The organism is Methylobacterium platani, from assembly GCF_001653715.1.
Classification (GTDB): domain Bacteria; phylum Pseudomonadota; class Alphaproteobacteria; order Rhizobiales; family Beijerinckiaceae; genus Methylobacterium; species Methylobacterium platani.
Genome location: NZ_LWHQ01000047.1, coordinates 56,005 through 112,838, shown reverse-complemented (window position 1 = coordinate 112,838; position 56,834 = coordinate 56,005). Strand labels below are relative to the sequence as shown.

Annotated in this window: 50 protein-coding genes, 1 tRNA gene and 1 pseudogene (2 of these 52 only partly in view); 31 read left to right on the top strand and 21 right to left on the bottom strand. The window is 71.9% G+C overall.

Annotated features, from left to right (window positions below; genetic code table 11):
• The 3 genes in view from A5481_RS23155 to A5481_RS23145 are tightly spaced (at most 59 nt apart) and all read right to left on the bottom strand, a layout consistent with a single transcriptional unit that may run on beyond the window.
• A protein-coding gene (locus A5481_RS23155) for a DUF3100 domain-containing protein (protein WP_048436579.1) crosses the window boundary here: on the bottom strand, positions 1-790 show its 5' portion. Its footprint begins 572 nt before the window's first position; 790 of the gene's 1,362 nt are visible here — the first part of the coding sequence; the start codon lies at positions 788-790; its stop codon lies off the left edge, out of view.
• Between the two features lie 59 nt (positions 791-849).
• Complete coding sequence (locus tag A5481_RS23150) at positions 850-2,391, bottom strand: aldehyde dehydrogenase family protein (RefSeq protein WP_048436580.1); 1,542 nt, start codon at positions 2,389-2,391, stop codon at positions 850-852.
• 16 nt (positions 2,392-2,407) lie between these two features.
• Positions 2,408-3,457, bottom strand: a complete 1,050-nt coding sequence (locus A5481_RS23145) for an NAD(P)-dependent oxidoreductase (protein ID WP_245239127.1) — start codon at positions 3,455-3,457, stop codon at positions 2,408-2,410.
• Here A5481_RS23145 and A5481_RS23140 point away from each other — a divergent pair.
• The 5 genes and pseudogenes from A5481_RS23140 (at position 3,452) to A5481_RS32735 (ending at position 7,834) form a co-directional block, all read left to right on the top strand.
• Entirely contained in the window at positions 3,452-4,375 is a 924-nt protein-coding gene (locus A5481_RS23140; protein ID WP_064504338.1) for a LysR family transcriptional regulator, read from the top strand. The two genes, A5481_RS23145 and A5481_RS23140, sit on opposite strands and share 6 nt — an antisense overlap.
• A gap of 302 nt (positions 4,376-4,677) precedes the next feature.
• Positions 4,678-6,057, top strand: coding sequence for an aspartate aminotransferase family protein (locus A5481_RS23135; protein WP_064504337.1), 1,380 nt, complete (start codon positions 4,678-4,680; stop codon positions 6,055-6,057).
• Positions 6,058-6,071: 14 nt separating this feature from the next.
• Entirely contained in the window at positions 6,072-7,157 is a 1,086-nt protein-coding gene (locus tag A5481_RS23130; protein WP_064504336.1) for a tartrate dehydrogenase, read from the top strand.
• A gap of 107 nt (positions 7,158-7,264) precedes the next feature.
• On the top strand, positions 7,265-7,540 hold the full coding sequence (locus tag A5481_RS32740; protein ID WP_082984954.1) for a type II toxin-antitoxin system ParD family antitoxin: 276 nt from the start codon (positions 7,265-7,267) through the stop codon (positions 7,538-7,540).
• Positions 7,530-7,834: pseudogene (locus A5481_RS32735) on the top strand (type II toxin-antitoxin system RelE/ParE family toxin). Before A5481_RS32740 ends, A5481_RS32735 begins: the two are co-directional and overlap by 11 nt.
• Before the next feature lie 140 nt (positions 7,835-7,974).
• Here A5481_RS32735 and A5481_RS23120 read toward each other — a convergent pair.
• Positions 7,975-8,391 (bottom strand): rhodanese-like domain-containing protein, encoded by a 417-nt coding sequence (locus tag A5481_RS23120; protein ID WP_064504334.1) that lies wholly within the window; start codon positions 8,389-8,391, stop codon positions 7,975-7,977.
• Positions 8,392-8,479: 88 nt separating this feature from the next.
• Here A5481_RS23120 and ftrA point away from each other — a divergent pair, with 88 nt between their 5' ends.
• A complete protein-coding gene (gene ftrA, locus A5481_RS23115; protein WP_425350202.1) occupies positions 8,480-9,472 on the top strand; it encodes a transcriptional regulator FtrA in 993 nt (330 codons plus the stop codon).
• Positions 9,473-9,475: 3 nt separating this feature from the next.
• On the opposite strand, the gene A5481_RS23110 is transcribed toward ftrA, so the two are convergent.
• On the bottom strand, positions 9,476-11,950 hold the full coding sequence (locus A5481_RS23110; RefSeq protein WP_064504333.1) for a hybrid sensor histidine kinase/response regulator: 2,475 nt from the start codon (positions 11,948-11,950) through the stop codon (positions 9,476-9,478).
• A gap of 189 nt (positions 11,951-12,139) precedes the next feature.
• On the opposite strand from A5481_RS23110, the gene A5481_RS23105 reads away from it, so the two are divergent.
• Complete coding sequence (locus A5481_RS23105) at positions 12,140-12,622, top strand: MarR family winged helix-turn-helix transcriptional regulator (protein ID WP_048436449.1); 483 nt, start codon at positions 12,140-12,142, stop codon at positions 12,620-12,622.
• Positions 12,623-12,746: 124 nt separating this feature from the next.
• Here A5481_RS23105 and A5481_RS23100 read toward each other — a convergent pair whose 3' ends face one another.
• The 4 genes from A5481_RS23100 to A5481_RS23085 form a co-directional block, all read right to left on the bottom strand.
• Complete coding sequence (locus tag A5481_RS23100; protein ID WP_064504332.1) at positions 12,747-14,408, bottom strand: ABC transporter ATP-binding protein; 1,662 nt, start codon at positions 14,406-14,408, stop codon at positions 12,747-12,749.
• A gap of 2 nt (positions 14,409-14,410) precedes the next feature.
• A complete protein-coding gene (locus A5481_RS23095) occupies positions 14,411-15,265 on the bottom strand; it encodes an ABC transporter permease (protein ID WP_048436361.1) in 855 nt (284 codons plus the stop codon).
• A complete protein-coding gene (locus A5481_RS23090; protein ID WP_048436360.1) occupies positions 15,262-16,218 on the bottom strand; it encodes an ABC transporter permease in 957 nt (318 codons plus the stop codon). Before A5481_RS23090 ends, A5481_RS23095 begins: the two co-directional genes overlap by 4 nt.
• A 231-nt stretch (positions 16,219-16,449) precedes the next feature.
• Positions 16,450-18,072, bottom strand: a complete 1,623-nt coding sequence (locus A5481_RS23085; protein ID WP_048436359.1) for an ABC transporter substrate-binding protein — start codon at positions 18,070-18,072, stop codon at positions 16,450-16,452.
• A gap of 317 nt (positions 18,073-18,389) precedes the next feature.
• Between A5481_RS23085 and argE the strand changes: the two genes are divergently transcribed.
• The 12 genes from argE to A5481_RS23025 all read left to right on the top strand — a co-directional run bounded on the left by argE (position 18,390) and on the right by A5481_RS23025 (position 30,704).
• Positions 18,390-19,532: an acetylornithine deacetylase gene (gene argE / locus A5481_RS23080; protein WP_048436358.1), complete on the top strand. Its 1,143-nt coding sequence runs from the start codon at positions 18,390-18,392 to the stop codon at positions 19,530-19,532.
• Between the two features lie 78 nt (positions 19,533-19,610).
• Entirely contained in the window at positions 19,611-19,895 is a 285-nt protein-coding gene (locus A5481_RS23075) for a hypothetical protein (protein WP_048436357.1), read from the top strand.
• Between the two features lie 142 nt (positions 19,896-20,037).
• A complete protein-coding gene (locus tag A5481_RS23070) occupies positions 20,038-21,474 on the top strand; it encodes an aldehyde dehydrogenase family protein (protein WP_048436356.1) in 1,437 nt (478 codons plus the stop codon).
• 5 nt (positions 21,475-21,479) lie between these two features.
• On the top strand, positions 21,480-22,619 hold the full coding sequence (locus A5481_RS23065; RefSeq protein ID WP_048436355.1) for a CaiB/BaiF CoA transferase family protein: 1,140 nt from the start codon (positions 21,480-21,482) through the stop codon (positions 22,617-22,619).
• Positions 22,620-22,861: 242 nt separating this feature from the next.
• The gene (locus A5481_RS23060) at positions 22,862-24,373 is read left to right on the top strand and encodes a fumarate hydratase (RefSeq protein WP_048436354.1); all 1,512 of its coding nucleotides are present in this window, start codon (positions 22,862-22,864) and stop codon (positions 24,371-24,373) included.
• Positions 24,374-24,653: 280 nt separating this feature from the next.
• The gene (locus tag A5481_RS23055) at positions 24,654-25,331 is read left to right on the top strand and encodes a DUF1045 domain-containing protein (protein WP_048436353.1); all 678 of its coding nucleotides are present in this window, start codon (positions 24,654-24,656) and stop codon (positions 25,329-25,331) included.
• Positions 25,332-25,335: 4 nt separating this feature from the next.
• Positions 25,336-25,953 (top strand): DapH/DapD/GlmU-related protein, encoded by a 618-nt coding sequence (locus A5481_RS23050; protein ID WP_048436352.1) that lies wholly within the window; start codon positions 25,336-25,338, stop codon positions 25,951-25,953.
• A gap of 75 nt (positions 25,954-26,028) precedes the next feature.
• Positions 26,029-26,850, top strand: coding sequence for a phosphonate ABC transporter ATP-binding protein (gene phnC / locus A5481_RS23045; RefSeq protein WP_048436351.1), 822 nt, complete (start codon positions 26,029-26,031; stop codon positions 26,848-26,850).
• 29 nt (positions 26,851-26,879) lie between these two features.
• Positions 26,880-27,806: a phosphonate ABC transporter substrate-binding protein gene (gene phnD / locus A5481_RS23040; protein WP_048436350.1), complete on the top strand. Its 927-nt coding sequence runs from the start codon at positions 26,880-26,882 to the stop codon at positions 27,804-27,806.
• A 198-nt stretch (positions 27,807-28,004) separates the two neighbouring features.
• Positions 28,005-28,889, top strand: a complete 885-nt coding sequence (gene phnE, locus A5481_RS23035; RefSeq protein WP_048434143.1) for a phosphonate ABC transporter, permease protein PhnE — start codon at positions 28,005-28,007, stop codon at positions 28,887-28,889.
• Positions 28,886-29,755 carry a phosphonate ABC transporter, permease protein PhnE gene (gene phnE, locus A5481_RS23030; RefSeq protein ID WP_048434142.1) on the top strand — a complete coding sequence of 290 codons (870 nt, stop codon included), beginning with the start codon at positions 28,886-28,888 and terminating at the stop codon, positions 29,753-29,755. The genes phnE (A5481_RS23035) and phnE (A5481_RS23030) overlap by 4 nt, the downstream gene beginning before the upstream one ends.
• Before the next feature lie 202 nt (positions 29,756-29,957).
• Positions 29,958-30,704, top strand: coding sequence for a YebC/PmpR family DNA-binding transcriptional regulator (locus A5481_RS23025; RefSeq protein WP_048434141.1), 747 nt, complete (start codon positions 29,958-29,960; stop codon positions 30,702-30,704).
• A gap of 200 nt (positions 30,705-30,904) precedes the next feature.
• On the opposite strand, the gene A5481_RS23020 is transcribed toward A5481_RS23025, so the two are convergent.
• On the bottom strand, positions 30,905-32,224 hold the full coding sequence (locus A5481_RS23020; RefSeq protein ID WP_048434140.1) for a sensor histidine kinase: 1,320 nt from the start codon (positions 32,222-32,224) through the stop codon (positions 30,905-30,907).
• A complete protein-coding gene (locus A5481_RS23015) occupies positions 32,221-32,889 on the bottom strand; it encodes a response regulator (protein WP_048434139.1) in 669 nt (222 codons plus the stop codon). Before A5481_RS23015 ends, A5481_RS23020 begins: the two co-directional genes overlap by 4 nt.
• Positions 32,890-33,038: 149 nt before the next feature.
• On the opposite strand from A5481_RS23015, the gene A5481_RS23010 reads away from it, so the two are divergent.
• Positions 33,039-33,722, top strand: a complete 684-nt coding sequence (locus A5481_RS23010; RefSeq protein WP_053082374.1) for a DNA-binding protein — start codon at positions 33,039-33,041, stop codon at positions 33,720-33,722.
• 92 nt (positions 33,723-33,814) lie between these two features.
• On the opposite strand, the gene A5481_RS23005 is transcribed toward A5481_RS23010, so the two are convergent.
• Both A5481_RS23005 and A5481_RS23000 read right to left on the bottom strand, forming a co-directional pair.
• Complete coding sequence (locus tag A5481_RS23005) at positions 33,815-34,993, bottom strand: pyridoxal phosphate-dependent aminotransferase (protein ID WP_048434138.1); 1,179 nt, start codon at positions 34,991-34,993, stop codon at positions 33,815-33,817.
• A 92-nt stretch (positions 34,994-35,085) separates the two neighbouring features.
• Entirely contained in the window at positions 35,086-35,298 is a 213-nt protein-coding gene (locus tag A5481_RS23000) for a hypothetical protein (RefSeq protein ID WP_048434137.1), read from the bottom strand.
• Between the two features lie 225 nt (positions 35,299-35,523).
• Between A5481_RS23000 and A5481_RS22995 the strand changes: the two genes are divergently transcribed.
• The 5 genes from A5481_RS22995 (at position 35,524) to denD (ending at position 41,519) form a co-directional block, all read left to right on the top strand.
• Positions 35,524-37,335, top strand: coding sequence for an IlvD/Edd family dehydratase (locus A5481_RS22995; RefSeq protein ID WP_048434136.1), 1,812 nt, complete (start codon positions 35,524-35,526; stop codon positions 37,333-37,335).
• A gap of 368 nt (positions 37,336-37,703) precedes the next feature.
• Positions 37,704-38,555 (top strand): isocitrate lyase/PEP mutase family protein, encoded by an 852-nt coding sequence (locus A5481_RS22990; protein ID WP_048434135.1) that lies wholly within the window; start codon positions 37,704-37,706, stop codon positions 38,553-38,555.
• Positions 38,552-39,712 carry a GNAT family N-acetyltransferase gene (locus tag A5481_RS22985; protein WP_048434134.1) on the top strand — a complete coding sequence of 387 codons (1,161 nt, stop codon included), beginning with the start codon at positions 38,552-38,554 and terminating at the stop codon, positions 39,710-39,712. The genes A5481_RS22990 and A5481_RS22985 overlap by 4 nt, the downstream gene beginning before the upstream one ends.
• A 60-nt stretch (positions 39,713-39,772) precedes the next feature.
• Positions 39,773-40,519, top strand: a complete 747-nt coding sequence (locus tag A5481_RS22980; protein ID WP_048434147.1) for an SDR family oxidoreductase — start codon at positions 39,773-39,775, stop codon at positions 40,517-40,519.
• A 16-nt stretch (positions 40,520-40,535) separates the two neighbouring features.
• Complete coding sequence (gene denD, locus A5481_RS22975) at positions 40,536-41,519, top strand: D-erythronate dehydrogenase (RefSeq protein WP_048434133.1); 984 nt, start codon at positions 40,536-40,538, stop codon at positions 41,517-41,519.
• A gap of 317 nt (positions 41,520-41,836) precedes the next feature.
• Here denD and gltA read toward each other — a convergent pair whose 3' ends face one another.
• Positions 41,837-43,129, bottom strand: coding sequence for a citrate synthase (gene gltA, locus A5481_RS22970; protein ID WP_048434132.1), 1,293 nt, complete (start codon positions 43,127-43,129; stop codon positions 41,837-41,839).
• Between the two features lie 251 nt (positions 43,130-43,380).
• Positions 43,381-44,808 carry a glutamate--tRNA ligase gene (gene gltX, locus A5481_RS22965; protein ID WP_048434131.1) on the bottom strand — a complete coding sequence of 476 codons (1,428 nt, stop codon included), beginning with the start codon at positions 44,806-44,808 and terminating at the stop codon, positions 43,381-43,383.
• A 196-nt stretch (positions 44,809-45,004) separates the two neighbouring features.
• Between gltX and A5481_RS22960 the strand changes: the two genes are divergently transcribed.
• Positions 45,005-47,278 carry a ComEC/Rec2 family competence protein gene (locus A5481_RS22960; RefSeq protein ID WP_048434130.1) on the top strand — a complete coding sequence of 758 codons (2,274 nt, stop codon included), beginning with the start codon at positions 45,005-45,007 and terminating at the stop codon, positions 47,276-47,278.
• Positions 47,279-47,395: 117 nt separating this feature from the next.
• Here A5481_RS22960 and A5481_RS22955 read toward each other — a convergent pair whose 3' ends face one another.
• On the bottom strand, positions 47,396-47,869 hold the full coding sequence (locus A5481_RS22955) for a VOC family protein (protein WP_048434146.1): 474 nt from the start codon (positions 47,867-47,869) through the stop codon (positions 47,396-47,398).
• A 230-nt stretch (positions 47,870-48,099) separates the two neighbouring features.
• Here A5481_RS22955 and A5481_RS22950 point away from each other — a divergent pair, with 230 nt between their 5' ends.
• Positions 48,100-48,417 carry an XRE family transcriptional regulator gene (locus A5481_RS22950; protein ID WP_048434129.1) on the top strand — a complete coding sequence of 106 codons (318 nt, stop codon included), beginning with the start codon at positions 48,100-48,102 and terminating at the stop codon, positions 48,415-48,417.
• Between the two features lie 29 nt (positions 48,418-48,446).
• On the opposite strand, the gene otnK is transcribed toward A5481_RS22950, so the two are convergent.
• The 3 genes from otnK to ltnD all read right to left on the bottom strand — a co-directional run bounded on the left by otnK (position 48,447) and on the right by ltnD (position 51,498).
• Positions 48,447-49,715 carry a 3-oxo-tetronate kinase gene (gene otnK / locus A5481_RS22945; protein ID WP_048434128.1) on the bottom strand — a complete coding sequence of 423 codons (1,269 nt, stop codon included), beginning with the start codon at positions 49,713-49,715 and terminating at the stop codon, positions 48,447-48,449.
• Complete coding sequence (gene otnI / locus A5481_RS22940) at positions 49,712-50,494, bottom strand: 2-oxo-tetronate isomerase (protein WP_048434127.1); 783 nt, start codon at positions 50,492-50,494, stop codon at positions 49,712-49,714. The genes otnK and otnI overlap by 4 nt, the downstream gene beginning before the upstream one ends.
• 92 nt (positions 50,495-50,586) lie before the next feature.
• Positions 50,587-51,498 carry an L-threonate dehydrogenase gene (ltnD, locus tag A5481_RS22935; protein WP_048434126.1) on the bottom strand — a complete coding sequence of 304 codons (912 nt, stop codon included), beginning with the start codon at positions 51,496-51,498 and terminating at the stop codon, positions 50,587-50,589.
• Positions 51,499-51,705: 207 nt separating this feature from the next.
• Here ltnD and A5481_RS22930 point away from each other — a divergent pair, with 207 nt between their 5' ends.
• Positions 51,706-52,770 carry a LacI family DNA-binding transcriptional regulator gene (locus tag A5481_RS22930; protein WP_082173132.1) on the top strand — a complete coding sequence of 355 codons (1,065 nt, stop codon included), beginning with the start codon at positions 51,706-51,708 and terminating at the stop codon, positions 52,768-52,770.
• On the top strand, positions 52,767-53,447 hold the full coding sequence (gene otnC / locus A5481_RS22925; protein WP_048434125.1) for a 3-oxo-tetronate 4-phosphate decarboxylase: 681 nt from the start codon (positions 52,767-52,769) through the stop codon (positions 53,445-53,447). Before A5481_RS22930 ends, otnC begins: the two co-directional genes overlap by 4 nt.
• A 290-nt stretch (positions 53,448-53,737) precedes the next feature.
• On the opposite strand, the gene A5481_RS22920 is transcribed toward otnC, so the two are convergent.
• A tRNA-Glu gene (locus tag A5481_RS22920) sits at positions 53,738-53,813 on the bottom strand.
• A gap of 100 nt (positions 53,814-53,913) precedes the next feature.
• On the opposite strand from A5481_RS22920, the gene A5481_RS22915 reads away from it, so the two are divergent.
• Positions 53,914-54,903, top strand: coding sequence for an RluA family pseudouridine synthase (locus A5481_RS22915; protein ID WP_064504331.1), 990 nt, complete (start codon positions 53,914-53,916; stop codon positions 54,901-54,903).
• 356 nt (positions 54,904-55,259) lie between these two features.
• Positions 55,260-56,150, top strand: a complete 891-nt coding sequence (gene rpoH / locus A5481_RS22910; protein WP_048447606.1) for an RNA polymerase sigma factor RpoH — start codon at positions 55,260-55,262, stop codon at positions 56,148-56,150.
• A 10-nt stretch (positions 56,151-56,160) separates the two neighbouring features.
• On the opposite strand, the gene A5481_RS22905 is transcribed toward rpoH, so the two are convergent.
• A protein-coding gene (locus A5481_RS22905; protein WP_064504330.1) for an AEC family transporter crosses the window boundary here: on the bottom strand, positions 56,161-56,834 show its 3' portion. 259 nt of this gene lie beyond the right edge of the window; the window shows 674 of its 933 coding nt (coding positions 260-933); its start codon lies beyond the right edge, outside the window — the gene reads right to left on this strand; the stop codon is at positions 56,161-56,163.

The following is a 56,834-nucleotide window of genomic DNA, read 5'->3' as shown; positions in this document are numbered from 1 at the left end:
GGGTGAAGTAGGTGCCGATGGTGGTGGTGATGAGGTTGCTCGCCGCCGCGAAGGTGGCGACCTCCTTGGCCATCTCGGGAGTCTGCTGCGCCGCGATCGCGCCGGCGGCCGCCGCCATCATGCTGCCCGAGCCGACGCCGGCCCCCATGGCGAGTGCGAGCGGGTTGAAGATGCCGAGGCTCGCGATCAGCCCGGCGAGCACCGCGATGAACACCGCGCCGAACACCGTGCCGGTCAGGTACTCGGCGAGCACGCCGCGGCCTTCCGGAGAATCCATGCCGTAGCGCTCGCCGATGATCGCGAGGCTGGGCTCGCGCCCGACCGAGAAGGTGGCGCCGATCGCCTCGCGCTTGAGGCCGAGCAGGAGCGCCACGGGCAGGCCGAACACCATCGTGCCGAAGAAGTGGCCGAATTCCTGGAACGCGAGGGCCCAGCCGGCGCCCAGGATCTTCGGCAGCGAGCCGCCGACGAGAAGGCCGAGCTTGGCGACGAAGAGCAGAAGGGCCGGCTGCAGGATCGCCCCGGCGGCGACCTGCAGCGACACCGGCAGCCGCAAGGCGCGCGGCAGGCGCGGCGCGGCGAGCCCGAGGCCGCCGCCCATCAGCAGCGCCCAGAGCAGCGGCAGGAGGATGATCTTGCCGTGGCCGAGCGGGATGGCGACGTTGCCGATCGCCTCCGCGATCGTCACCACCACGAGGGCGAGGAGGAACAGGACCAGGATGCCGGTGCGGCCGGCGGCGGAGGGTGGCGCGACGGCGGGGCTGCCGGTCGCGAGGGTGGCGCTCGTCATGGCGAAATCTCCGGTGCGGGGGACGGTCCGGAGGGGCCGCCCCCGGACCGGGAGGGGTGTCAGGCGCCGACGCCCGGGGCGTAGCCGAAGGAGGCGGCGGGAGCGGCGGCGGTCTCGACCCAGACGCTCTTGACCTGCGTGTACTCGTGCAGGGCCTCGAGGCCGCTGGAGCGGCCGTAGCCGCTCCTCCCCGAGCCGCCGAAGGGCGAGGCGACGTGGATCGTCTTGTAGGCGTTGATCCAGAACGTGCCGGCCCTGACCGCCGCCGCGACCCGGTGGGCGCGGCCGACGTCGCGGGTCCAGACCGCGCCGGCGAGGCCGAACGCCGAGTCGTTGGCGATGGCGACCGCCTCCTCCTCGGTGTCGAACGGGATCACCGTCACCACCGGCCCGAAGATCTCGGTCTGCGCGCAATCCATCGCGTTGGTCGCCTGCGCCAGGATCGTCGGGCGCACGTAGTAGCCGCCCGCCTCCGGGGTGCCGTCGCTGCCGGCGGCGAGCCGCGCGCCCTGGTCGAGGCCGCCGCGGATCATCGCCAGGACGTGGCGGTACTGGGCGGCGTTGTTGATCGGCCCGACCTCGGTCTGCGGGTCGAGGGGATCCCCGACGCGGAGGCGCTCGGCGCCCGCCGCCAGCATGGCAATGAGGCGGTCGTGGACCGGGCGCTCGACGAGGAGCCGCGAGCCGGCGACGCAGGACTGGCCGGCCCCGGCGAAGATCGCGGCTTGCGCGCCGAGGCACGCCCGCTCGAGATCCGCATCGGCGAAGACGATGTTGGCCGACTTGCCGCCGAGCTCGAGCACGCAGGGCTTGAGGTGGCGCGCCGCGGCTTCCGCGATGCGCGCGCCGGTGGCCGGCGAGCCGACGAAGACCACCTTCGCGACCGCTCTCTCGGCGAGCGCCGCCTGGCCGGTGGTGTGGCCGTAGCCGGCGAGCACGTTGACGACGCCCGCCGGCAGCCCGGCCCGCTCGGCGAGCGCCGCGACCGCGAGCGAGGTCAGGGGGGTGAGCTCCGACGGCTTGAGCAGCACGGCGTTGCCGGCGGCCAGCGCCGGGGCGAGCTGCCAGCCGCAGGTGAAGACCGGGGCGTTCCATGGCGTGATCTGCAGGACCACGCCGAGGGGTTCGCGGCGGGTGTAGTTGAGGTGGCTGGTCGGGACCGGGATCACCTCGCCGTGCAGCTTGTCGGCCCAGCCGGCGTAGTACTCGAACATCTCCGCGACCTTGGTCGCCTCGACGCGGCAATCGCGGATCGGCTTGCCGGCATTCAGCGCCTCGAGGCGGGCGAGCGGCTCGATCTCGGCCCGGATGGCGCGGGCGATCTCCTGCATCACCCGGCCGCGGGCCGCCCCCGTCAGCGCCGCCCAGCGGGCCTGGCCGGCGGTTGCCGCCCGCGCGGCGAAGGCCGCCACCTCCGGTCCGGCATCCGGGTACTCGGCGAGGGCAAGGCCGGTCGAGGGATCGACGAGGCGCACCGGCTCGCCGGTGCCGGGGACGATGCGGCCGTCGACCCAGGAGCCGATGCAGGATCCGGGGTCGGCCATCTCGGGGAAGAACGGGCGCAAGGCGGCGGCGAGCGCCTGGGGTCGGGTCTCGGTCATGGTGCGTGTCTCCCGGTCAGGCGAGCTGGAGCTTGACGATGGCGTTGAAGTCGGCGTCGTCCGGGGCGGTCCCGGCGCTGTCGCGCCACAGCCGGCCGACTTGCGCCGAGAGCGGCAGGTCGAGGTCGAGGGAGCCGATGAGCGCTTCGGCGAGGCGCACGTCCTTGCGCATCAGCTTCATGGTGAAGCCGGAATCGAAGGCGCCGTTGAGCACCCAGGTCGGGAAGTTGACCTGGGTGACGCCGCTGCGGCCGGAGCCCGCGTTGATCCCGGCGAGCAGGCGCTCGGGATCGACCCCGGCGTCGCGGGCCATCCGCACCGCTTCCGCCGCGGTGATCAGGTGGGCGGCGCAGAGCAGGTTGTTGGCGAGCTTGGTGACGTGGCCGGCGCCGACGCCGCCGACATGGACCCGCGTCGCGCTCATCGCCGCCAGCACCGGCTCGGCCCGGGCGACGGCCGCGTCGCTGCCGCCGATCACCATGGTCAGGGTCGCGGCATGCGCGCCCTTCGGCCCGCCGCTCACCGGCGCATCGACGAGGTCGATGCCGGCCGGCGCCAGCTCCGCGGCGATGCGCCGGGTGACCTCAGGGTCGGAGGTCGAGGTGTCGATGACGAGAAGGCCCGCCTTGGCGCCGTGGAGCGGGCCGTCGGCTCCCAGCAGCACCGCCTCGACCACGTCGGGGTTGGGCAGGGAGAGCACGACGGCCTCGCAATCCCGCCACAGGGCGCGCGGGCCCTCCGCGACCGCGATGCCGTCCGCCGCCGAGGCCTCGCGGGCGGCGGGGGCAGGGTCGTAGCCCATCACGGCAAAGCCGCGCCGGTGCAGGGACAGGGCCATGCCCCGGCCCATGTTGCCGAGGCCGATGACGCCGATCGTGCGCATGTCTGGTGTCTCCCGACGGCGCCGCGATCGTGGCCGCGGCGCCTTCTGGGATCGGGAGAGTGGGTCACTCCGCCGTTGAGCGGAACGACACTGGCCGGTATTTTGCGTTGCCTTGCCGGCAACGCACCCGGCGGGATTCCGGTGGGCGGATTTTCGGCCGGGGAGAGGGACGACCCGATGCACAGCCTCGACGAGCGCTGCCTGCGCTACCTGGCGGAGGCGGTCGGCTGCGGCTCGGTCCGCGCGGCGGCCGACAAGCTCAACGTCAACGCCTCGGTGGTGAGCCGCCAGCTCGCCCAGATGGAGGTGCAGCTCGCCACGCCCCTGATCGAGCGCCACCGCCGCGGCGTGCGGGCGACCCCGGCCGGCTCGCTCCTCCTCGACTATTACCGGCGCCAGACCTCCGACCGCGAGGACATCCTGGCCAAGCTCACCGACCTGAAGGGCCTGCGCCGCGGCCATATCGACGTGGTGCTCGGCGAGGGCTTCGTCGGCGACCTGATGTCGGGCCTGCTCCAGGGGTTCTGGGCCCGCCACCCCGACCTGACCATGACCCTCGACCTCGCGGCGACCAACGACGTGGTGCGCCGGGTCGTCGAGGACGAGGCGCATCTCGGCCTCGTCTACAACCCGCCGCCGGAGCCGCGGCTGCGCACCCACCTGGCGATGCCGCACCCGATCCGGCTCCTGGTGCGGGTCGACCACCCGCTCGCCGCCCATCCCGTCCCGGTCCGCCTCGCCGACCTCGCCGGCCACCGCCTCGGCACGATGCATCCGGCCTTCGGCATCCGGCAGATCATCGCGGCGGCGGAGCGGGCCGAGGGCGTGCGGCTCGATCCCTCGCTCATCACCGGCTCGATCGGCGTGCTCAAGCAGTTCGTCGCCTCCGGCACCGGCGTCACGCTGCTGCCGGCCTTCTGCGCCGCGCAGGAGGTGGCGGAGGGGAGCCTGGTGGCCCTGCCGCTCGCCGATCCGGGCCTCGACGGCGTCGAGGCCCGGATCGTCACGCGCCTCGGCCGCCAGCTCTCGCCGGCGGCGGCCAAGCTGCTGCAGCATCTGGCGCGGGGCATGGCGGGGGAGGGGCGGGGGCGGGCGGGGTGAGATCGCGGCGCGGGCGCTTCGGCCCCGGTCGGCGACGCGGTTGCGCTCCGGGCAGCGCTCTTCCGCGACGATGCCGGCCAATCCCCTTCGTCATCCCCGCGCCGCGCCGCGGCGCCCGGAATCCGGGTCCGACGACCGCGCAGGACGACGCGGGGTTTCATCGGCCGGCCGCCCCGCCCGACCGATTCTGCCGCCCCGCCCCCTCCAAACCGCACCCCGCGCGGTCACGCCCGCCCATCTCGGCAAAAAATCCCGCCTAGTCCCCGGCATCCTGCAACCCCGCCGCCCGGAGCCCTTGAGCCATGCGCCCCAATTCCCTGATCGAGCTCGACCGCGACCACCTCATCCACCCGGTGATCTCGTGGAAGGGGCACGAGGCGCGCGGCGCCACGGTGCTGCAATCGGCCAAGGGCGCGACGCTCACCGACGCCGAGGGCCACACCCTGCTCGACGGGTTCTCGGGCCTGTGGTGCGTCAACGTCGGCTACGGCCACGAGTCGATCGTGGAAGTCGCGGCCGAGCAGATGCGGCGGCTGCCCTACGCCACCGGCTACTTCCACTTCTCGAGCGAGCCGGCGATCCGGCTCGCCGCCCGCCTCGCCGAGCTGGCGCCAGGCGACCTCAACCACGTCTACTTCACGCTGGGCGGCTCGGACGCGGTCGATTCGGCGGTGCGGTTCATCCGCTACTACTACAACGTCACCGGCCGGCCGACGAAGAAGCACATGATCGCCCTGGAGCGGGGCTATCACGGCTCCTCGACCATCGGCGCCGGGCTGACCGCGATTCCCGCCTTCCACGACGGCTTCGACGCGCCGACCCAGCTCCAGCACCACATCCCCTCGCCCTATCCCTACCGCAACCCGGCCGGCGACGGCGCCGAGGCGGTGATCGCCGCCTCGGTGGCGGCGCTGAAGGCCAAGGTCGAGGAACTGGGTCAGGACAACGTCGCGGCGTTCTTCGCCGAGCCGATCCAGGGCTCGGGCGGCGTGATCGTGCCGCCGGACGGCTGGCTGAAGGCGATGCGGGAGGCCGCGCGCGAGCTCGACATCCTGTTCGTCGCCGACGAGGTCATCACCGGCTTCGGCCGCACCGGCCCGCTCTTCGGCTGCGAGCATGACGGCGTGGTGCCGGACCTGATGACCACCGCCAAGGGCCTGACCTCGGGCTACAGCCCGATGGGCGCGGTGCTGATGTCGGACCGGATCTACCGCGCCATCGCGGATCACGCGCCGGCGGGCAAGCCGATCGGCCACGGCTTCACCTACTCGGCCCATCCGGTCAGCGCCGCGGTCGGCCTCGAGGTGCTGCGGCTCTACACCGAGGGCGGCATCCTGGAGAACGGGCGGCGCGCCGGCGAGCGATTCACCGCGGGCCTCAAGCGGCTCTCCGACCATCCCCTCGTCGGCGACGTGCGGGTGCGCGGGCTGCTCGCGGGCGTCGAACTCGTCACCGACAAGGCGAAGCGCACGAAGCCCTCGCCTGATCTCGGCATCTCCGGCCACCTCGCCCGCTTCGGCTACAGGAACGGCGTGATCTTCCGCGCCTTCGCCGACGACATCGTCGGCTTCGCCCCGCCGCTCTGCTGCACGGACGAGGACATCGATACCCTGCTCGCCCGCTTCGAGCAGACGCTGAACGACGTTCTCGACGTCGCCGACGTGCGCGCCGCGCTGGCGTGAGAAGGCACTCAGACATGACGACCAAGAACCGCCACTACCGCATCGCGGTCATCCCCGGCGACGGCATCGGCAAGGAAGTGGTGCCGGAAGGCGTCCGCATCCTCGAAGCCGCCGCGGAGAAGTTCGGCTTCCGTCTCGACCTGGAGCACCACGCCTTCGGCTCCTGCGACTACTACGCCGAGCACGGCACGATGCTGCCGGCGAATTGGAAGGAGCTCCTGACCCCGACCGACGCGATCTTCTTCGGTGCCGTCGGCTGGCCGGCCACCGTGCCGGACCACGTCTCGCTCTGGGGCTCGCTGCTGCAATTCCGGCGCGAGTTCGACCAGTACGTCAACCTGCGCCCGGTCCGGCTGATGCCGGGCGTCCCCTGCCCGCTCGCCGGCCGCGAGCCCGGCGACATCGACTTCTACGTCGTGCGCGAGAACACCGAGGGCGAGTATTCCTCGGTCGGCGGCACGATGTATCCGGGCACCGAGCGGGAGATCGTGATCCAGGAAACGGTGATGAGCCGTCACGGCGTCGACCGGATCCTGAAATTCGCCTTCGACCTCGCGCAGTCCCGGCCGAAGAAGCACCTGACCTCGGCCACCAAGTCGAACGGCATCGCCATCACGATGCCGTACTGGGACCAGCGGGTCGAGGCGATGGGCGAGCGCTACCCCGAGGTGGCCTGCGACAAGTACCACATCGACATCCTGACCGCCCACTTCGTGCTGCACCCGGACTGGTTCGACGTGGTGGTGGCCTCGAACCTGTTCGGCGACATCCTGTCGGATCTCGGCCCGGCCTGCACCGGCACGATCGGCATCGCGCCCTCGGCCAACATCAACCCGGAGGGACGCTTCCCCTCGCTGTTCGAGCCGGTCCACGGCTCGGCGCCGGACATCGCGGGCCAGGGCATCGCCAACCCGGTCGGCCAGATCTGGACCGCCGCGATGATGCTGGAGCATCTCGGCGAGGTCGACGCGGCCAACGCCATCGTGGCGGCGATCGAGACGGGCTTACGCGATCCGGCCTCGCGCACCCGCGACCTCAAGGGCACGGCGACCACCCGCGAGGCGGCGGACGCGGTGCTGCGGGCTTTCGCGGCGGTGTGACGAATGTGGTGGGCCGGAGGCGCTGGCGTGCGGCCCACCTCGCTCGTGAGCCTGTATGACATCGTCATATAGCGTGGTACGACGAGGCGTGGAACGGAGGCGCCTCGGTGAGAAGCAGCAAGCCAGTCACCGTCACTCTGGGCGAGATGCGGGAGAGGGTAGAGGCGCGCGTCCGATCGGGGGCTTACACATCGGTCAGCGAGGTCGTGCGGGCGGGTTTACGCGCCCTCGATCGGGAAGAAGCGGCGCTCGACGCCGTGCTCCGCCAGAAGGTGCAAGAGGCTCTGAACGATCCAAGCCCTCCCATTCCCGCCGACCGTGTGTTCGAGGAGTTGCGCGCGTATCATGCGGACCGCCTGAGAGCCGCCGGACGTGACGCATGAGACCGTCTTCCATCGGATCGCCCGCGCCGACCTGTTCGACATCTACGATTACATCGCGCGGCAGAGCGGCCGTGCGCGTGCGGGCGACTATCTCGGCCGCATCGAGGAGGCCTGCAACGCCCCAAGGACTTTCCCGAGAAGGGAACGCCACGCCATGACATTGCGACTGGCGTGCGAACCTGGGCGATTGAGCGTAGGGTACTGATCGTCTACCGTTTACAGGAAGGGCAGGTGGAGATTCTGCGCGTCCTCTGTGCCGGCCGCGACTTCCGGTCCGGCCAAATCCCTCATTGAGCGAGTCCCTCATTGAGAATGCAGTCTCCGGCCGCGACGGAATCGGTGCGAACCGCTCCAGCAAAGGCTGCCTCTCGGCAGAACGACAGGAGACGCCCGCGTTTCCTGTCGTCACCGACCCTGTCCTTGACCAAGCCTGATCAATCTGCGGTCTGCGAGAGACGATATCCCTCATCCACCCACCCGGTGACCCCACCGATCATCACCTTCACCGGCAGTCCGAGTTCGGCAAGGTGCAGCGCGGCCTTGTCGGCGCCGTTGCAATGGGGACCGGCGCAATAGACCACGAACAGCGTGCCGGCGGGCCACTCGGCCATGCGCCGCGGCGTCATCTTGCCCCGCGGCAGGTTGAGGGCACCGGGGACGTGGCCCTTCGCGTAGAGGGACGGCCCGCGCACGTCGAGGAGCACGAAGCCGGGCCCTCCCGTCGCCGAACCCGCTTGCGCGAAGGCGGCGTGGACGTCGGCGCAATCGGTCTCTCGGCTGAGGCGGCTCGCGTAGTGCGCGGCGACCTCGGCGGCGGGGGCGGGCGGGATGGCGGTGACGGGGTTCGACATGACGGCTTCGCTTTCCTCTCGACCGCTCTATCCTGCCGCCGCCCTCATCGGCCCGAGACCGGGCCTCCTGCCGTTCTGCGTCGAGATCGTGCCAACCCCCCCCGCCTTCCCGAACCTTACCTCCGGCCCGCGCGTCGCGGTGCTGGCCTATGACGGACTGTGCACCTTCGAGTTCGGCGTTGCCGCCGAGGTATTCGGGCTGCCGCGGCCCGAGGCGGGCCCGGGCTGGTACCGCTACGCGGTCTGCGCGGCCGAGCCCGGGCCGTTGCGGGCCGCCGGCGGCCTCACGGTGGCGGTGGAAGGCGGGCTCGACATCCTCGACGAGGCCGACCTCGTGGTGGTGCCGGGCTGGCGGGCGATCGACGCCGCCGTGCCGCCGGATCTCGTCCGGGCGCTCACGCAGGCCCATGCGCGGGGCGCCCGGCTGATGTCGCTGTGCTCCGGGCTCGCGGTCCTGGCGGCGACCGGGCTCCTCGACGGGCGGAAGGCCACGACCCACTGGCGCTACGCACAAGACATCGCCGCGCGCCACCCCGCCATCGCCCTCGATCCGGGCGTGCTCTACGTCGACGAGGGCCGGATCCTGACCGCTGCCGGCAGCGCCACCGGCATCGATCTCTGCCTCCACGTCATGCGGGGCGATTTCGGGCCGGACCTCGCCAACGCGGTGGCGCGCCGCCTCGTCGTGCCGCCGCACCGCGAGGGCGGCCAGGCCCAGTTCATCGAGGCACCGGTCCTGCGCACGCACGAGGCGGCCCGCCTCGGCCCGGTGATCGACGCGATGCGGGCAGGCCTCGCCGAGGACCAGCCGCTGGCCGCCATGGCCGACCGGGCCGGGATGAGTCTGCGCACCTTCCAGCGCCGCTTCACCGCCGCGACCGGCCTGCCGCCGGGCGAGTGGATCATCGCCGAGCGGCTGCGCCTCGCCCGGGAGATGCTGGAGCGGCCGGGAGCCGTGTCGCTCGCGGAGATCGCCGAGGCGAGCGGCTTTCGCAGCCCGGCCGGCCTGCGCCACCATTTCCGGGCGCGGCTCGGCACCAGTCCGGCAGCCTACCGGCGCAGCTTCGCCGGTCGCGCCTGAGCCTCAGCCGGCCGGTGCAGGCCCCGTCCGCCGCTGCCCGATCGCGCTCGCCAGCATCCTGGAGAGCTGCTCGGCCGAGTACGGCTTGTGCAGCAGGGGCACGCCGTGCGAGCCCTCCTGGGCCAGGACGTGGCTGTAGCCGGAGGTGAGCAGCACCGGCAGGCCGGGATGGCGCTGGCGCAGCGCCTTGGCGAGCTCGATGCCGCCCATGCCGGGCATCACCACGTCGGAGAACACCGCGTCGAAGCCGGGATCTCCCCCCAGCACCTCCAGGGCGGCCTCGGCGTTGGTGACCCAGGTGGCGACGTAGCCGAGATCGTTGAGGATCTGCGCCGCGAAGCGGCCGACGCCGACATTGTCCTCGACGAGCAGGACCCGCTGGCCGGCCCGGGCCGGGGCCATGCCCTCGTCCGCCGGCAGCGTCCGGTCCGGCTCCACGGGGGCGGCCACCTCGGGCAGGTAGAGGATGAAGGTCGACCCTTCCCCCGGCCGGCTCGTCACGTCGACGTCGCCGCCCGACTGCTTGGCGAAGCCGAAGACCTGGCTGAGCCCCAGGCCCGTGCCCTTGCCGACCTCCTTGGTGGTGAAGAACGGCTCGAAGATCTTGTCGATCACCGCCGGGCCCATTCCGGTGCCGGTATCCGTCAGCGAGATCGCCGCGAAGGGCCCGCGGGCGGCGGCATGGCCGCGGATCTCCGGCTTTGCCGCCCCGCAGGCGACGCTGAGCGTCAGCGTGCCCTCGCCCTCCATCGCGTCGCGGGCGTTCACCGCCATGTTGATCAGCGCGGTCTCGAACTGGCTGAGGTCGGCGCGCACGAAGCACGGACGGTCGGGTCCTTCGGTCACCACGCGGATGCGCGCGCCCGTCACCGTGTCGAGCATGTCGGCCACGCCCTGCAGGCGGGCGACGACGTCGAACACCTCCGGTGCCAGCGCCTGGCGGCGGGCGAAGGCGAGGAGCTGGCCGGTGAGCTTGGCGGCCCGGTCCACCGTGTCGGAGACCGCGTCGAGGTAGCGGCGTTTGCGCGCCTCGGGCAGCTCGGGCCGGCGCAGGAAATCCACCGACGAGCGAATGATGGTGAGCAGGTTGTTGAAGTCGTGCGCGACCCCGCCGGTGAGCTGGCCCACCGCCTCCATCTTCTGCGACTGGCGCAGGGCCTCCTCGGCCTGGACCAGGCGCTGCGCCCGCTCGCGCTGCTCGGTCACGTCGCGGGCGACGCAGTACAGGTTGCCCTCGAACGGCACCGCCCGCCACGACAGGGTGCGGTAGCCGCCGTCCCGGGTGCGGAAGCGGTTCTCGAACGACAGGGTCGGCTCGCCGGCGGCGAGGTGCCGGATCTCGTCCCGGGTCCGGTCCTGGTCGTCCGGGTGCTCGAGCCAGGCCGAGGTGTGCCCGACCACCTCGTCCGGCTGCCAGCCCAGCGTCGCGGTCCAGGCCGGGTTGACGCTGCGCCAGACGCCGTCGGAATCGGCGACCCCGAGCATGTCGCGGCTCACCTGCCAGATCCGGTCGCGCTCGGCGGTGCGGGCGGCGACCTGACGCTCCAGGGTCTCGTTGAGGCCGCGCAGGGCCTCCTCGAGCCGGCGCTGCGCGGTGATGTCGTTGAACAGGACCGCGACGTGCCGGGCCTCCGGCGGGTCGACCCGGAAGGCGTGGACCTCGTACCAGCGCTCGCCCAGCGACCGGGCCGGCTGGACGAAGCGCACCGGCTCGCCGGTCAGCGCGACCCGGCCGTAGAGGTCGAACCAGTGCTGCTCGTGGCCGGGCGCGAGATCGCGCATCCAGCGCCCTGCCGCGGCCTCGAGGCCGGTCTGGCGGGCGAAGGCGGGGTTCACCTCGAGGAATCGGTAATCCTCGGGAACGCCGTCGTCGGAGACGCGCAGGGCGATGACGCAGAAGCCGGCATCGATCGCCTCGAACAGGGTGCGGTAGCGCGCCTCGCTGCGCCGCAGGGCCTCCTCGGCCTGCCGCCGGGCGGTGATGTCGACGATGAACTCGAAGCCGGTGCCGTCGTCGAGGCGGGTCGCCGCGCACAGGCCCCAGAACCGCGAGCCGTCCTTGCGCAGGTATTCCCGCTCGGTCGGGTCGGAGCGGCCGTGCGCCTGCAGCTCGGCGATGACGCCCCGGGAGACCGCCTGCCATTCCGGCGGCACCAGGCTGTCGCCGGTGAGGAGGCCGCGATCCAGGTCGTCGCGGTCGTAGCCGCTCATCGCCAGGAAGGCGTCGTTGGCCTCGCGGACCCGGCCCGCCATGTCGAAGACGATCGCCCCGACGGTCTCGATGCTGAGCGCGGTGCGCAGGCGCGGATCGACGAGGAGGCCGCCGAAGGCGGGCCGTCCCGCGGCCTCGGCGAGGGCGGCCCGCGCCGCCTGCGCCTCGGCCTCGGCCGCCGCCCGTGCGCGCTCCGCCGCCGCCAGCGCGGCGCGCAGCCGGTCGTTCTCCGCGGCAAGGTCCGGGGCTGGCCCGTGATCCGTCATTCCTCTCGCATCCGTCCAGGCGCTGCACCCGCGTCCCGCCGCCATATAGCGGAGGCGGGCGCGGCGTCTCCACCCTCCGGCCCGCGACCAACGGCCAGGGCGGCGCCGGGGCGGCGCCATTGCGGCGGGCCCGGGAAGGCCGCATATCCTGGGTGGCAGCCCCGCCGCGGCGGGGCGCGGAGGCGTGCCGTGCCGATCTCACCGACCCGTTGCAGCAACGCCGCCCTGCGCCGGGCGACGCGCAGCGTCGGGCAGCTCTACGACGAGGCGCTGGCGCCGAGCGGCCTGCGCACCACGCAGTACGGCCTGCTCGCGACGATCCGCGCCCTTGGCCACCCGACCATGGGCGAACTCGCCGACGCGATGGTGATGGACCTCTCGGGGCTCGCCCACACCCTCAAGCCGCTGACCCGCGACGGCTATGTCAGCGTGGTGCCCGACCCGCAGGACCGCCGGGCGCGGCGCATCGCGGTGACGGAAGCGGGGAACGCCAAGCTGAAACAGGCAACGCCGCTGTGGCGGGCCGCGCAGGCGAGCTTCGAGGCGGCGTTCGGGGCCGAGAGGGCGGGTCTGCTGCGCGACCTGCTGCACGAACTGGCGCTGCCGGATTTCCGGGCGGCGTTCGATGCGCCGGCGGGCGGCCGGGACACCCCGGACCACCCTACGGGCTGACGTTTCCCGGTCCCCCGGCCGCGTCGTCCGGAAGCGCCGGCGGCCTGCATTCCGGGTCCCGCAGCCGCGGTCGCGGGCCCTCGTTCTCCCGCAGGCTCTGCCGCCCCGGGATGACGTGCGGCGGTTACGCCGCCACCCCGCGGCCCGCGCGCACGTCCTCCAGCCACCCCGTCCGCAATTCCGGCACCGAGGACAGCAGCAGCCGCGTGTACGGCTCCTGCGGGTCGGCCAGCAGCGCCTCGGTCGGGCCGGCCTCGACGACGCGGCCGTGCTGGAGCACCATCACGGCGTCGCTGATCGAGCGGATCACCCCGAGGTCGTGGCTGATGAAGACGTAGGCGACGTTCAGCTCGCGCTGGATCTCGACCAGGAGGTCGAGCACCGCCTCGCCCACCACCGTATCCAGCGCCGAGGTGACCTCGTCGCACAGGATCACGTCGGGCTCGGCGGCCAAGGCGCGGGCGAGGTTGATGCGCTGCTTCTGGCCGCCGGACAATTCGCCCGGGCGCCTGTCGGCGACGCTGCGCGGCAGGCGGACCTGGTCGAGGAGCTGCATCAGCCGCTGGCGGCGGGCGCTCGCGCCGAGGCGGTGGTAGAAGGCGAGCGGCCGCTCCAGGATCTGGGCGATGCTCTGGGCCGGGTTCAGCACCGTGTCGGCGTTCTGGAACACGATCTGGATCCGCCGCAGCGTCTCGCGGTCGCGCCGGTCGAGCGCCGTCGGCAGCGGCTTGCCGTCGAGCCGCACCTCGCCGCGGGCGGCCGGCACGATGCCGGCGACGACGCGGGCGAGCGTGCTCTTGCCCGAGCCCGATTCGCCGATGATCCCGAGGGTCTCGGCCCGTCGCAGCGAGAAGCCGACATCGTGCAGGATCTTGATCCGCGGCAGGCCGTCGGGCCCGGCCGGGCCGTAGCCGGCGGTGATGCCGGTCGCCGCGAGCACCGGCGCCTCGCCGGTATCGTGGGCGGCCTCCGGGCCCTTGCGCTTGACCGGGGCGGCCGCCGCGAGGAGCTGGCGGGTATAGGGGTGGGTGGGAGCGCTCACCATCTGCTCGACGGCGCCGATCTCGGCGAGCCGCCCGTGGCGCAGGACCGCGATGCGGTCGGCGATCTGGGCCACCACCGCGAGGTCGTGGCTGACGTAGATGCCGGTGATGCCGCGCTCGCGGATCGCCGCCTTGAACGAGATCAGCACCTCGATCTGGGTCGTGACGTCGAGCGCCGTGGTCGGCTCGTCGAAGATCACGAGGTCGGGATCGTTGAGGAGCGCCATGGCGGCGAGCAGCCGCTGGAGCTGGCCGCCCGAGACCTGGTGGGGGTAGCGGTCGCCGATCGTGTCGGGGTTCGGCAGGGCGAGCTCGGCGAACAGCGCCTTCGCCTTGGCGGTCGCGGCCTCGGCCGAGAGCGAGCCGTGGATCAGCGCGCTCTCGATCACCTGCGCCATGATGGTGCGGGCGGGGTTGAACGAGGCCGCCGCACTCTGCGCGATGTAGGCGATGCGGTTGCCGCGCAGTCCCCGCAGCCCGGCGGGGGAGCAAGCCAGGACCTGCGTGCCGAACACGTCGATCGCGCCGCCGCGGATCGCGCAGCCCTTGCGGGCGTAGCCCATCATGGCGAGCGCGATCGTGGTCTTGCCGGAGCCCGATTCGCCGATCAGCGCCAGCACCTCGCCGCGGGCGATCTCGAAGCCGACCTCGTGGACGATCGTCGTCTCAGGCCCGTCCTCGGCCTTCGCGACGACCTTGAGGGCCTCGACGCGGACGCTGCCGCTCTTGTGCGCGTGCGCCATGCTCAGCGCCCTCCCGCTCTCGCCCGGCCGGGCAGGTTGTCGACCAGGAGATTCACACCGATGGTCAGGAACGCGATGGCGACCGCCGGCATCACCACCGCCGGGGCGCCGTAGCTCAGGCCCGCGATGTTCTCGCGCACCAGCGAGCCCCAGTCGGCGTAAGGCGGCTGCACGCCCAGCCCGAGGAACGACAGGCTCGAGAGCAGCAGCACCACGAAGACGAAGCGCAGGCCGAAATCGGTGGCGAGCGGCCCGACCATGTTGGGCATCACCTCGCGCAGCATGATGTAGCCGCGGCCCTCGCCGCGGGCCTTCGCGGCGAGCACGAAATCCTCCGCCGCGATGTTGACCGCGAGCGCCCGGGTGATCCGGTAGCAGCCCGGCACGTAGATGAACGCCATGGTGAGCACCAGGATCGGCAGCGACGAGCCGAGGCCGGCGATCAGCACCAGCGCCAGCATCTTCGAGGGGATCGAGGTCAGCGCGTCGAGGAGGCGGCTGAGGATGCTGTCGGTCCAGCCGCCGACGACCGCCGCGAACAGCCCGAGACCGATGCCGGCGGTGCAGGCGAGCGCGGTGGCGAGCGCCGCGATGCCGACCGTGTAGCGGGCGCCGAGCAGGATGCGGCTCAGCATGTCGCGGCCGAGATAGTCGGTGCCGAGGGGATAGGCCTTGCTGATCGGCCCGAACACGTCGACGTCGACGATCGCGCCGGCGTCGTAGGGGCTGAGCGCCTGGCCGAACACCGCCAGCACGATGCCGGTGAGCACGATGGCGGCGCCGATGGCGGCGGCGGGGCTGACGCGCAGGCGCAGGCGCGAGGCGGCCGGGGCGATGTCGGTCACGGTCTCGCTCATGAGTGGCGCAGCCTCGGGTTGGAGAGGATCGCGACGATGTCGGCGGTGGTCACCAGGAGCAGGTAGACGGCGCAGAACACGATGGCGCAGGCCTGCACCACCGGCATGTCGCGCATCGACACGCTGTCGACCATCAGCTTGGCGATGCCCGGGTAGTTGAAGATCGTCTCGACGATGATGACGCCGCCGAGCAGGTACGACAGGCTGAGCGCGACCGCGTTGGCGATGGCCCCGACGGTGTTCGGCAGGACGTGGCGCAGCACGATCCGGGCCGGGCTCGCGCCTTTCAGCGCCGCCATCTCGACGTAGGGAGACTTCAGCGCCTCGATCACCGCGGCGCGGGTCATCCGCACCATCTGGGTGACGACGACGAAGGACAGGCTCATCACCGGCATCGCGACCGCGCGCAGGAATTGCAGCGGCGTCGCCGAGCGCGGCATGAAGGAGAGGGCCGGCAGCCATTGCAGGTGCACGGCGAAGATCAGCACCGCCAGGGTGGCGACGAGGAATTCGGGGATCGACACCGCCGAGATCGTCACCACGCCGACCGCCCGGTCGTAGAGCGAGCCGCGCCAGACCGCCGCGGTGATGCCGAGCGTCAGCGCCAGCGGCACCGAGATCGCCGCCACGATGCCCGCGAGGACGAGCGAGCTCGACAGCCGGGCCCAGATCAGCCCGCCGACCGGCTGGCGGCTGACGAGCGAGACGCCGGCGTCGCCCGTGAGCAGGCCGCCGAGCCAGGACACGAAGCGCTGGAGCGCCGGCACGTCGAGGCCGAGGGCGTGGCGCAGGCCCGCCACCGCCTCCGGCGTCGCGCTCTGGCCGAGGATCGCCTGGGCGACGTCGCCCGGCAGGAGCTGGGTCGCCCCGAACACCACCGCCGAGACGAAGAGCAGCGTCGCGAGGGCGACGAGCATCCGGCCCGCGATCAGCTTCACCATGCGGCGGCTCATGCGCCCTCCCTGGTCCTTGGTCGGCCGGCCCTCACGGGCGGGCGTGGTGGTGTGGGTCGTGTCGGCGTAGGCACGGTGCCTCCGGGCGGGGCCGGTCGATACGGCGGTGACCGCGACGGACCGGACATCCACCGGGTCATCCCGGGTTCTCGACGTCGTCGAGCCCCGGGATGACGCAGCGCGGCGTGAGCGTCGAGCCCACACGATCCCGAACGTCGGGATCGACGAACCTTATGCGTCGAGCCAGACGTACTCGCCGAAGGTGTAGCCCATCAGGCCGCCGGTCGGCATCGGGCGCAGGCCCTTGATCTTGGTGGAGTAGCAATCGAGGTTGCTGATGAAGGCCGGGATGCCGATGCCGGCGCCGTCATGCACCAGCACCTGCGCGTCGTGGTACATCTGCTTGCGCTTGGCCTCGTCGCGCTCGGCCCGGGCGGCGACGATCAGCTGGTCGAACGTCTCGTTCTTCCAGCGCGACTCGTTCCAGTTCGCGTCCGACTTGAAGAACAGGCTGAACAGCAGGTCGGCGGTCGGCCGCGGGTTGACGTTGCCGAAGCAGAACGGGCTCTTCATCCAGTAGTTCGACCAGTAGCCGTCGGACGGCACGCGCTGAACGTCGAGGTTAAGGCCGAGCTTCTTGGCCTCCTGCTGCAGCAGCACCGCCATCTCGACCGAGGCGTCGGCCGCCGGCGAGGCGACGAGCGGGATGGTCGAGCCGAGCACCCCGGCCTTGTTGAAGTGGAACTTCGCCTTCTCGGGGTCGAAGGCCCGCTGCGGGATGTCGGCGGCGTAGTAGCGGTTCGAGGACGGGATCGGGTGGTCGTTGGCGATCTCGGCGTAGCCGCGGAAGATCGCGGTCCGCATCTGGGCGCGGTTGAGCAGGTACTTCATGCCGAGCACGAAGTCCGGGTTGGTGCCCGGGCCCTCGTCGAGGCGGGCGATCAGGTCGGTGTAGAGGCCGGCCTTGGTCTCGAGCACGCCGAAGCCGCCGGCGCTCTCGATCACCCGCAGCGAGCGCGGGTTGATCACCGCGGCGATCTGCACGTCGCCCGACATGAGGGCGTTCAGCCGCGCCTGCTCGTCGGGCAGGCCGAAGAACTCGATGCTGTCGACGAACGGGCCGGGCTGGCGCCAGTAATTCGCGTTGCGCAGCGCGATGGTGCGCACGCCCGGGATGAACTCCTTGCAGGTGAACGGCCCGGTGCCGATGCCCTTCGAGAAGTCCGTCGTGCCGGCCTGGACGATGTGGAAATGCGCGGTGCCGAGGATGGTCGGCCAGTCGGCATTGGCGCCGGACAGCACGATGGTGACCTCGTTCGGGCTCGAGGCCTCGATCGACGTCATTTGCTTGGCCAGCGTGTTGGCCTTGGAGCCCACCGCCGGGTCGAGGTGGCGCTTGAGCGAGTAGATCACGTCCTCGGTCGTCAGCGCCTTGCCGTCGTGGAAGGTCACGCCCTTGCGCAGCTTGAACACCCAGGTCTTGGCGTCCTGGCTGTCGAAGCTCTCGGCCAGTTCCGGGGCCGGGGCGCCGGCCTCGTCGATGCGGACGAGCTTGTTGTAGAAGAAGTTGCAGCGGACGTAGTCGCTCGCGTTCGACTGCTTGGCCGGGTCGAGCGTGTCGGAGGTCGAGCTGGTATAGGTGCAGACGCGGATGTTGCCGCCGCGCTTCGGCGTCTGGGCCAGCGCCTGGGTGGCGCTGCCGAACACCGCGCCGCCGGCCATCAGGCCCATGCCGGCCGTGCCGAGCAGGCCGAGGATGTCGCGCCGCGACGCGCCCCGGCGCAGGCCGTCGAGGACGCGGCCGCGCTCCATCGGGCTCATGGTCTCAAAAGCGTCTGCGTCCCGCTGCGACATCGTCTTCCCCTCCGGCAGGCCTCGCGGCGCCGTTGCTGGTGCGGTGCGATCGTCCGATGCTGCACCGCCAAATTTTTGGGCATGTTCCGTCCGGCCCAAACAATCATCACCATCTTCGTAGGATTGTCAACAATCAGAACGGAGCGGCGGCGACTTGGCGTGAACTTGGCGAGGCCCCGGCCGCCGGCCGCCGGCGCGTGCCGTCCGGGGCACCGTTTGCGGCAGGTTCTGCCGTGCGGGGGCCCGGCATCGGCCGGGGCGCGGCCGCCGGTCCGGGCTATGATTCGCGAAAGCCCGCGCCACCGCGAGACGCCCCGATGCAAGACGCCGCCGCCCTCCTGTCCGATCTCGTCGCGATTCCGTCGGTGTGCCGCACGCCGAACGGGACGATCGTGGACCTGGTGCGCGACCACCTCGCCCGCCACGGCGTCGAGGCTCGGGTGCTGCCGGGGCCGGAGGGCGACCGCGCCAACCTGTTCGCCACCATCGGCCCGCGCGACGTGCCGGGGATCGTGCTGTCGGGCCATCTCGACGTGGTGCCGGCCGGGCAGGGCTGGAGCGGCGATCCCTTCACCCTGCGCCGGAGCGGCGACCGCCTGGTCGGGCGCGGCGCCGTCGACATGAAGGGCTTCGTCGCCTGCCTGCTCGCCCTGGTGCCCGAGATGGTGGCGGCGAACCTCGCCCGGCCGATCCACCTCGCCCTGTCCTACGACGAGGAGGTCGGCTGCGTCGGCGTGCGCCACATGATCGCGCGGCTGCCCGAGCTGTGCGCCGCCCCGGTCGGATGCCTCGTCGGCGAGCCCTCCGAGATGCGGCCGGTCCTGCGCCACAAGGGCAAGGTGGCGGGTCGCCTGACGGTGCGCGGCCGGGCCGGCCATTCCTCGCGGCCCGACCTCGCCGACAACGCCGTGCATCTCGCCGCCGACATCGTCGGGCTGGTGCGGGCGACGCACGAGCGCTTCTCCCGCGAGGGGCCGTTCCACCCGCTGTTCGCGCCCGCCTCCTCGACGCTGCAGGTCGGGGTGATCGCCGGCGGCACCGGGGTCAACGTCGTGCCCGATACCTGCCGGGTCGAGTGGGAGGCCCGCGCCGTGCCGGGCACCGACCCGATGACGATCCACGACGCGCTCCAGGCCGGCATCGCCGGCCTCGTGGCGCCGTTGCGGGCGGCCGGGCGGGAGGTCGCGGTCGAGAGCGAGATCCTGTCGCTCTATCCCGCCCTCGACCTTCCCGACGACGCACCCTTGCGCCGCCTCGCCGAGGCCTGGTCCGGCCATGAGGCCCTCGGGGCGGTGAGCTACGGCACCGAGGCCGGGCTGTTCCAGGCCGCCGGCATCCCGTCGATCATCTGCGGCCCGGGCCGCATCGCCGAAGCGCACCGGCCCGACGAATCGATCGGGCTTTCCGACCTCGACGAATGCTGCGCGATGCTGCGCCGGGTGATCGCGGATCAAAGTTGAGCGCAACCGAACCGGACCAGTTCGGCCGCGTTGTCGGGTCCAGGATCTAACGAACCTCGGATCCGACAGGAGAGCAGCATGCGTTCGATTCTCGCAGGACTCGCCGCCGGCCTTCTCGTCGCGGGTGCGGCCTCAGCCCAGACCGCCGCCCCGTCCACCGCCCCCGGCACCATGCGGACGGGCCCTGCCGCCACCGGTACCGTCGCGCCGGTGCCGAACAACACCGGCGGCGGTGCCGGCGGCGTCGTGGCGCCCGGCTCGACCGGCGCCTCGACGGTGACCGGCAACTCGGCGGCGGGCGGCAATGCCGGCCAGCCGTCCCGCGCGGTGCCGCAGGGCAGCAGCGGCAGCGGCAGCCGCTGACGGCGGCCGGCGCCATATCGCGATTCTATCGCGCGCGCCCGTCGATCGTATTGGAATCGGGCCTCCCGGCGCGGTAACACCGCGCCCAACAGCCGGCCGGCCGCCTCGGGAATGGCGGCCGGCCGTCACGGGAGGTAGACGCATGAACGCCCATCAGCACTTCATCGGCGGCACCTGGGTCGGCGGCGAGGCGACCCTGCCGGTCCTCAACCCGTCGCACGGCCAGGAGATGGCCCGCATCGCCCGCGGCGGTGCCAAGGAGATCGACGACGCCGTCAAGGCCGGCCACGCCGCCATGGACGGCGAGTGGGGCCGGCTCGACGCCGCCTCCCGCGGCCGGCTGATGCTGAAGCTCGCCGAGTTGATCCGCCGCGACGCCGAGATCCTGGCCAAGATGGAGAGCGAGGACGTCGGCAAGCCGATGACGCTCGCCCGCAACGATGCCCAGGTCTGCGCCCGCTACTTCGAGTATTACGGCGGCGCCGCCGACAAAGTGCACGGCGACACGATCCCGTTCCAGAACGGCTTCACCGTCATGACCGTCTACGAGCCGCACGGCGTCGTCGGCGTGATCGTGCCGTGGAACTACCCCCTCCAGATGACCGGCCGCTCGGTCGCCCCGGCGCTCGCCATGGGCAACGCGGTCGTGCTCAAGCCCGCCGAGGACACCTCGCTCTCGGCGCTCCACCTCGCCAAGCTCGCGGCCGAGGCCGGCTTCCCGGCCGGCAGCCTCAACGTGGTGACGGGCTTGGGCGAGGAGGCGGGCGCGGCACTGGCCTCGCACAAGGGCATCCACCACATCAGCTTCACCGGCTCGCGGGAGGTCGGAATCCTGATCCAGACGGCGGCGGCCAAGAACACCATTCCCGTCACGCTCGAGCTCGGCGGCAAGTCGCCCCAGGTCGTCTTCGCCGACGCCGACTTGTCGGAGGCCGGCACCGTCATCGTCAAGGCGATCACCCAGAATGCCGGCCAGACCTGCTCGGCCGGGTCCCGCGTGGTGATCGAGGACAAGATCTACGATAGCTTCACTGCCGATCTCGCCAAGCGCTTCAAGGACCTGCGCGTCGGCTCGGGCGAGCAGGACCTCGACCTCGGCCCCGTGGTCAACGCCAAGCAGTGCGAGCGGGTGCAGGGCTACATCGATCTCGCCCGCCGCGACGGCCTGACCATCCTGGCCGAGGGCGAGCTCGGCACCAACGTGCCGGGCGACGGCTACTACGTCCGCCCGACCCTGATCGGCGACGTGCCGCCGGACCACCGCCTGGCGCAGGAAGAGATCTTCGGGCCGGTCCTGGTGGCGATCCGGGTGCGCGACGAGGCCGAGGCCTTGAAGGTCGCGAACGGCACCGAGTACGGGCTCGCCGCCGGCATCTGGACCCAGGATCTCGGCAAGGCGCTGCGCCTGTCGAAGGGCATCAAGTCGGGCCAGGTCTTCGTCAACAATTACGGCGCGGGCGGCGGCGTCGAGCTGCCCTTCGGCGGCGTGAAGGGCTCGGGCCACGGCCGCGAGAAGGGCTTCGAGGCGCTTTACGGCTTCGGCGCCATGAAGATGATCGCGATCAAGCACGGGGTCTGAGGGTCATGGCGGCGGGGAGTGGGGTGAGGCCGCTCAAGGGCCTGACCGTGGTGGCGCTCGAGCAGGCGGTGGCAGCCCCCTACTGCTCCTCGCGCCTGGCCGACGCGGGCGCCCGCGTCATCAAGATCGAGCGGCCGGAGGGCGATTTCGCCCGCGGCTACGACGCGGCGGTGAACGGGCTGGCGAGCTACTTCGTCTGGCTCAACCGCGGCAAGGAGAGCCTGGTCGCCGACATCAAGGATCCGGGCGATGCCCGGCTCCTGCACGCGGTGCTGGCGACGGCCGACGTGTTCATCCAGAACCTCGCGCCGGGCGCCGCCGCCCGGGCGGGCTTCGGCTCGGAGGAGTTGCGGGCCCGCTATCCGCGGCTCATCACGGTCGACGTGACCGGCTACGGCACCGGGCATTCCTACTCCGACATGAAGGCCTACGACCTCCTGGTCCAGGCCGAGAGCGGCCTGGCCGAGATCACCGGCCACCCGGCCGGTCCCGGCCGGGTCGGGGTGTCGGTCTGCGACATCGCCTGCGGCATGGCGGCCCACGCGGCGGTGCTGGAGGCGCTGATCGCCCGGGGCATCACCGGGGAGGGCGCGAAGCTCGAAGTCAGCCTGTTCGACGGCATGGCCGACTGGATGAACGTGCCGCTCCTCTACTTCGAGGGTACCGGCCGGGCGCCGCAGCGGGTCGGCCTCGCCCACCCGTCGATCTGCCCCTACGGCGCCTTCCCGACCCGGGACGGGGCCCTGGTGCTGATCTCGATCCAGAACGAGCGCGAATGGCGCAAGTTCTGCTCCGAGTTCCTGCGCCAGCCCGATCTTCCCGCGCGGGCGGGCTTCGAGAGCAACAACGCCCGGGTGGCGAACCGGCCCGAGGTCGACGCGGTGGTGGCGCAGGTCTTCGCGGATCTCAGCCGCGACGAGGCGGCCGCGCGGCTGCGCGAAGCCGGCACCGCCTACGGCTTCGTCAACGGCCTGTCCGACCTCGTCTCGCACCCCGCGCTCCGGCGGGTGACCGTCGAGACCCCGGCCGGCCCGGCCTCGATCGTCGCGCCGCCGGCGCTCCGCAACGGCCAGGCGCCGGTGATGGGCCGCGTGCCGGGAATCGGCGAGCACAGCGAGGCGATCCGGCGGGAGTTTGCGGCGTAGACCTTCCGCAACCCCGATAAGTCCAGCACACTCCCCTCTCCCGTTTGGGAGAGGGGCCGGGGGTGAGGGTGGAGACGGTTCAGAACCAAGCTCTGACCGTTGAGCTGCCAGCACGACGTTCAGTGCTTCAATCAGAACCGTAGCACCCTCACCCCTACCCCTCTCCCACACGGGAGAGGGGATCCCGCGCTTGATCAATCAAGGCTGCGGCGATCTCAGATCATTGTCTTTGGAGGACAACCATGGCCACCATCCGCGAAGACGACCTGGTCGCCTCCATCGCCGACGCCCTGCAATTCATCTCGTACTACCACCCGGCGGACTACATCGAGAACCTCGCCGACGCCTGGCGGCGCGAGGAGAGCCCGGCGGCCCGGGACGCGATGGCGCAGATCCTGGTCAATTCCCGCATGGCCGCCTTCGGCCGGCGGCCGATCTGCCAGGATACCGGCACTGCGCAGGTGTTCATGAAGGTCGGGCTCAACGCCCGCATCGTCTCGAACCGCTCGCTCCAGGAGATCGTCGACGAGGGCGTGCGCCGGGCGTGGCGCGAGGAGCGCAACCCGCTGCGCGCCTCCGTGGTCTCCGAGCCGCTCTTCGGCCGCCGCAACACCGGCGACAACGCGCCGGCCATGCTCCACGTCGAGCTGGTGGCCGGCGACGCGATCGAGGTCCACGTCGCCGCGAAGGGCGGCGGCTCGGAGAACAAGGCGAAGTTCGCCGCCCTCAACCCGAGCGATTCGGTCGCCGACTGGGTGGTGCGCACCGTCGAGACCCTGGGGGCCGGATGGTGCCCGCCCGGCATGCTCGGGATCGGCGTCGGCGGCTCGCCCGAGAAGGCGATGACGCTGGCCAAGCTCTCGCTCCTCGACCCGATCGACCTGCCGCAGATCCGCGCCCGCGGCCCCTCGTCCAAGGAGGAGGAATTGCGGCTCGAGATCTTCGAGCGGGTCAACGCGCTCGGCATCGGCGCGCAGGGCCTCGGCGGGCTGACCACCGTGCTGGATGTGAAGCTCAAGACCTTCCCGGTCCACGCCGCCTCGCTCCCCGTCGGCCTGATTCCGCAATGCGCCGCCGACCGGCACGCCCACTTCACCCTCGACGGCAGCGGTCCCGCCGTCTTCACCCCGCCCTCCCTCGACCTCTGGCCGCAGGACATCAGCGTCGCGACCGCCGCCGGGCGCCGGGTCGACCTCGACCGGCTGACCCGCGAGGAGGTGGCGACCTGGCGCGCCGGCGAGACGCTGCTGCTGTCGGGCCGCCTGCTCACCGGGCGCGACGCGGCGCATCTTCGCCTGACCCGGATGCTGGAGGCGGGCGAGCCCCTGCCGGTCGATCTGCGCGACCGGGCGATCTACTATGTCGGCCCGGTCGACGCGGTCGGCGACGAGGCGGTGGGCCCGGCCGGTCCCACCACGGCGACCCGGATGGACAAGTTCCTGGAGCCGATCCTGTCGCGGACCGGCCTTCTCGTCATGGTCGGCAAGGCCGAGCGCGGTCCCGCCGCCGTCGAGACCATCGCGCGCCACGGCGCGGCCTACCTGATCGCGGTCGGCGGCGCGGCCTACCTCGTCTCGAAGGCGATCAAGGCGGCCCGGGTGCTCGCCTTCGCCGATCTCGGCATGGAGGCGATCCACGAATTCGTCGTCGAGGACATGCCGGTCACGGTCGCGGTCGACGCCGCCGGCACCTCGGTCCACCGCGACGGCCCGGCGCGGTGGAGGCGGCCGGTGCGGGAGATGGCGCCGGCGTAACGTCGGGATCGGTCGAGTGCGGGTTTCTCCCTCCCCCCTCTGCGGGGGAGGGTGGCGAGCGAAGCGAGGCGGGAGAGGGGAGCCCGCTTCCGGAAAGGTCGCGCACGTCATGACGAGCGACCCCTGGATCGGCGTCGCGCTGCCCCTCTCCCGCCCGGCTCCGCCGGGCACCCTCCCCCGCAGAGAGGGGAGGGTTCATGCTCACCGCTGTCGCGCCTTCCTGCCACCGTCACCGTTCAGTCATGCCCGCGTGCTGAACAGGCGGCACAAGGAGAACCGCGTGACCGGCACGACGCGCTACGCCCTCTACTTCACGCCGAAGCCCGGCTCGGACCTCGCCCGGTTCGGCAATGCGATCCTGGGCTACGACAACCACACCGGCACGGAGATCCCCCGTCCCGACGGGCTGGCCGATCTTGCGGGCGTGACGGACTCCCCACGGGTCTACGGCTTCCACGCCACCCTGAAGGCGCCGATGCGGCTTGCTCCCGGCACCACCGAGGCCGGCCTGCTGGCGGCGGCGGAGGCGCTGGCCGCCGATCATCCGCCGATCCCGGTCGGTCCCCTCAAGGTCGCGACGCTGGGCGCCTTCACGGCGCTGATCCCGCAGGCCGCGCCGCCGGACCTCGGCCTGTTCGCCGCCGAATGCGTCGCCGCCTTCGAGCCGTTCCGCGCGCCCCTGACCGAATCCGAGACCGCCCGCCGCAAGCCCGAGCGCCTGAGCCCCCGCGGCCGGGCGCTGCTGGCGGCCTGGGGCTACCCGCACGTCTTCGAGGCGTTCCGCTTCCACATGACCCTCACCGACGCCCTGCCGGAAGCCGACCGCGCCCCCTGGCGCGAGCGCCTGGCCGCCGCCTACGGCGCCGGCGCGCCGCTGACCCTCGATGCCCTGTCGGTGCTGCGCCAGGACGGTGCCGGCCCGTTCCGGGTCTTGCGGCGCATCGCTCTCGGAGGCTGACGACATGGCCGGACAACTGGGCCTGGAGCCCGTCATCGACCCGACCGCCCGGGTCCGGGAATGCCGCCTCGGCCGCTACACCGAGATCGGCCCGCGCACGCAGCTCACCGAGACCTCGCTCGACGACTACTCCTACATCGGCAACGACGGCGAGGTGATCTACACCACCATCGGCAAGTTCTGCTCGATCGCCGCGATGGTGCGGATCAACCCGGGCAACCACCCGATGGAGCGGGCCTCGCAGAGCCACTTCACCTACCGCGCCGCCTCGTACTGGCCTGACGAATCGAACGAGCCGGCCTTCTTCGACCGGCGCCGGGCGAGCCCCGTCACCATCGGCCACGACGTCTGGATCGGCCACGGGGTCGTGGTGCTGCCCGGGCGCAGCATCGGCACCGGCGCGGTCGTCGGGGCCGGCGCCATCGTCACCCGGGACGTCGAGCCCTACGCCATCGTGGTCGGCAATCCGGCTCGCCCCGTCCGCCGCCGCTTCGACGAAGCGACCGCCGCGCGCTTGCTGGCGCTCGCCTGGTGGGACTGGGACCACGACCGCCTGCGGCAGGCGCTCCCCGACTTTCGCGCCCTCCCGATCGAGGATTTCCTGAATAAATACGCCGGCTAAGCACTGACGGACCGTCATCGTGTTGTCGTTCAACCGGCGTTTACGTTCGCCCGAACAGTGGAAACAGGCGAACGGATGCTGGTTGTCGAGAATCTCACCCGTCAGTACGGGGCGCGCCGCGCCGTGGACGGCGTCAGCCTCTCCATCGAGCGCGGCAGCTTCGTCGGCGTGATCGGGCGCTCGGGCGCCGGCAAGTCGACCCTGCTGCGGATGCTCAACCGCCTCGCCGACCCGACGGGCGGGCGCATCCTCTACGACGGCACCGACGTGACGCGCTTGCGCGGCCGGGCGCTCCGCGCCTGGCGTGCCCGCTGCGCGATGATCTTCCAGCAGTTCAACCTCGTCGGCCGGCTCGACGTGATGACGAACGTGCTGATGGGCCGGCTCGACCAGGTGCCGGCCCACCGCTCGCTGCTCAAGCTGTGGAGCGAGGAGGACCGGGCGCTGGCGCTCGCCGCGCTCGAGAATTTCGACATGGGGGGCTTTGCCGCCAACCGGGCCGACCAGCTGTCGGGCGGCCAGCAGCAGCGCGTCGCCATCGCCCGCGCCCTGGTGCAGGAGCCGGAGATCATCCTGGCCGACGAGCCGGTGGCCTCCCTCGATCCCCGCAACACCCGCCTGGTGATGGATGCGCTCGCCGACGCCAACAGGCGCTACGGCATCACGGTGCTGTGCAACCTGCACTCCCTCGACCTCGCCCGCGCCTATTGCGACCGGCTGATCGGCCTCTCGGAGGGCCGGGTGGTGTTCGACGGCCGCGGCTTCGACCTCACCGAGGACGTCGCCCGCACCCTCTACGGCCTCGAGGCCGGCGAGGTGATGGACCGCGGCGAGCCCGAGACGCGGCCGCGGCCGATGCGGGCCCCGATCCGCCACGCCGAGGCGCTGAGCGCCTGAATTTTCCCGTTCCGAGAAGGACTTGATCGATGCTGAACCGTCGCACCCTCGTGGGCGCCGCCGCCCTGATGCTCGCCGCCGGCCCCGCCCTGGCTCAGGACTGGAAGGCGAAATATCCCGAGCTGACGCTCGGCGTCATCCCGGCCGAGAACGCCTCGGGCACCGTCGACCGCTGGACCCCGCTCACCGCCTACCTCACCAAGCAGCTCGGCGTGCCGGTGAAGCTGCGGGTCGCCAACGACTACGCGGCGGTGATCGAGGGCCAGCGCGCCGGCAACATCCAGATCGCCTTCTACGGTCCGGCCTCCTTCGCCCGCGCCGTCATCACCGGCGTGAAGATCGAGCCGGTGGTCAACCAGAAGCACGAGACCGGGGTGTCGGGCTACTACTCGGTGATCTACGTCCGGGCCGACAGCCCCTACAAGTCGATCGAGGACCTGAAGGGCAAGAGCCTCGCCCTCGTCGATCCGAACTCGACCTCCGGCAACCAGGCCCCGCGCTTCTTCCTGCACAAGGCCGGCCACGACGTCGACAAGTTCTTCGGCAAGACCTTCTATGCCGGCAGCCACGAGAACGCCGTCCTGGCGCTCGCCCAGGGCACCGCGGACGCCGCCGCCAATTTCTGGAACTCCGACACCGACAGCAACCTGACCCGGATGCTGGCCAAGGGCATGGTGAAGAACGCCGACGGCACGCCGATGAAGCAGTCGGACTTCCGCGTCGTCTTCAAGTCCGAGTTCCTGCCCGAGGGGCCCTTCGCGGTCCTCGCCAGCCTGCCCGACGACCTGAAGCAGACGATCCGCCAGGCCTTCATCGATCTCCCGACCAAGGACAAGGCCGCCTTCGACAAGCTCTCGGACGGCAAGGACCTCGACCTCACCCCGGTGACGCTGAAGGACTACCAGCCGATCATCGAGATGCTCCGCCACAACGACGAGCAGCGCAAGCGGTCGTAGAACGACGTCTTGCAGGTATGGCGCCTCCCCTCCCCCAGGCGATCCCGGGCTTGCCCGGTATCGCTGCAAGTTGTGGGGAGGGGCTAGGGGTGGGGGTGGTGCAGGAGGCACCGCTGAGCCTCATCCGGCACCACCCCCACGCGGGATCTTCGATCCCCCTGACCCCTCCCCACAAGGGGGAGGGGAGGAGCCTTTTCCGTGACCGTCCACATCGAGAAACTCCCGCCCGACCGCGAGAGCACCCTGCTCGCCGCGTATTCCGGCGCCGTCGCCGCCTCGCACCGCCGCACCCTGGCGATCGTCGTCGCGATTGCGGCGCTCTACCTCCTCGCCGGCTGGATGGCCGAGGTGCGGCCGCTCACCTTCCTCGACAACATCCAGAACTTCACCGCCTATCTCGACCAGATCATGCCGGTCCTGACCCTGGCGAACCTGCCGGCGGATGTGGCGGCCTGGTACTGGGGCCTGCCGAAATGGCTCGGGCTCCTCGCCGAGACCATCCTGATGGCCTATCTCGGCACGCTGCTCGGCGGCATCGCGGCCTTCCTCCTGTGCTTCCTCGCCTCGGCCAACCTGGTGCGCTCACGGACGATCCGGTTCGTGGCCCGGCGCTTCCTGGAAGTGTGCCGCACGGTGCCCGAGGTGGTGTTCGCGCTGATCTTCGTCATCGCCTTCGGGCTCGGGCCGATGGTCGGCGTGCTCGCCATCGCCATCCACACGGCCGGCGCGCTCGGCAAGCTGTTCTCGGAGGTCGTCGAGAACATCGACATGAAGCCGGTCGAGGGCCTGACCGGAACCGGGGCCGGCCTCGTCGCGACCGTGCGCTTCGCGGTGGTGCCGCAGGTCCTGTCGAACTTCGCGTCCTACGCGCTGCTGCGCTTCGAGATCAACGTGCGGGGCGCCGGCGTGATGGGCTTCGTCGGGGCCGGCGGCATCGGCCAGGAGTTCCTGGTGGCGATCCGCAACTTCTACTACTCGGACGTGAGCGCGATCCTGCTCCTCGTCATCCTCACCGTGGTGACGATCGACCTCGCCACCGAGCGCCTGCGCCACCACCTCCTCGGCCGGGAGGCCCACGCATGAACCGCCGCCCGTCCTCTCCCCTGCGTCAGGCGGCGCTCGCCGATCTCGACGGCCTGCGGCAGCGACACCCCCGGGTCTTCCGGCCGGCGTGGTCGCGCCGCGCGGCCGTCCTGGGCACCCTCGCGGTGATCGTCGCCCTGGCGGTGGTCGCGATGGTGCGGCTCGATTTCTCGCTCCTGCGCATCCTCCACGGCCTGCACCGCCTGGGCGAGTTCGCCGGCATGATGCTGCCGCCCTCGGCCGGCGGACGCCTCGGCCTGTTCGCGACCGCCCTCGGGGAGACCCTGGCGATCGCGTTCCTCGGCACGCTGACGGCGGCCTGCCTCGCCTTTCCGGTGGCGTTCCTGGCCGCCCGCAACGTGGTGCGAAACCCCTTCCTGCGCTTCGGGGTGCGCCGCAGCTTCGACGTGATCCGCTCGGTCGACGTGCTGATCTGGGCGCTGATCTGGATCAACGTCGTCGGCCTCGGTCCCTTCGCAGGTGCGCTCGCCATCGCGTGCTCGGATTTCGGGGCGCTCGGCAAGCTGTTCTCCGAGGCGATCGAGACCGCCGACCGCAAGGCGCAGGAGGGCGTGACCGCCTCGGGCGGCGGGCGGCTGCACCGGGTCCGCTTCGGCCTGGTGCCGGCGGTGCTCCCGGTGCTGGCGAGCCAGGTGCTCTACTTCTTCGAATCGAACACCCGCTCGGCCACCATCATCGGCATCGTCGGGGCCGGCGGCATCGGCCAGTACCTGACCGAGCTGATCCGGGTGCTCGAGATGCAGCAGGTCGCCTTCCTGGTGCTGATGATCCTCGTCACGGTGGCGCTGATCGACCTCGTCTCGGGCCGCCTGCGCCGGGCGATCATCGGGGCTGCCCCGCCCTGAGCCCGGCCGCGTAGGGGCCTGATTCCAGCGGGTTTTCGCGAGCACGACGGGGTGCGAAAACCGCGCGCGGCGCGCTTGTCTTCCTCATTGTCTTCCCCCTGGGCGGGCGCCTATAAGCCGGCTGTCTCAACGCACCTCGCGGCGTCGAGAGCCCCGCCGGGCGCTCTCCGCGCGCAAGGTTCACCAGCCGCCGGGGAGCAGCATGGCCGGGCATTCACAGTTCAAGAACATCATGCACCGCAAGGGCCGCGTCGACGCGGTCCGCTCGAAGGTCTTCTCCAAGCTCGCCCGGGAGATCACCGTCGCGGCCAAGCTCGGCACGCCCGACCCGTCGATGAACCCGCGCCTGCGCGCCGCCATCCTGGCGGCCCGGGCCGAGAACATGCCCAAGGACAACATCGAGCGCGCCATCAAGAAGGCGGCCGGCGGCGACGCGGAGAACTACGAGGAGGTCCGCTACGAGGGCTACGGCCCCGGCGGCGCGGCGCTCATCGTCGAGGCGCAGACCGACAACCGCAACCGCACGGCTAGCGACGTGCGCTCGGCCTTCACCAAGTCCGGCGGCAGCCTCGCCGAGACCGGCGCGGTCTCGTTCATGTTCGACCATGTCGGCCTCGTCGCCTTCGACGCCAAGGTGGCCGACGCCGACACGATGCTGGAGGCCGCCATCGAGGCCGGCGCCGACGACGTGAAGTCCGACGAGGGCGGCCACGAGGTCATTTGCGAGCAGGGGGCGATGGGCGAGGTCTCGAAGACCCTGGAGGCCCGCTTCGGCGAGCCGCGCCGCACCGCCCTGATCTGGCGCGCCCAGAACACCGTCGACGTCGACGACGAGACCGCCGAGAAGCTGATCCGCCTCGTCGAGACCATCGAGGACCAGGACGACGTGCAGAACGTCTTCGTCAACTTCGCGGTCTCGGACGCCATGATGGCGAAGATGCAGGGCTAACCTCCCGGTCGCCCGCGACTGCGAACGAGCTGGATGTACCCTGTCATGCAGGGCTCGGGGCAGTCGAGAGAACGGGATTACGAGCGGCGCGGGGAGAGGGGTGATCCCGCGCCATTCCTGTCTCTGACAGCGCCGTGGAATGACCCGGCGGGTGTCGATCCTTCAGGGGGGAACGGGTTCCGGGCCGCGCCGGCCCCCGCTCAGCCCGGCAACCGCAGCCGCGCCCGCAAGCCCCCCATCGCCGACCGGTCGAGGTCCAGCCCGCCGCCGTAGAGCTCGGCGAGCTCCGTCGTGATGGCGAGGCCGAAGCCGTGGCCCGGCACGGTCTCGTCGAGGCGCCGGCCGCGCTGCGCCACCGCCGCCAGCGCCTCCGGCCCGAGGCCCGGGCCGTCATCCTCGATCGTCACCACCACGTCGCCGCCGACGCCCTCGGCCGACACCCGCACCGCACCCGCGCACCACGTGCAGGCATTGTCGATCAGGTTGCCCAGCATCTCGTCGAGGTCCTGCGGGTCGCAGGCCGCGGCGAGGCCGGGCGGAACCGCGTGGGCGATCCGCACGCCCTTCCCGGCATGGAGCCGTTCGAGCGTGGCCGCGAGGTCGGAGACCGGCCCGGAAAGCCCGGTGCGCAGCCGCGTCGCCCCGGTCAGCGCCGCGCTGCGAGCCCGGCGCAGGTGATGGCGCACGCCGCGGTCGAGGCTGCCGACGAGGTGGCCCAAGCGCCCGTCGGGGTCGCGGCCGGGCTCCGACAGGGCGAGCGACAGCGTGGCGAGGGGCGTCTTCAGGCCGTGGGCGAGGTTCGCCACGTGGGTGCGGGCCTGGGCGAGCTGTGCGGCGTTCTGGTCGAGGAGGGCGTTGATCGCGGCGGCGAGCGGCCGGACCTCGGCGGGCTGGGCCTCCGGAACCCGCTCGCGCTGCCCCGCCCGCACCGTCTCGAGATCGCGGCGCAGCCGGTCGAGGGGCTGCAACCCCAGGCGCACCTGCGCCACCGCGCCGGCGGCGAGGCACAGGCCCAGCACCCCGAGGCTCGCGGCGAGCGCCAGGCCGGCCTCGCGCAAGGGACCGTAGAGGGCGGCGCGCGGCGCGCTCGCCGCCACCACGGTGCCGTCGGGCAGGGCGAGGACGCGCAGAAGCAGCGCCTCGCCGCGCGGGCCGGCGGCCTCCGCCGGGCGCGGCCGGTCGTCGCCCGCCTCCGCCACCTCAGGCAGGGGGAAGGGACGGCCGGCGAGGGAGGCCGAGCCGAGGAGAGCCGAGCCCCGCCGCACCTGCCAGGTCCAGCCCGAGCCCGGCCGGTCGAAGGGCGGCGCGTCGAGATCGCGGGAGAGGCGCAAGGGGTCGCCCGGTTCCAGCCCGGAGACCAGGGACACGATCTGCGCGTCGAGCCGGGAGTCGATCTGTCCGCGCACGAAGCGGGCGAGGATCAGCCCGATGGCGAGGCCCGCCACCACGAGCGCGGTGGCGATCAGAGCCAGCGCCCCGAGGAGCAGGCGCCGGCGCAGGGAGCCGATCGGGCCGGTCACGCGGCGTCCCCGGCGGTGAGCCGGTAGCCGTGGCCGCGCACGGTCTCGATCCGGGCCGGCGCGATCTTGCGGCGCAGGCGCGTGATGATGACCTCGATCGAGTTCGAATCGACCTCGGCGTCGCCCTCGTAGACCCGCTCCAGCAACTCGCCCCGGGGCACCACGCCGTCGCGCCGCAGGATCAGGCAGGACAGGACCCGCCATTCGAGCCCCGTGAGCTTCAAGGGCAGCCCGTCGCGCGTGAAGGCGCCGAGACCGGGATCGAAGCTGACCGGGCCGCAGGCGACGGTGGTCGCCCCGTGGGCGGCGGCGCGGCGCACGAGCGCCCGCAGGCGGATCACCAGCTCCTCGACCCGGAACGGCTTCACCAGGTAGTCGTCGGCCCCCGCCTTGAAGCCCGCCACCTTGTCGCTCCAGGCGTCGCGCGCGGTCAGGATCAGCACCGGAAGGGTGCGGCCGGCGGCGCGCCAGCCCTGCAGCACCGACAACCCGTCGCGCTTGGGCAGGCCGAGATCGAGCACCGCGGCGTCGTAGGTCTCGGTCTCGCCGAGATGGGCGCCGTCCTCGCCGTTGCCGGCATGGTCGACGGCGCAGTTCTCGGCGCGCAGGACCCGCAGGATCTCGGCGGCGAGGGCCGCATCGTCCTCGACGAGCAGGAGTTTCATGAGCGGCCGATACCAGGTGGCTGGAGCGGATTCCGCCGTAGTCCCGGCGGTTTAACCGAACCTGAACGGCCGGGTTCAGGCCCGGTTCCCGGCGCCTGACGTAGAAGAGCGCCAACCCGGAAGGGCCCAGCACACGAAGGAACACACCGATGACCGACCACACCACCATCGAGGGCCAGGCGACCGAAGTGAAGACCGCCGAGACCGCAACCGGCGCGACCGCGACGGCCGCCCCGCGCGCCCGGCCCCGCCGCGGCCTCCTCGTCGGCGCCGTCGCGGTGCCGCTGGCGCTCGGCGCCGTCGGGCTCTCCCTCGCCCAGCCGGCCCAGACGCCGCTCACGCCCGTCGCCCCGGTCGCGGTGAGCGCGCTCCAGCCCTCCGGCGCCACCGCCGCCAAGGGCGAGGTCGCCGAGATCTACGGCAACAAGTTCATCCTCCAGGACGGCACCGGCCGGGCGCTGGTCGAGACCGGCCGGGCCGGGGAGGGCGGCACCCTCGTCGCCAAGGGCGAGAGCGTGACGGTGCAGGGCCGGTTCGAGAACGGCTTCCTGCACGCCAGCGCCCTGACCCGGGCCGACGGCAAGACCGAGGCGCTCCGCCCGGTCGGCCCGCCCCCCGGCGGCCTCGACTGGGCCAAGGACCGGGTCGGCCTCGGGCCGAGCGTCGACGTCCCGGCCCTCACCAAGGCGGTCACGGATGCCGGCTATACGGATGTTCGCGTCGCCGGGCGCGGGCCGCGCCACCTCGAGGTCGCGGCGAAGGGCCAGGACGGCAAGGAGCGCCTGCTCCATGTCGGCTTCGACGGGCAGATCCGGGAGAAGCGGGTGTTCTGAGGCCGGGTGGTCTCAGGGCTTGCTCCGCGCCGTCCGGGACCGAGGTCCCGGACGGCGCGGGAGGCGGTCCGCGCGTCGAGGGGAGCGGGCGCTCAGCGCCGGTTCGTCTCCAGGAAGGCGCCGATCCGCTCCAGCGCCCGCGCGATGTTCTCCGCCGAGTTGGCGTAGGACAGGCGCAGGTAGCCCTCGCCGTGGATGCCGAAATCCGGCCCGCCGATCGTCGCGACGCCGGCCTCCTCCAGGAGCGCCGAGGCGAGCGCCTTGGCCTTCCAGCCGGTGCCGCCGATGTTCGGGAAAGCGTAGAAGGCGCCCTTCGGGGTGATGCAGGACACGCCGGGCAGGCGGTTCAGCCCCTCGACCACCAGCAGGCGGCGGCGGTCGAACTCGGCCATCATCGCGGCGACGCAGTCCTGCGGCCCGTCCAGCGCCGCGATCCCGGCCCATTGCGTCGCGGCGTTGACGCAGGAGAACGAGTTCACCGCGAGCTTGCGGGCGGCGTCGTAGAGCGGCGCCGGCCAGACCGACCAGCCGAGGCGCCAGCCGGTCATCGCGTAGGTCTTCGAGGCGCCGTCGAGGTAGATCAGCCGGTCGCGGATCTCCGGATAGGCGAGCAGCGTGTGATGGCGCTCGCCGTCGTAGGTCATCGTGCCGTAGATCTCGTCCGACATGATCGTTACGTCGGGATGAGCGGCCAGTCCCGCCACCAGCTTGTCGATCTCGGCCTTCGGGGTCACGCCCCCCGTGGGATTGGCGGGAGAATTGAGGATCAAGAGGCGGGTGCGCGGCGTGATGAGCGAGAGCGTCTCCTCGGCCGAGAAGGCGAAGCCGTTCGCCTCGCGGATCGGCACCGGCACCGGCGTCGCGCCGGTGAACTCGATCATCGAGCGGTAGATCGGGAAGCCCGGATCCGGGTACAGGATCTCGGCCCCCGGCTCGCCGAACATCAGGATCGCCATGAACATGGTGACCTTGCCGCCCGGCACGATCATCACGCTGTCGGGCGAGACCTGGACGCCGAGGCGCCGGTCGAGGTCGCGGGACACCGCCTCGCGCAAGGGGAGGATGCCGGTCGCCGGGGTGTAGCCGTGGTGGCCGTCGTGCAGGGCCTTCACCGCCGCCTCGACGACGTGGGGCGGGGTCGGCATGTCGGGCTGGCCGATGCCGAGGTTGATCACGTCGCGGCCGGCCTGGGCGAGAGCCGTGGCGCGGGCGAGGACCGCGAAGGCGTTCTCCTCCCCGATGCGCGAGAAGGCGGGGACGATCACGGGCATGGCGGTCTCTCGTTTCCTCGGACAGTCCGAGGCGGGGCGTCGCGGCCCCGCCTTCGATCCCGCGGCCTTCCGGTGCCGTCGGGATCCGTCGATCAGCGCTGCGTGTTGCGCTCGGCCAGCCGGCTGACGCCGAACGAGAGCGCGCCGCCGATGACGATCAGGATGATGCCGGTCTTGATCGCCGCCCAGAGCAGCGAGCGCTCGATGCCCTCGTCGGTGAGCATCAGGACCAGGCAGACGATGACCGGGATCGACACCACGGCGGCGATCGGCACCAGCGGGTTGGACGTCTTCTCTTGGCTCATTGGGCGGCTCCCCCGAACGATCGAGCGGTATGGTTCAGCCGGCCTCATAGCACCGCTCCCCGGCCTTGCGACAGCGTCCGGATGATAAACTTATGGGCCGGCAGGGTCGCAGGCCGCGAGGGCCCGGGCATGCGCGACGCGGTGTTGCCTTCCTGCACCGGCCGGGTCCATAGGTTCCCGAGAACGGTTCTCGACAAGAACGATCTCGGGAAGGACGACCCCGCCATGGCCCAGACGCCGCGCCCCCGCATCGACGCCAGCCGCCTGCGTTCGCGCCTCTGGTTCGACAACCCGGACAACCCGGGCATGACCGCGCTCTACCTCGAGCGCTACCTCAATTTCGGCCTGACCGTCGGCGAGCTGCGCGGCGGCAAGCCGTTGATCGGCATCGCCCAGACGGGTTCGGACCTGTCGCCGTGCAACCGCCACCACCTCGAGCTCGCCAAGCGCGTGCGCGAGGGCATCACGGCGGCCGGCGGCGTGGCCTTCGAGTTCCCGTGCCACCCGATCCAGGAGACCGGCAAGCGGCCGACCGCCTCGCTCGACCGCAACCTCGCCTACCTCTCGCTGGTCGAGGTGCTGTACGGCTATCCCCTCGACGGCGTCGTGCTGCTCACCGGCTGCGACAAGACCATGCCGGCCTGCTTGATGGCGGCCGCCACCGTGAACATCCCGACGATCTCGCTGAATGTCGGCCCGATGCTGAACGGCTGGAGCCGCGGCGAGCGCACGGGCTCAGGCACCGTGGTATGGAAGGCCCGCGAGCGCCACGCCGCCGGCGACATCGACTACCAGCAGTTCCTCGACATCGTGGCCTCCTCGGCGCCCTCGACCGGGCATTGCAACACGATGGGCACCGCCTCGACCATGAACGCGCTGGCCGAAGCGCTCGGCATGGCGCTGCCGGGCTCGGCGGCGATCCCCGCGCCCTACCGCGAGCGGGGCCAGGCGGCCTACGCCACCGGCCAGCGCATCGTCGACATGGTGTGGGAGGATCTGAAGCCCTCCGACATCCTCACCCGCGAGGCGTTCGAGAACGCGATCGTTGCCAACACCGCCATCGGCGGCTCGACCAACGCGCCGATCCACATCAACGCCATCGCCAAGCTGATCGGCGTGCCGCTCTCCTGCGACGACTGGGAGCGCGTCGGTTACGACATCCCGCTCCTCGTCAACATGCAGCCCGCCGGCCAGTATCTCGGCGAGGAATACTATCGCGCCGGCGGCCTGCCGGCGGTGATGTCGGAACTGCTCGAGGCCGGCAAGCTCCACGGCGAGGCGCTGACCTGCAACGGCAAGACGATTGCCGAGAATTGCACGAACGCCCACACCTGGGACCGCGACGTCATCAAGCCCTACGGCGAGCCGATGCGCGAGCGCGCCGGCTTCCTCAACCTCAAGGGCTCGCTGTTCGATTCCGCGATCATGAAGACCAGCGTGATCAGCCGCGAGTTCTACGACCGCTACCTCGCCAACCCGGACGACCCCTACGCCTTCGAGGGCCGGGTCGTGGTGTTCGACGGGCCGGAGGATTACCACCACCGCATCGACGACCCGGCGCTCGAGATTGACGAGCACACCGTACTGATCATGCGCGGCGCCGGCCCGATCGGCTATCCGGGCGCGGCGGAAGTCGTGAACATGCAGCCCCCGGGCGAGCTGATCCGCAAGGGCGTGCTGTCGCTGCCCTGCATCGGCGACGGGCGCCAGTCCGGCACCTCCGGCACGCCCTCGATCCTCAACGCCTCGCCGGAGGCGGCGGCCGGCGGCGGCCTGGCGCTGCTCCAGAACGGCGACCGGGTCCGGATCGACCTCAACAAGCGCACCGCCGACATCCTCCTCCCCGAGGAGGAGATCTGGCGCCGCCGCGACGACCTGAATGCCCGGGGCGGCTACCCCTACCCGGCGAGCCAGACCCCCTGGCAGGCGATCCAGCGCGCGATGGTCGACCAGCTCTCCGAGGGCATGATCCTCAAGGGCTCCGAGGCGTTCCAGCGCATCGCGCAGGTCCACGGCGTGCCGCGCGACAACCACTGACGGGGCCTCCCCGGATCGCGCCGAACGGTGCGCATCTCCCCCCTCTCCCCGCGGGCGGGGAGAGGGCTTTGGTGACCTTGTCGTCACCAAAGCGAGGCGGCAGCCGAGGGTGAGGGGGCGGCTCCGGATGAGCCTCTTCCGGCAATACCCCCTCACCCTCGCCCTTCGGGCTACCTTCACCCCCGACGAGGGGGTGAAGGCCTCTCCCCGCCCGGCGGGGAGAGGGGATTTTTCCGCGCCTCATCCGGGCAGCACGGCTCGCCGCCCAGCCCGCAGGCCGACAGGAAAGATTTCGCCCGCCCGGCCGATTTACAGCCGCGCTCGCGCCGTGTGAGGAAGTGTCCGGACCGAAGGGTGGGGGAGCCCCGATGACCGATCTCGCCGCACGCCGCGCCGCCTTCCGGCGGCTGCACGAATCCGGCTGCTTCGTGATGCCGAATCCCTGGGATATCGGCACCAGCCGCTACCTCGCGGCGATGGGGTTCCCGGCGCTCGCCACCACCAGCTCCGGCTTCGCCTTCACCCGCGCCCTGCCGGACACCGACTGGGCGGTGCCGCTCGACGCGATGCTCGCCCACATCGCCGAGATCGTCGCCGCCACCGACCTGCCGGTGAACGCCGATTTCGAATCGGGCTACGCCCACGATCCCGAGGGCGTCGCCCGCAACGTGACGGCCTGCATCGCCACCGGCGTCGCCGGCCTGTCGATCGAGGACGCCACCGGCGATCCCGCCCGGCCGCTCTACGACATCCGGGAGGGCGCCGCGCGCATCCGCGCCGCGAAGGCCGCGATCGATGCGTCCGGCGCCGACGTGATGCTGACCGGCCGGGCCGAATGCTACCTCACCGGCCATCCCGAGCCGCTGCCGGAGGCGATCCGCCGGCTCCAGGCCTATGCCGAGGCCGGCGCCGACGTCGTCTACGCCCCCGGGCCGAAGCGGCGCGAGGAGATCCGGACGCTCGTCGAGGCGCTGGCGCCGGTGCCGGTCAACATCCTGATGAGCACCAATCCGGGCCTCAAGGTCGCCGACCTCGAAGGCTTGGGCGTGCGCCGGATCAGCGTCGGCTCGTCGCTGGCGCGGGCGGCCTGGACCGGCTTCATCCGCGCCGCCAAGCGCATCCACGACGAGGGCAGCTTCGGCGGCTTCGACGGCTCGGTCGGTTTTTCCGAGATCAACGGGTTCTTCCGCAAGGACCTGAAGGAGCGGGGCGGCGCATGAACTCCGATCGCGATCCCGTCACCGGCCTGCCGATCGGCCGGCCTGTCGCGCAGGCCGGCCCGGCGCCGGCGCCGGAGCGGGTGCGCCTCGACGGGCGCCACGTCAGGATCGTGCCCCTCGACGCGGCGGCGCACGGCGCCGATCTCGCCGAGGGCGCGGTCGGCCCCGGCAGCGAAGCCCTGTGGCAGTACATGGCGGCCGGCCCGTTCGACGATCGCGAGAGCTTCCAGGCCACTCTCGAAGCCTGCGCGGCCTCCGCCGATCCGCTGTTCTACGCCATCCTGGACGCCCGGACGGGAAAGGCGATCGGCCACGCCGCCCTGATGCGGATCGACCGGGCGAATCGGGTGATCGAGGTCGGCAACATCCTCTACACCCCCGCCTTGCAGCGCACCCCCGGCGCCACCGAGGCGATGCGGCTCATGGCCGGTTACGTCTTCGGCCTCGGCTATCGCCGCTACGAGTGGAAGTGCAACGCCCTCAACGCGCCCTCGCGCCGGGCGGCCGAGCGGCTCGGCTTCTCCTACGAGGGGCTGTTCCGCCAGGGCATGATCGTGAAGGGCCGCAACCGCGACACGGCCTGGTTCTCGATGCTCGACGGCGAGTGGCCGCAGATCCGGCAGGGCTTCGACCGCTGGCTCGATCCGGCCAATCTCGACGGCGGCCAGAGCTTCCGCCTCGGCGCGCTCAACCGGGCGACGATCTCAGGGAGCGGCTTGCACCGGGCGACCACCGCCGACGAATCCGCTCTCGCGGCGTTGCAGGAAGCCGCCTACGCGCCGAACCGGCCGTTGCTCGGCGTCGAGCCGGTGCCGCTCCTCACGCCCGCCGCCGAGGTGCTGGGGCGCTACGAGGTCTGGCTGGCGGAGACCGACGGCGCGCCCGTTGGCGCCCTGGTGCTCGATCCTGCGCCCGACCACCTGACGATCTGGAGCGTCGCGGTCGATCCGGCGCACCAGGGATCCGGCCTCGGCAACACCCTGCTGGCGGCGGCCGAAGCGCGGGCGCGGGACCTCGACCTGTCAGAGCTACGGCTCTACACCGGGGACAAGCTCGTGCGGAACATCGACTGGTACGCGCGGCGGGGCTACGCCACCGCGCGGGTCGAGGATCTGCCGGACCGGCGCCTGGTGCATATGCACAAGCGCCTCGCCTGAAGCGGCGACACACGACAAGCCCGCCAACGAGCAGGGCGGGACATCACGGGAGGAATGGACATGGCGGGACGGCTGACGGGCAAGCGCGCGGTCGTGACGGCGGCGGGGCAGGGGATCGGCCGCGCCATCGCGGCGGCGTTCCTCGCCGAGGGCGCCGAGGTGCTGGCGACCGATCTCGACGCGGGCAAGCTCGACGGGCTGAACGGCGCCAGGGCCTTCTCCCTCGACGTACGCTCGGAGACGGCGATCGCGGACTTCGCCAGGCAGGCCGGGCCGGTCGACGTGCTGGCGAACGCCGCCGGCTTCGTCCACCACGGCACCATCCTCGACTGCACCGACGCCGAGTGGGAGCTGGCCTTCGACCTCAACGTGCGCTCGATGCACCGCACGATCCGGGCCTTCCTGCCCGGCATGCTGGAGCGCGGCAACGGCTCGATCGTCAACATCGCCTCGGCGGTCGGGGCGGACGCCACCGCGCCGAACCGCTACGTCTACGGTGCCTCGAAGGCGGCGGTGGTCGGTCTCACCAAGGCGGTGGCGCGGGACTTCATCCGCAGCGGCGTGCGGGCGAACGCGATCTGCCCCGGCACGATCCAGTCGCCCTCCCTCGACGACCGCATCGCGGCGCTCGCGGAAATGAACAAGACCTCGGTCGAGGCCGCCCGCCAGGCCTTCATCGACCGCCAGCCGATGGGCCGCCTCGGCACCCCGGAGGAGATGGCCGCCCTCGCCGTCTACCTCGCCTCGGACGAATCCCGCTTCACCACCGGCCAGACCCACGTCGCCGACGGCGGCTTCACGCTCTGAGGACGGAGACACGACGATGCATATCCTCATCCTCGGCGCCGCCGGCATGGTCGGCCGCAAGCTCCTCGACCGGCTGGTCAAGGACGGCTCGCTCGGCGGCGAGACGATCTCGCGCCTGACCCTGCACGACGTGGTGCCGCCGGAAGCCCCCGCCGGCACCGCGATCCCGGTCTCGCTCTCGGCCTCCGACTTCTCCGAGCCCGGCGAGGCCGAGCGTCTCGTCGCCGGCCGGCCGGACGTGATCTTCCACCTCGCCGCCATCGTGTCGGGCGAGGCCGAGGCCGATTTCGACAAGGGCTACCGGATCAACCTCGACGGCACCCGCCGCCTCTACGACGCGGTGCGGGCGATCGGCGAGGGCTACAAGCCTCGCTTCGTCTTCACCTCGTCGGTGGCGGTGTTCGGCGCGCCGATGCCCGAGCCGATCCCCGACGAGTACCTGACGGCGCCGCTCACCAGCTACGGCACCCAGAAGGCGATCGGCGAATTGCTGCTCTCCGACTACTCCCGCCGCGGCATCTTCGACGGCGTCGGCATCCGCCTGCCGACCATCTGCGTGCGGCCGGGCAAGCCCAACAAGGCGGCGTCGGGCTTCTTCTCCGGCATCATCCGCGAGCCGCTGGCCGGCCAGGAGGCGGTGCTGCCGGTCTCCGACCAGGTCCGCCACTGGCACGCCTCGCCGCGCTCGGCGGTCGGCTTCCTGATCCACGCCGCGACGCTCGACACCAAGCGCCTCGGCGACCGCCGCAACCTGACCATGCCGGGCGTCGGAGCGACGGTCGCCGAGCAGATCGAGGCCCTGCGCCGCGCCGCCGGTGAGTCCGCCGTCGCCCGCATCCGCCGCGAGCCCGATCCCACCATCGAGCGCATCGTCGCCGGCTGGCCCCGCACCTTCGACGCGCGGCGCGCGCTGGACCTCGGCTTCAAGGCCGAGCCCGACTTCGACGCCATCGTGCGGGCGCATATCGAGGACGAGCTGGGCGGGAAGGTGCCGGCGTAAGGTCCGTCTTCGTCGTCAAAACGCGGGTTTCTCCTCTCCCCGCGGGCGGGGAGAGGACTGTGCTCCCGTTCAGGGAGCGCAGTGAGCCCGCAGGGCGAGGGTGAGGGGGTGTTTCCGGAGGAGCCTCATCCGGAGATAACCCCCTCACCCTCGCTCCGGCTGCGCCTTCGCTTGCCGTGCACCCTGAACAGGCGCACGGCCCTCTCCCCGCCTGCGGGGAGAGGAGAAGACCCGGCCAGCAACGCCAAAGTTGGCGCACAAAAAGAAACGGGCGGCACCCGCGTGCCGCCCGTTCTCCATTCCCGGTGAAGGAAGCCTCAGCCCCGCTGAGCCACCGTCACGTAATCCCGCTTCGGGGCGCCGGTATAGAGCTGGCGCGGGCGGCCGATGCGCTGGGACGGGTCCTCGATCATCTCGGCCCACTGGCTGATCCAGCCGACGGTGCGGGCGAGCGCGAACAGCACCGTGAACATCGAGGTCGGGAAGCCCATCGCCTTCAGCGTGATGCCCGAGTAGAAGTCGATGTTCGGGTACAGCTTCTTCTCGATGAAGTACTCGTCCTTGAGGGCGATCTGCTCCAGCTCCATCGCGACGTCGAGCAGCGGATCGTCCTTGATGCCGAGCTCGCTCAGCACCTCGTGGGTGGTCTTCTGCATGATGCGGGCGCGCGGGTCGTAGTTCTTGTAGACCCGGTGACCGAAGCCCATCAGGCGGAAGGGATCGTTCTTGTCCTTCGCCTTGGCGACGTACTCGCCGACGCGCTCAGGCGTGCCGATCTCGGCTAGCATCTTCAGCGCCGCCTCGTTGGCGCCGCCATGGGCGGGGCCCCACAGGCAGGCGATGCCGGCGGCGATGCAGGCGAACGGGTTGGCGCCCGAGGAGCCGGCGAGCCGCACCGTCGAGGTCGAGGCGTTCTGCTCGTGGTCGGCGTGCAGGATGAAGATCCGGTCGAGCGCGCGCGACAGCACGGGGTTCGGCTGGTACTCCTCGCACGGCACCGCGAAGCACATCCGCAGGAAGTTCGAGGTGTAGTCGAGGTCGTTCTTTGGGTAGATGAACGGCTGACCGATCGTGTACTTGTACGCCATCGCCGCGAGCGTCGGCATCTTGGCGATCATGCGCATGGAGGCGACCATGCGCTGCTTCTCGTCCGTGATGTCGGTCGAGTCGTGGTAGAACGCCGAGAGCGCGCCGACCGAGGCGACCATGACGGCCATCGGGTGGGCGTCGCGGCGGAAGCCCTGGAAGAACCGGTTCATCTGGTCATGCACCATGGTGTGGCGCGTGACGCGGTAGTCGAAATCGGCCTTCTGGGCCGCGGTCGGCAGCTCGCCGTACAGCAGCAGGTAGCAGGTCTCGAGGAAGTCGCCGTGCTCGGCCAGCTGCTCGATCGGGTAGCCGCGATACAGCAGCACGCCCTCGTCGCCGTCGATGTAGGTGATCTTCGATTCGCAGGACGCCGTCGAGGTGAAGCCCGGGTCGTAGGTGAACTGGCCGGTCTGCGCGTAGAGCTTGCTGATGTCGATGACGCTCGGACCGATCGTGCCGGTCTTGGTCGGCATCTCGACCGCGCGGCCGTTCACCGTGAGGGTGCTGGTGGGGAGGCTCATGGGGTTGCGGACCCTTTCCATCAACGAGACTGAGCGTCGGCGCCTCGACCGCGGCCCCCGGGGCAGGGCGGCGAACTTTGCTGCGGGTGCTCACTCGCCGACCGGGTTAGCGGATCGACGCACCGGCATCAACCGCGCCTCCCCGCCCGGATGACAGAATTCAGATTCTGTTCAGGGGTCGTCCGATCACCCCCGCGACGACGGATTCGCGGGGGTGCGCGGAAAAGTTGTGCTTCCGGCGGCGAGCGTCCTCAGGCTGCGGCGGCGGCCTGCGCCCGCAGCCGCTCCAGGCTCTCCTGGCGGCCGAGCACCGCCATCACGTCGAAGAGCGGCGGCGAGGTCGCCCGGCCGGTCAGCGCCGCCCGCAGGGGCTGGGCCACCTGGCCGAGCTTGACCCCGGCGGTCTCGGCGAAGTGACGCACCGCACCCTCGGTCGAGGCGGCGGACCACTCGGTCAGGGCCTCGAGATGGGTGAGCGCCCCCGCCAGCCGCTCGCGCCCGCCATTGCCGAGGAGGCCGGCCGCCTTCTCGTCGAGGGCGAGAGGCTGCGGCGCGTAGAGGTAGTAGGCGCTGTCGACGAGCTCGATCAGGGTCTTGGCCCGCTCCTTCAGCCCCGGCATCGCGGCGATGAACCTGTCGCGGGTTTCCGGCGCCAGGGGGGCGGAGAGGCCCCAGCGCGCGCCCTGCGTCGGCAGGATCGCCTCGATCGCCGCGACCAGCGCCTCATCGGAGGAGGAGCGGATGTAGTGGCCGTTGAGGTTCTCGAGCTTGGCGAAGTCGAACCGGGCCGGCGAGCGCCCGACCTGGGCGAGGTCGAAGGCGGCGATCATCTCCTCGGTCGAGAAGATCTCCTGGTCGCCGTGGCTCCAGCCGAGGCGCACGAGGTAGTTGCGGAGCGCCGCCGGCAGGTAGCCGAGGTCGCGATAGGCATCGACCCCGAGCGCCCCGTGGCGCTTCGAGAGCTTCGCCCCGTCCGGCCCGTGGATCAGCGGGATGTGCGACATGTTCGGCACGTCCCAGCCCAGGGCCTGGTAGATCTGGGTCTGGCGCGCGCCGTTGGTCAGGTGGTCGTCGCCGCGGATGATGTGGGTCACGCCCATGTCGTGGTCGTCGACCACCACCGCCAGCATGTAGGTCGGCGTGCCGTCCGAGCGCAGCAGGACGAGGTCGTCGAGGTCCTTGTTCTGCCACACGACGCGGCCCTGGACCGCGTCCTCGACCACGGTCTCGCCGTCGGTGGGCGCGCGCAGGCGGATCACCGGCTTGACGCCGGCGGGCGCTTGCGCCGGGTCGCGGTCGCGCCAGCGGCCGTCGTAGCGGATCGGCCGGCCCTCGCGCCGGGCGGCCTCGCGCATCTCGGTCAGCTCCTCCGGCGTGGCGTAGCAGTGATAGGCCCGACCAGTTGCGAGAAGCCCCTCGGCCACCTCGCGGTGACGGTCCGCGCGGGCGAACTGGTAGACCACGTCGCCGTCCCAATCGAGGCCGAGCCAGTTGAGCCCGTCGAGGATCGCGTCGATGGCTCCTTGCGTCGAGCGCTCGCGGTCGGTGTCCTCGATGCGCAGGAGCATCCGCCCGCCGTGCCGGCGGGCATAGAGCCAGTTGAACAACGCCGTGCGACCCCCGCCGATGTGGAGGAAGCCCGTGGGCGACGGGGCAAAGCGGGTGACGACGGAGGACATGCGCTTCGAGAACCGGGTGAGAGCGAAAAAACGGTGTGGCCGGGGCCGTTAGGGCAGGGTCGACCGAGTCGACCCGCCGGCGCCGGGTCCTGTAGCATGCGCGAGACGAGCCGTTAAGAAACCGTCTCCGGGCCCGGCCGTTCGCCGGCAGCCCCGGGGAGCAGCGGTTGCGCGCAGCCTCGTCGCAGGGCGGGCGATGGCGGGGCCGGGAGCAGGAACAGCAGGAACGGGAGTCCTGGCGCGCGGCCTGCGCGCGCTGCCCGCCCCCGTGCTGCTGCTGCCGGCGTTCAGTGGCTGGGTCTCGGGCAGCCTCGCCGCGGAGGCCGCGCAACGCCGGCTGTTCCCGTGGCTCGCCGTCGCCTTCGGGGCCGGCGCGCTGCTGTTTCTCACGCTGGCCGACGGGGCCGTGTTCCTGCCCGCGCCCCTCGGCACCGGCCTCGCGCTCGCCGGCGGCGCCGTCGCGCTCCGGGCCCGGGCGGTGGCGCCGGCCCTGCTGCTGGCGGCGGCGTTCGTCTTCCTCGGCTTTGCCGCCGCCGCCTACCGTACGGCGAGCGTCGCCGCCCCTGTTCTCGCCCGCACCGTGATCGCGCCGCTGCACGGCTTCGTCGAGGCGCTGGAGGAGCGCGAGGAGGGCGCGCGCCTCGTCGTGCGGGTGGTGCGCCTCGGCGCGATGCCGGCGGCCGAGCGCCCGGCCCGGGTCCGGGTCTCGTACCGGCGCGCCGACGGCCTCAAGCCCGGCGACTACATCGAGGCCAAGGCGCGCCTGTTGCCCCCGCCGGAGCCGGCGCGGCCGGGCGGCTACGATTTCTCCCGCGACGCCTACTTCCGCGGCATCGGCGCGGTCGGCTCGCTTCTCGGCGCCGCCGCGGTCAAGCCGCCGCCCGAGCCGGCGCCCTGGTCCCTGCGGCTGGCCGCCGGCCTCGACGAGGCCCGCAACGCCCTCACCCGCCGCATCGCCGAAGCGAATGGCGGCCAGGCCGGGGCGGTGACGGCGGCCCTCGTCACCGGCAAGCGCGGCCTGATCGACCAGGACACCAACGACGCCCTGCGGGCGGCCGGCATCTACCACGTCGTGTCGATCTCCGGTCTCCACATGGTGCTCGCCGCCGGCGTGGTGTTCTGGCTCGCCCGGGCGCTCCTCGCCCTGGTGCCGGGAATGGCGCTCGCCTGGCCAATCAAGAAGATCGCCGCCGCCTTCGCGATGATCGGGGTCACCGGCTACTGCGCCTTCTCCGGCTGGGACCTCGCCGCCGAGCGCTCGCTGGTGATGACCCTGGTGATGCTCGGGGCGATCCTGGTCGACCGGCCGGCGCTCAGCCTGCGCAACCTCGCCCTCGCGGCGCTCATCTCGCTCGCCCGCGAGCCGGAGGGGCTGCTCGGCCCGAGCTTCCAGATGTCGTTCGGGGCGGTGGCCGGGCTCATCGCCTGCGCCAGGCTGATCGACGGGCGGCTGTGGAACCCGGAAGGGGCCGGGCCGATCGCCCGCGGGCTCGCCTGGCTGCTGGCCACGGTCGTCGGCACGCTCGCCACCACGCTGGTGGCGCAGGTCGCCACCGCCCCCTTCGCCACCTACCACTTCCAGACCGTGCAGCCCTTCGGCCTCGTCGGCAACGCGCTCACCCTGCCGCTCGTCTCGCTCGTGGTGATGCCGGCGGCGGTGCTCGGCATCCTCGCCCATCCCTTCGCCCTCGACCGGCCGGTCTGGTGGACGATGGGGCTCGCCGTGCGCGGCATGATCGACATCTCGGCCTGGATCGAGAGCTTCGACCGCGCGACCGTCGTGCTGCCGGCCTTCGGCGCGGGCGCGCTCGGGCTGATGACGGTGGCGCTGCTGCTCCTGGTGCTGCCGGTGTCGGGCCTGCGCTGGCTCGGCCTCGCCCCCGGCCTCGTCGGCCTGGCGCTCGCCGCGAGCCCGGTGCGGCCCGACCTCTACGTCGACCGCGAGGGCGGCGGTGCGGCCCTGCGCGGGGCCGACGGGCGCCTCGTGGTGCTGGGCAAGCCCCCCGCCTTCGTGCTCGAGCAATGGCTGAAGGCCGACGGCGACGGCCGCTCCCGCGACGATCCCGGGCTGACGGCCGGCGCAGCTTGCGACAAGCTCGGCTGCGTCGGCCGCGGCCCGCAGGGGATGAGCGTGGCCCTGGTGCGCGACAAGCGCGCCTTCCCGGAGGATTGCGCCCGCGCGACCGTGGTGGTCACCCGGCTCGAGGCGCCGCCGGGCTGCGCCGCGACGTATGTCCTCGACCGTAAATTCCTGGCGGCGCACGGCTCGACGACCCTGCGCGTCACGGCGGACGGCGTCGTGGTCGAGACGGCCAAGCGCCCGGGCGAGGCGCGGCCGTGGCGGCCGGCGCCGGCCGTGACGGTGCCGGCTCCGCCGAAGCCGGTCGCGCCCGCGCCGAACGCGACCCCCGGGCCGGCGGCACCGGCCGTGCCGCCGGACGAGGAGGCGGAGGGTCAGGTCGAGCCTTGAGCGGCCTCATCGCGTCGAGCGGCGCCGATTGGGGGATCGGGTCAGGGGCAAAAACTCAATCAGCTTGACCCTGCGAAGGACTGCCGAGGGTGGGAAGCGGACACCCGCCCGGCGGGATCAGTGATCCTTGGCGGTAGCTGGCGGCTGCATGAACTCGATCGTCGCGCCGTCAGGGCCAACGGCGTAGATCACCCGCGTTCCAGCCCGCGCACCGCTCGCGATCGGTTGCGGCGTGCCTTGCGCCTTCCAGCCGTAGGCGGCGATCCGCACCAGGAGCGCGTCGATGTCATCGACCACGAGGGCCAGATGCGCGAAGCCCGGGTCGAACGGCTTGGCTGGCACGCTCGGCCGGTCCAGACCCTGATACTGCAGGAGTTCGATCGTCTGATCCGCCAGCGAAACGATCGCCAGGCGCACCTTCGCCCCATGCGCTCCGGTGACCTGACCGAGGAACTCGCCCCCCATCTCGCCCGTCCGCACGAGGCGTGCGCCGAGTCCATCGACCCAGAACCGAAGTGCCTCGTCGAGGGAGCCAACCGCGAAGCCGATATGATCGGCGCGCTGCACATGGATGCTCGTGTGTTCCGTCATGCAGGACATTCTACCGGCAAAGGGGCCGCTCGTCTGCAACGGGTCGATAGCTGACGCTCACACGGTCGAGGTGACTGGGTTCAACCCGAAGCTCGACGGCAATCAGATCCCCCGCGTCAGTCCGGGCTCCGCTGCGCAGCCCCGGAGTGAGTGTGAGGGTTGCAGGGATCCGGATTGATAGGCGAGACGAGGGGCTTCACGAATCGGAACGAATCACGAGAGGCCTCGCGATGCGCGACGACGGTCTCGAGCTCGTTCACGGGAGCGGCAACGTCGATCGCGACCTGAAGCGTCCGCATCCGGACCTCGAACAGGCCCGTGCCCTCATGGCTGCCCAGATCGTCAGGACGCTCGACGCGCGGGGCCTCACCATCCGCGATGGCGAGGCGGCGACCGGGGTGGCCCACAGCGAGTTCTCGCGCATCCGCAACCCGCGACTGCGGCGCTTCACCCTCGACCGCCTGATGACCATCCTGGAAAAACGCGACGGCGACCTGGAGGTGCGGCTCGTGGTCCAGCCACGCCGCGCCGAGGCCTGCGCGACCTGACCGGACCATGCCGGCCAGGTCGACCGACCCTACGGCATCAACGCGAGCGCATCGGCGAAGAAGTCCGGCCCGCCGAAATTGCCGGACTTGAGCGCCAGCCACATGTCGCGGTCGGTGGTGCGCAGGACCGGCACGCCGGCGGCGATCTCGGGGCCGACCCGGAAGGCCGGAAGCCTGAGGCGGTCGACCACGGCGCCGGAGGTCTCGCCGCCCGCCACCACCAGGCGGCGCACCCCCAGGGCGACCAGCCCCTCGGCGATCCGCGCCATCGCGGCCTCGATGGCGTGGCCGGCGGCGTCGCGGCCGTGACGCGCCTGGACCGCGGCGACCTCCTCCGGGCCGGCGCTGCTGGCGATCAGCACCGGGCCGTCGCCGATCCGCTCCTTCGCCCAGGCGAGCGCCGCGCCGGCCTCGTCCTCGCCGGCGAGCAGCCGCGCGGGATCGAGGCGGCGCACCGGCATGACGGCCTCGGCCCGGGCGATCTGCCCGAGGGTCGCCTGCGAGCAGCTGCCGGCAAGGCAGGCCGCCGGGCCGCCGATCGCGGGGCCGAGATCGGATTCGGCGGCCGCCGGGGCGACGCGGCCCGCCGCCACCAGCGCGCGGGCGAGGCCGAGGCCGAGGCCCGAGGCGCCAGTCGAGATCCTGCGGGTCAGCGCCGCCGCGCCCAGCACCGCGAGGTCGCGGTCGAGCACCGCGTCGGCGATCGCCGCCCCCTTGCCGTCCGTCGCCAGGGCATCGAGCCGCGCGCTCACCGCGTCGGCGCCTTGCGCCACCGTCGCGAGGTCGATCAGCCCGACCTCCGCCCGGCTCTGGCGCGCCAGCACCCGCACCAGGTTCGAATCCCGCATCGGGTTGAGCGGATGGTCCTTCAGCGGGCTCTCGGCGAGCGGCACCGCGCCGACGAAGAGGTGGCCGAGATAGACGGTGCGCGCCGTCTCCGGGAAGGCCGGGGTGACGAGCGCGATCGCATCGCCGGCATCCGCGCGCAGCGCGTCGGTGACCGGGCCGATATTGCCCGCGTCGGTCGAATCGAAGGTCGAGCAGACCTTGAACAGCAGGTGGCCGGCGCCCCTGGCGTTCAGCCACGCGGCGGCCTCGCGCGAGCGCGCCACCGCCTCGTCGGCGGGGATCGACCGGCTCTTGAGCGAGACCACGACGGCGTCGACCTCGGGCAGGGCGAGGTCGTCCGCCGGCACCCCGATGGTCTGGACCGTGCGCAGGCCCGCCTTGGTCAGGGTGTTGGCGAGGTCGGAGGCGCCGGTATAGTCGTCGGCGATGCAGCCCAGCGCCAGGGTCATGCCCGTGCTCCCTTGTAGGGGGTGAACCAGCCCAGGCCCTCGCGCGTGCCGGACCGCGGGTTGTACTCGCAGCCGATGAAGCCGTCGTAGCCGAGGCGGTCGAGCTCGGCGAACAGGACGGCGTCGTTCATCTCGCCGCTGCCGGGCTCGTGCCGCTCGGGCACGCTCGCGGTCTGGACGTGGCCGATCATCGGCATCAGGGCGCGCAGCCGCATCGTTACGTCGCCGTGCAGGATCTGGCAGTGGTAGAGGTCGAACTGCAGCTTCAGGTTCGGGCGCGCCAATTCGCGGATCAGCGCGGCGGCGTAGCCGAAATCGTCGAGGAAGTAGCCCGGCATGTTGCGGGCGTTGATCGGCTCCAGCACGAGGTCGAGCCCCTCGCGCTCGAGCCGCTCCGCCGTCCAGGCGACGGCGCGGCGATAGGAATCCTGCGCTTGTCGGTCGCTCCGGTCGGCCATGCCGGCCATCAGGTGCAGGCGCGCGACGCCGGTGGCGCGCGCGTAGGCCAGCGCCGTCTCGACGCCACCCTTCAGCTCTTCGAACCGGTCGGGCAGCGCCGCCAGGCCGCGCTCGCCCGCGGCCCAGTCGCCGGGGGGCAGGTTGAACAGGGCCTGGGTCAGGCCGTGCGCCTTCAGCCGCTCGCCGATCGCCTCCGGCGGGTGCTCGTAGGGAAACAGGAACTCGACCGCCTCGAACCCGGCCTCCGCCGCCTGGGCGAAGCGGTCGAGGAACGGGACCTCGGTGAACATCAGGGTCAGGTTCGCGGCAAAGCGCGGCATGAGGGTCCTCCCTTGATCGGCGCGGCACCCTTTGAGGGCGCGACGGATCCTGAATCGCTTATGGTTCCCGGCTTCGCTCCGCCCGACCGGGCTCAGCCCGCCCCGCCCGGCAGGGCGGTACCGGTCACCTGGGCGTAGATCCGCGCCACCGAGGCGTCGTCGTCGCGGCCCATGCCGGCGCCGGCGGCCATCAGGAACATCTGGAGCGCGGCCGCCGCCACCGGGACCGGGAACTTCTGGCCGCGCGCCATGTCCTGCACGATGCCGAGATCCTTGACGAAGATGTCGACGGCGCTGCGCGGGGCGTAGTCGCCGTCGAGCACGTGCGGCATCCGGTTCTCGAACATCCAGGAATTGCCGGCCGACGCCGTGATCACCTCGTAGACCTTGCGGAGATCCAGGCCCTGGCGGGCCGCGAAGGTCATCGCCTCGCTCGCCGCGGCGATGTGCACGCCGGCCAGGAGCTGGTTGATCATCTTGAACGCCGCGCCCTGGCCGGCGGCGTCGCCGAGCTCGTAGAGCTTGGCCGCCATGGCGTCGAGGGCGGGCCTGGCCGCCGCGAAGGCGGCCGGGCTGCCCGAGGCCAGGATCGTCAGCTCGCCCTGCGCCGCCCGCTGGGCGCCGCCGCTGATCGGCGCGTCGAGGTAGTGCCGGCCGGTCGCCTCGAGCTTAGCCGAGAGGCGGCGGGCGATCTCCGGGTCCATGGTGGCGCAGGAGACGAAGACGGAGCCCTCGGGCATCGCCGCGGCGACGCCGTCCGGCCCGAACAGGACCGCCTCGGTCTGGGCGGCGTTGACGACGACGCAGACCACGATCGCCGCATCCGCCGCGGCCGCGGCCGGGCTCGGCGCGCCGCGGCCGCCCTCGGCGGAAAAGCGCGCGACGCTGTCGGCGGAGACGTCGCTGCCGGCGACGTCGAGGCCGGCCCGGCGCAGGGCCTGCGCCATGCCGTAGCCCATCGAGCCGAGGCCGATCACCGCGACGCGGGCGGGGGTGTCGCTCATGCCGTTTCCTCCTGGCGGACCGCGCGCGGCCCGCATCTCGCGCGATCTGACGCCGCGCCCTCGTCCCGAGCACTCACACACGTCCTAGCAAGGATTGGCAGCGCTGCCAATCCGGACCATGGAGCCGTTGAGCCGGCCGGGGAACCGTGACATCGTGGCGGTCCCGAGCGTCCGTGACAAGGTGCCGGGCGCGAACGGGGAGGGCGGATGGACGAGGGGGGCAACGAGGCCTTCGCGGCCAGGAGCGGCAGCTTGCGGGACGACGATGGGCGGGAGGAGGGCGGTGCCCGGCGCCCGATCACCCTGGCGGACGTCGCCCGCGAGGCGCGGGTCGGCGAGAGCACGGTGTCGCGGGTGCTGCGCAGCCACGGCTCGTTCTCGGAGAAGACCCGGGCCCGGGTCGAGGACGCGGTGGCGCGCCTCGGCTACGTGCCGAACCGCATCGCCGGGACGCTCGCCTCCACCGGCTCGCGGCTGATCGGCATCGTCATCCCGTCGCTCACCAACATCGTCTTCCCCGACCTCCTGCGCGGCGCGACCGCGGCGCTCGAGCAGGAGGGATTCCAGTCGGTGATCGCCGTCACCGACTACGACCAGGACCGCGAGGAGGCGGTGGTCGGCTCGCTCTTGAGCTGGCGCCCGGCCGGGCTGATCGTCACCGGGCTCGAGCACAATCCGGGCACGCGGCGCCGGCTCCTCGCCAGCGGCGTGCGGGTGGCCGAGCTCCTCGACGTCGACGGGCCGGGGCTCGACATCGTGGTCGGCTATTCCAACCGCGCCGCCGGCGCGGCGAGCGCCCGCCACCTCGCCGGCCGCGGCTATCGCCGCATCGGCTATATCGGCCACGACCTCGCCAGGGACCGCCGCGCCGCCAAGCGCTACGCGGGTTTTCGCGAGGGCCTGGGGGAGGCCGGGCTGGCACTCGCCGGGGAGGAGCGGGTGGCGAGCCCGTCCTCGGTCGAGGCCGGCCGGCACGGGCTGGAAGCCCTGCTCGCCCGTGTCCCGGACCTCGACGCGGCCTATTTCTCGAACGACGACATGGCGCTCGGCGGCTATTTCCACTGCCTCGCCCACGGCCTCCCGGTGCCGGAGCGGCTGGCGTTGTTCGGCTATAACGGCCTCGACGTCGGCCGGCTGATGCCGCAGCCGCTCGCCACCATCCGCACCCCGCGGGTCGAGGCGGGCGCCACGGCGGCCCGGCTCCTGTGCTCGGGCGCCGCGGCGACGGTGGTGGATCTCGGCTTCGAGCTGATCGAGGGAGCGACGGCGTGACGGATGTATCGGGTGCGAGCGAAACCGCCTTGCGCGAGGCGATCTGCCGCTTCGGCCGCTCGCTGTTCGAGCGCGGCCTGACGCCGGGCTCGTCCGGCAACATCTCGCTGCGCCTCGACGACGGCGGCTGGCTGGTGACGCCGACCAACGCCTCTCTCGGCTTCCTCGACCCGGCCCGGATCTCGCGCCTCGACCGCGACGGCCGGCTCCTGTCCGGCGACAAGCCCACCAAGGAGATCCCGCTCCACGGCGCCCTCTACGACAGCCGCGCCTCGGCGCGGGCGATCGTCCACCTCCACTCCACCCACGCCGTCGCGGTCTCGATGCTGCCCGAGATCGATCCCCGCGCCGTGCTGCCGCCGCTCACCCCCTACAGCCTGATGCGGGCCGGCGCGGTGGCCCTGGTGCCGTATTATCGCCCCGGCGACCCGGCGGTGGCCGACGCGATCCGGGGCCTGGCCGGGCAATACTCGTCGGTGCTGCTCGCCAATCACGGACCGGTGGTGGCCGGCGACACCCTGGAGGCGGCGGTCTTCGCCACCGAGGAACTGGAGGAGACCGCCAAGCTCTACCTGCTCCTGCGCAACCTCAACCCGCGCCACCTGACCCCGGCCCAGGTGCAGGACCTGGTGAGCCATTTCGGGCTGACGCTGCCCGAGCACGGGCACGATCATTGAGGGGCGGGGCGCAGCCGCTCCGGTTGCGCCGTCGGCCATTGAGGGGCGGGGCGCAGCCGCTCCGGTTGCGCCGTCGGCGACCTCGTCCCGGCGACCGTCGGCGCTCGGGTCGGCGCCAGCCGGCCAAGGCTGCGCGGCTCAAGGCTGCGCGCGACCCGGATCGACGGCATGACGCAAGGCCGCTTCGGTGCCGGCAAGCAGAGAGAAATGTATCGGGGGGGAAGCGACGCGCTGCGTGCCACGATCTGGCAAGACTTGCGACATCCAGCTTCGGAAGGAACTCCGGCCGGTGGCGCTCCCAAGGGGACTCGAACCCCTGTTTTCGCCGTGAGAGGGCGACGTCCTAGACCGCTAGACGATGGGAGCTGGCCGGCGGATGGCGGCTGTATAGCCACGGGCCTGGACGGGCACAAGCCCGAAATCGTATGCCGGCGGCGTTTTCGGATGATGCGGCGGGAGCGGCGGCTTGAGCGAGGCTGAGGTGCGGGAGGGAGCGATCCCGCCGGGGGAGGGGAGCGAGCGGCTGGACCGGGCGCTGGCGCGGCTATGGCCGGACCTGTCGCGCAGCCGCCTGCAGGCGCTGATCCGCGAGGGGCAGGTGACCCTGGAGGGCGCGCCCGCCGGCGATCCCTCCGCCAAGGTGACCGCGGGCCAGCGCGTCGCCGTGACGGTGCCGGCCCCGCGCCCGGCCGAGCCGGAGCCCGAGGCCCGCGACCTCGCGGTGGCCTACGAGGACGACGACCTGATCGTGATCGACAAGCCGGCGGGGCTCGTGGTGCATCCGGGTGCGGGCAACGACAGCGGCACGCTCGTCAACGCGCTGCTGGCCCATTGCGGCGCCAGCCTGTCGGGCATCGGCGGGGTCGCGCGGCCGGGCATCGTCCACCGCCTCGACAAGGACACGACCGGCCTGATGGTGGTGGCCAAGACCGACCTCGCCCACCAGGACCTCTCGGCGCAATTCGCCGACCACGGCCGCACCGGGCCGCTGGAGCGGGCCTACCTGGCCCTGGTCTGGGGCGTGCCGGAGCCGGCCTCCGGGACGATCGACGCGGCGCTCGCCCGCTCGGAGCGCAACCGCGAGAAGATCGCCGTGGTGCGCGAGGGCCGCGGCCGCCACGCCATCACCCATTACAGCACGGAAGACGTGCTCGGCCGCCAGGAGCCGGTCGGCCTCGTGCGCTGCCGGCTCGAGACCGGGCGCACCCATCAGATCCGCGTGCATCTGGCCCATCGCGGCCATCCGCTGCTCGGCGACGCGGTCTACGGCGCGGCCTTCCGCACCAAGGCGAACCGGCTGGAGCCGGAGGCGCGGGCGGCCCTCGAGGCGCTTGGCCGCCAGGCCCTGCACGCGGCGCTCCTCGGCTTCCGCCACCCCCGCAGCGGCGAATCCCTGCGCTTCGAGAGCCCGCCGCCGCCCGACATGGCCCGGCTGATCGCCGCGCTGACGCCCTGATTCCGTTTCCGGAAAATTCCTTCCGGAAACGGAATCACGAGCCCGCGCGCATGGGCGAAGCCGGAAGCCGGAAGCCGTATGAGCCGGTTTCTATTTGGACTGGCGGGACGGCGGGACGAAACCTTTTCGACGGACGTCTCATTGACGGGAGGGGCGGCGCGCGCTCACCCTGCGTCAGTGCGGCACCGCACGCGGCAAACGGCCACGGCAGCACCAAACGGCGCTTCAAGCGTTAGTCGCGACACCCGTCGCTACCCGGCTCGGCCGCTCTCTGCTATGGTGGCAGATCGAACGGCCGGCCAACGGGAGGTCGTTCGCGCTCGCCCATTCTTGCGGGGAGCTTCTAGGAGGTTGGAATGGCTGCTGCACTTCCCGTGCTCGCCAACGAAGGGGGCCTGTCGCGCTACCTCGACGAGATCCGCCGGTTTCCGATGCTGGAGCCGACGGAGGAATACATGCTCGCCAAGAGCTGGCGTGAGCATGGGGACCGCGACGCCGCCCACAAGCTCGTGACCTCCCACCTGCGGCTCGTGGCCAAGATCGCCATGGGCTATCGCGGCTACGGCCTGCCGATCGGCGAGGTGGTGTCCGAGGGCAATGTCGGCCTGATGCAGGCCGTCAAGCGCTTCGACCCCGACAAGGGCTTCCGCCTCGCCACCTACGCGATGTGGTGGATCAAGGCGGCGATTCAAGAATACATCCTGCGCTCGTGGTCGCTCGTGAAGATGGGCACCACCGCGAACCAGAAGAAGCTGTTCTTCAACCTGCGCAAGGCCAAGGGCCGCATCTCCGCCCTCGACGAGGGCGACCTGCGGCCCGACCAGGTCAAGCAGATCGCCACCCGCCTCGGCGTGCCCGAGCAGGACGTGATCGACATGAACCGCCGCCTCGGCGGCGACGCCTCGCTCAACGCGCCCTTGCGCGAGGAGGGCGAGGGCGAGTGGCAGGACTGGCTCGTCGACGACAGCCCGACCCAGGAGACCGTGCTCGCCCGCGAGGAGGAGGGGCAGAACCGCCTCGCCGCCCTCAAGGACGCGCTCGGCGTGCTCAATCCGCGCGAGCGCCGGATCTTCGAGGCGCGGCGGCTCGCCGACGACCCGATCACGCTCGAAGATCTCTCGAGCGAGTTCGGCGTCTCGCGCGAGCGGGTGCGGCAGATCGAGGTGCGGGCCTTCGAGAAGGTGCAGGACGCGGTCAAGCGCAACCTCGCCACCCGCGAGGCGCCGCGGGCGGGGGTGCCGGCGTAACGCCGGCCCCTCACCCCATCGGAACCAGGGCCGACAGGCCGATCAGCACCAGGGGCATCGCCACGAGCGCCAGCACGGTCTGCACCGCCGTGATGCCGGCCATCAGGGCGGCGTCGCCGCCGAGCTGGCGGGCCAGGATGTAGGCCGAGGAGGCGGTGGGCAGCACCTGGAACAGCAGGGCCGTGGTGAGCGCCGGCCCGTGCAGCCCGAGGCCCGACGCGACCAGCAGGGTCGCCGCCGGCATCGCGGCGAACTTCATCACCGAGGCCGAGGCCACCGGCCGCAGCCAGGTCCGGGCGCCCGCGAACTCGAGCGCCGCGCCGACGCAGAGCAGGCCGATCGGCAGCGAGGCGGCGCCCAGCGTGCGCAGGGCCGGCTCAAGCCCCGGCGGGATGCCCCAGCCGAGGAGCTGGACCGCCATCCCGGCGAGCGACGACACGATCAGCGGGTTGGTGGCGAGCTGCCTCGCGACGCCCCGGGGCGTCAGCCGCGCCGCGCCGTGGCGGGCGAAGACCAGCACGCACAGGATGTTGACCGTCGGGACGATCGCCGCGTTGCAGATCGCCGCGAGCGCGATGCCCTGCGCGCCGAACAGCCCGGCCGCCAGCGTGACGCCGACGTAGTTGTTGAACCGCACGCTGCCCTGGAACACCGAGGTGAAGGCCGGCCCGTCGACCCGGAGCA

Coding starts and splice junctions, on each gene's coding strand:
- A5481_RS23005 (WP_048434138.1), bottom strand. CDS start 34,993: ATGCCCGTGATCGTCCCCGCCTTCTCGCGCATCGGGGAGGAGAACGCC.
- denD (WP_048434133.1), top strand. CDS start 40,536: ATGCATATCCTCATCCTCGGCGCCGCCGGCATGGTCGGCCGCAAGCTC.
- A5481_RS23000 (WP_048434137.1), bottom strand. CDS start 35,298: ATGAGCCAAGAGAAGACGTCCAACCCGCTGGTGCCGATCGCCGCCGTG.
- A5481_RS23095 (WP_048436361.1), bottom strand. CDS start 15,265: ATGAGCGAGACCGTGACCGACATCGCCCCGGCCGCCTCGCGCCTGCGC.
- A5481_RS23130 (WP_064504336.1), top strand. CDS start 6,072: ATGACGACCAAGAACCGCCACTACCGCATCGCGGTCATCCCCGGCGAC.
- A5481_RS23120 (WP_064504334.1), bottom strand. CDS start 8,391: ATGTCGAACCCCGTCACCGCCATCCCGCCCGCCCCCGCCGCCGAGGTC.
- A5481_RS23110 (WP_064504333.1), bottom strand. CDS start 11,950: ATGACGGATCACGGGCCAGCCCCGGACCTTGCCGCGGAGAACGACCGG.
- gltX (WP_048434131.1), bottom strand. CDS start 44,808: ATGTCCTCCGTCGTCACCCGCTTTGCCCCGTCGCCCACGGGCTTCCTC.
- A5481_RS23015 (WP_048434139.1), bottom strand. CDS start 32,889: ATGAAACTCCTGCTCGTCGAGGACGATGCGGCCCTCGCCGCCGAGATC.
- argE (WP_048436358.1), top strand. CDS start 18,390: ATGCAAGACGCCGCCGCCCTCCTGTCCGATCTCGTCGCGATTCCGTCG.
- A5481_RS23065 (WP_048436355.1), top strand. CDS start 21,480: ATGGCGGCGGGGAGTGGGGTGAGGCCGCTCAAGGGCCTGACCGTGGTG.
- A5481_RS23010 (WP_053082374.1), top strand. CDS start 33,039: ATGACCGACCACACCACCATCGAGGGCCAGGCGACCGAAGTGAAGACC.
- A5481_RS22985 (WP_048434134.1), top strand. CDS start 38,552: ATGAACTCCGATCGCGATCCCGTCACCGGCCTGCCGATCGGCCGGCCT.
- A5481_RS23135 (WP_064504337.1), top strand. CDS start 4,678: ATGCGCCCCAATTCCCTGATCGAGCTCGACCGCGACCACCTCATCCAC.
- A5481_RS23075 (WP_048436357.1), top strand. CDS start 19,611: ATGCGTTCGATTCTCGCAGGACTCGCCGCCGGCCTTCTCGTCGCGGGT.
- A5481_RS22990 (WP_048434135.1), top strand. CDS start 37,704: ATGACCGATCTCGCCGCACGCCGCGCCGCCTTCCGGCGGCTGCACGAA.
- A5481_RS22995 (WP_048434136.1), top strand. CDS start 35,524: ATGGCCCAGACGCCGCGCCCCCGCATCGACGCCAGCCGCCTGCGTTCG.
- A5481_RS22950 (WP_048434129.1), top strand. CDS start 48,100: ATGCGCGACGACGGTCTCGAGCTCGTTCACGGGAGCGGCAACGTCGAT.
- A5481_RS23070 (WP_048436356.1), top strand. CDS start 20,038: ATGAACGCCCATCAGCACTTCATCGGCGGCACCTGGGTCGGCGGCGAG.
- A5481_RS23090 (WP_048436360.1), bottom strand. CDS start 16,218: ATGAGCCGCCGCATGGTGAAGCTGATCGCGGGCCGGATGCTCGTCGCC.
- A5481_RS23140 (WP_064504338.1), top strand. CDS start 3,452: ATGCACAGCCTCGACGAGCGCTGCCTGCGCTACCTGGCGGAGGCGGTC.
- A5481_RS23025 (WP_048434141.1), top strand. CDS start 29,958: ATGGCCGGGCATTCACAGTTCAAGAACATCATGCACCGCAAGGGCCGC.
- otnI (WP_048434127.1), bottom strand. CDS start 50,494: ATGCCGCGCTTTGCCGCGAACCTGACCCTGATGTTCACCGAGGTCCCG.
- A5481_RS22980 (WP_048434147.1), top strand. CDS start 39,773: ATGGCGGGACGGCTGACGGGCAAGCGCGCGGTCGTGACGGCGGCGGGG.
- A5481_RS23100 (WP_064504332.1), bottom strand. CDS start 14,408: ATGGCGCACGCGCACAAGAGCGGCAGCGTCCGCGTCGAGGCCCTCAAG.
- A5481_RS22930 (WP_082173132.1), top strand. CDS start 51,706: ATGGACGAGGGGGGCAACGAGGCCTTCGCGGCCAGGAGCGGCAGCTTG.
- phnD (WP_048436350.1), top strand. CDS start 26,880: ATGCTGAACCGTCGCACCCTCGTGGGCGCCGCCGCCCTGATGCTCGCC.
- ltnD (WP_048434126.1), bottom strand. CDS start 51,498: ATGAGCGACACCCCCGCCCGCGTCGCGGTGATCGGCCTCGGCTCGATG.
- A5481_RS23150 (WP_048436580.1), bottom strand. CDS start 2,391: ATGACCGAGACCCGACCCCAGGCGCTCGCCGCCGCCTTGCGCCCGTTC.
- A5481_RS22955 (WP_048434146.1), bottom strand. CDS start 47,869: ATGACGGAACACACGAGCATCCATGTGCAGCGCGCCGATCATATCGGC.
- A5481_RS23085 (WP_048436359.1), bottom strand. CDS start 18,072: ATGTCGCAGCGGGACGCAGACGCTTTTGAGACCATGAGCCCGATGGAG.
- A5481_RS23060 (WP_048436354.1), top strand. CDS start 22,862: ATGGCCACCATCCGCGAAGACGACCTGGTCGCCTCCATCGCCGACGCC.
- A5481_RS23050 (WP_048436352.1), top strand. CDS start 25,336: ATGGCCGGACAACTGGGCCTGGAGCCCGTCATCGACCCGACCGCCCGG.
- phnE (WP_048434142.1), top strand. CDS start 28,886: ATGAACCGCCGCCCGTCCTCTCCCCTGCGTCAGGCGGCGCTCGCCGAT.
- phnC (WP_048436351.1), top strand. CDS start 26,029: ATGCTGGTTGTCGAGAATCTCACCCGTCAGTACGGGGCGCGCCGCGCC.
- otnK (WP_048434128.1), bottom strand. CDS start 49,715: ATGACCCTGGCGCTGGGCTGCATCGCCGACGACTATACCGGCGCCTCC.
- rpoH (WP_048447606.1), top strand. CDS start 55,260: ATGGCTGCTGCACTTCCCGTGCTCGCCAACGAAGGGGGCCTGTCGCGC.
- gltA (WP_048434132.1), bottom strand. CDS start 43,129: ATGAGCCTCCCCACCAGCACCCTCACGGTGAACGGCCGCGCGGTCGAG.
- A5481_RS22960 (WP_048434130.1), top strand. CDS start 45,005: ATGGCGGGGCCGGGAGCAGGAACAGCAGGAACGGGAGTCCTGGCGCGC.